Raw genomic sequence first — 55324 nt, forward strand, 5'->3', positions numbered from 1 at the left:
TCGGTCCCGGCGCCGATGGCGATCCCGATATCGGCCTGCGTGAGTGCGGGAGCGTCGTTGATGCCGTCGCCGACCATCGCTACGCGGTGACCCTCGTCCTGCAGGCGACCGATCTCTTCGCGTTTCTCGTCGGGCAGCACGTCGGCCATGACGCGGTCGATACTGACCTCCTCGGCGACCGCGTTTGCGGTGCGCTCGTTGTCGCCAGTGATCATCACGGGCGTGATGACGGCGTCTCGCATCCGTTGGATGGTAGCAGCGGCGTCGCTCTTGACCTCGTCACCGATACCGATCAGACCGAGTAGGTCACCGTCACGAACAACTCCGGCAACGGTGAGGCCGCGGCCCTGAAGTCGCTCAATGTCGTCGCTCCCCTTCGAAAGGTCAATCCCCTCGTCACTGAGCCATCCCGGTTTCCCGACCAGCACGTCGTCGCTGCCGACGATCGCTCGGACGCCCTTGCCGGTCACCGAGTCAAAGGCGTCGGGATCCGCGTACTCGACATCTTTCTCGTCGGCGAACTCGAGGATCGCATCGGCGAGCGGGTGTTCGGAGAAGGCCTCCGCGCTGGCCGCAGTCGTGAGTACATCCACCTCGTCGCCACCGAACGCGACGACTTCACTGACGGCGGGTTCGCCAACGGTGATGGTGCCGGTCTTGTCCAACACGATGTGGTCGACGTCGGGGAAGATCTGGAAGGCGTCACCGGAGCGCATCAGGATGCCGCGGTTCGCCGCCTTCCCGCCACCCCGAATTAGGGCGAGCGGTGTCGCCATCCCGAGCGCACACGGATAGCCGAGCACGAGGACTGCCAGCGCTGCGAAGGCGCCGCGCTGGACGTTGGGGTCTGCCCCCCACGCGAGCGGTGCGACAACCCAGAAGAGGAACGAGAGCGCGGCAATCGTCAAGACGCCTGGGACGAAGTACTTGAGGACGCGGTCGGCGAGCTGGATGATGCTGGGCTTCATCGCCCGTGCTTCCTCGATCTCGCGGGCGACTAGGTTTAGGAACGCATCCTCCCCGGTTGCAGTTACTTCGATGAGTAACGTCCCGGTCTCGTTGACGCTGCCACCGATCATCGCGTCGCCGGCGGCCTTCTCTTCGGGCATGGACTCGCCGGTGGCGACCGATTCGTCGACTGTAGACTCACCCTCGACGACCTCGCCGTCGACGGGGACGTTCTCGCCGGGCTTGACTCGGACGCGATCACCGATGTCGAGGTCGTCGACAGGGACCTCCTCGACATCACCGTCATCACTGACGCGGCGTGCCGTGTCGGGCTGGAGGTCGAGAAGGCCTTGGACGGCTTGGGAAGCTCGCGTGCGGACGATGAGGCTGGTGTACTCCGAAAGGATGTGATAGGTAGTGATGAACACGGAGACAGCGAAGAAGTGGACAGTCGGGAAGCCAGGGAACACGAACAGGCCGAGCAGTCCACCGAGGAGCCCCGCGAACGCGCCCGCTTCCAGGAGAACGTGCTGATTGAAGATTCCCCGGCGCAGGCTCTGGTAAGCTTTCTTTTTGATGTATCGTCCGGGGCCGAACATCGCCCCGAGTGCCAGCCCCAGAGTCGCCAGATCCATCACGAGAGATGACGACTCGAAGCGTCCCATCACGAGAATCATCCACCCCATCAGGGCAGCGACCACGATAGATGCGCCGCCTGCGAGGAGGAGGCGGCGCTTCCCGTCAGCGAGTTCGGCCTGCTGTTGTTCGTAACGCTTCGCTTTATCCGGGTCGCGGATGGTATATCCGAGGTCCCGGAGGGTGTCCTTCACTTCGACTTCGCTCAGACGGTCATCGTCGTATTGGATGAGAACCTCTTCATGGGCGAGGCTTACGTCGACGTCCTCGACGCCGTCGGTTCGGCTGTAGGCCTTCTTGATGCTCTCGGCACAGAACGAGCAGGACATTCCCCCGACGTTGAATTGTTCGTGTGTCGTTCCCATCGTGGATGGTGGTTACCGTGCGACGCGGATAACCATTACGACGATAGTTATAGCGGTATCGATGTTATACTACCACTGTCGGGTAAGTGGCGTTACTCTTACTGTCGTTGTCCGTCTACCTCCTCACAAGAATGGCGCTCCTCGAATCTGACGTGCCGATCCGGGAAGTCGTAACCACCGACCCGGAGAAAGCTAAGGCGCTGGAGAATGATGTTCGGGCGAAGATCCTCGATATGCTCGCGACCGAGGAGATGACGATCGAGGAGATTCACGACGAACTGCATCGCCGTGACGAGGAAAAGGCGGAGACGACGGTGCGCCACCACGTGAACGTCCTGAAGGACGCAGGGATGGTTGAGATCGCACGTCTCGAGGAAGCTGGTGGTGGGACACGGAAGTACTACAAGTCGAACACACGGGTCTTCTCGTACGACCTTCCAGAAAGTAGTGGAGAGAAACTTGCTTCGGCGCAGGACACGACTCGCGAAGAGCTAGCTGCGCTGATCGAGACTCTCGCCGAGCAACACGGCGACGAGATCGAGGCCGTAGCCGAGGAGATGAAGCCGTGTGAATACTGCGAAACCCAGCACTACGAGGAGTTCGTTGTTCGAGAATTGCTCAATCGCGCGCTCATCGACCTCGGCGAAACTGGGGAGCTCGACGATCTCCCATCGACAGCTGAGTGAGCGATTTCGCGGTGAAATATCGCCTGCTCTGTGACGTAATGGCCCGATTCAAGACGCGTTACGAGAGTTCGTGAACGCCTCCGGCGGCTGAGTTGATGCTCTCGGGGAGCGTGGGGTGGATGTGCATCGTCTCGGCGATCTGGTCGGCGGTCGCGCCGAGTTCGATGGCGAGAATGAGTTCGTGGACGATTTCAGCCCCTTGTTCGCCGACGACGTGCGCACCAAGGAGTTCGTCGGTGTCGGCGTCGGTGACCAGTTTGACGAATCCCTCGGTCTCACCGAGTGCCTTCGGCTTGCCCTGGTCGGCGAAGTCCTGGCGGCCGATGCCCACCTCGTACCCTTCGTCTCGTGCTTCCCGTTCGGTCAGTCCGACGTGGCCGACCTGCGGGTCGGTGAACACTGCCCACGGGACGGTTCGGTCCTCGGTGCTGATCGTTTCGTCTTTCGCGAGGTGTCGATACAGGAGGTCGGCGTCGTCGCGCGCGGAGTGAGTGAACATCGGCGGCCCGCTCACGTCGCCGATGGCGTAGATACCGTCGGAAGTCGTTTCGTAGCTGTCGTCGGTCTCGACGAATCCTCGCTCATCGAGCGACACGCCGACATCTTCGAGGCGGAGACCGTCCGTATTCGGCGTCCGCCCGGCGGCGAGCGCGACGTCTGAGACGGTAACGGCGCCGGCGCCATCGGCATCGACTCGGATGCCGGAATCAGTCTCCGACAGTGCCGTCACGGGCGCGTCGGTCTGGACGGTGATTTCTTCGTCTTCGAAGGCGCTCTTGATGACCTCGCTCACCTTAGGATCCTCGTCCGGGAGGAGGCGGTCACCGCGCTGGAAGACGGTGACGTCAGCGCCGAACCGGCTGTACATCTGGGCATACTCGCAGCCGACGTACCCCCCGCCGATGACAGCCAGCGAATCGGGAACTGCGTCGAGCTTGAGCAAATCTGTACTGTCATGAACCTCGACGGCGTCGAGACCGTCGATCGGCGGCTTCGCCGGGCGTGCCCCCGTATTGATGATGACCCGGTCAGCCGAGAGTGTCTGGTCGTCGACCTGGACTTCGTGTTGTGACGTGAAGACGCCGTGGCCTTCGATGAAATCGATGTTCTCGTTTTCCTCGACGTTTTCGTAGGCGCCCTCACGGATGCTCTCGACGATGTCGTCTTTGCGATCGAGAATCGCTTCCATGTCGGCCTCGATTGCGCTGTCGATGTCGATGCCGAACTCCTCGCTGCGGCGGGCGAGATTCGCGACCTCCGCGCTCCGGAGCATGGTCTTTGTTGGGATACACCCGCGATTGAGACACGTTCCACCGAGGAGATCCTCCTCGACAAGGGCCGTCTCCATGCCCGAATAGGCACACTTCATCGCGACGGGGAGGCCGGCCATCCCACCTCCGAGCACGAGCAGATCGTAGTCGTATCCGTTATTCATCGCTCTGGCTCCCGATCTGAATTGTATTGTGGTCTGCCGTTGCTTCTCGGGTGGTACATTGAACGAGAATCACTGTATTCTCGGATACGGTCATAATTCGGATAATGCTGGTGGGGATTACTCAACGCAGCAGCTCATTGTGGATGTGTCCCGCCGGAACGCCTGGCAAGCGTGTTTGAACGCCTCGCTGAACGTGGGGAACGGGTGGATGGTGTCAATAATATCGTCGACGGTGAGGCCGAACTTCACGGCGAGCGTCGCTTCCATAATCATGTCGGCGGCACGGGGGCCGACCATGTGGACGCCGACGATCTCGTCGGTCTCGTGGTGCTTGACGACGTGGACGAGTCCATCAGTGTTCTTGACCGCCTTCGCCCGCGGGACGTCCTCCATCTGGACGGTCCGACACGAACAGGTGCCGTGCTCGTCCATATATTCGAGTTCGGTCGTGCCAACGGCTGCGACCTCGGGACTGGTGAAGACGGCTGCGGGGACTGCATCGTAGTCGATGCTGAGGTCCTCGTCGCCGAAGGCGTTCTTGACGGCGTGGTTGCCCTCCCTGGCGGCGACCGTCTCCAGTTCGGGTTCGCCGATCACGTCGCCCGCTGCGTAGATGTCGGGGTTCGTCGTTTGGAAGTGCTCGTCGACACGAATGGTTCTGTCGGGATTCGTTTTGACACCTGCCGTATCGAGGCCAATGCCCTCGCTATTCGGCTGAACGCCGGTCGCGACGAACAGGGCGTCGCCGGTGACTGTCCGTTCGGTGCCGTCGACGGTTGTTTCGACGACCACTCCTGACTGGATCGTTTCGGTACCGCCGTCGGTTGCTGGCGTACGGATGCGTTGGAAGTCGTTGCCGGTGATTACGTTAATTCCTTCCTCCTCGAACGCGCGCTGCATCTCGCGACCAAGTTGCCCTTCCATTCCCGACAGCACGCGCTCGGAGCGCTGAAGGAGGGTCACGTCGACACCCACGCGGTGGAGAATCTGGCCCCATTCGAGCGCGATGTACCCGCCACCGAGCATCACGATACTTTCGGGGAGGTCGCGCTCTTCGAGGATGGTCTCGCTGGTGTAGTAGTCGACGTCGTCTAGGCCGTCAATGGGCGGTGCCCACGGTGAACTTCCAGTCGCGACGAGCGCCTTCTTCCCAGTGATGCGCGCGCCCTCGTCGGCGCCGTCGACGACCTCAATGGTCGTGTCGTCCACCAGCTGGCCGTACCCCTCGTAGATATCGGTCTCGAAGTGCTCGGCGACGTCGATGTAGTTCTCCTGCCGGAACCGTTCGACGAGTTGGTCGGTGCCATCGAGTGCGTCGGACCAGTCGACAGTCGGTTCCTCGGGGTATCGAACGGCGTCGAAGGGATTCTCCGTCGCTGCGGCACCGCTCTCAGCGACGGCGAGCAGATGCTTGCTCGGGACACAGCCGACGTTCACGCAGGTCCCGCCGATTGGCAAGCCTGTGTTCACCATCGCCGTCGAGAGGTCCCGCCGGCTCGCTTCAGTGATCGCGGCGAAGGCTGCGGCGCCGCCGCCGAGTATCACGAGATCATAGTCGGATGTGTGTGTCATTTATGCCTATACTTTACGACGGGAAGTTCTTATACTCCAGAGTCTGAAGCTATGGAGTAGGTTGGAGGCCACAAAGCTATGGCAGATACTACTTCATCGGCGCCCACGTGCGATGTTGAGGGGACGTGCTACTGCCCGCTCACAGGAGTTATCGACACGTTGAGCCGAAAATACGCGATGCAACTCGTCAGTATCATCGGCGCACACGATTCGCTGCGGTTCGCGGAGATCGAGGAGCACCTCCCCACAGCGAGCACGTCGACGATCTCGAAACGCCTTGACGAGTTCGAGGAGGCAGGACTCGTCTCACGGACGCAGTACAACGAAATTCCGCCACGCGTCGAATACGCGCTAACTGACGAGGGGGATGAGATTCGTTCGAGATTAGAACCCCTTCTTGAGTGGGCAACGGCGAACTCCTGACATACGGACTCCAGTGAATTTCATCTCACATCTGAGGCTACTCCATTCAGGTGGGGGTGTTAGCCCCAAGACTATCCTTTCTTTGTGTGCTGCTGTCACGCATGATAACCGAGGGAGCGTCTGCACCGTCATTTACTCTTCCAGGTCTCCGTGACGGAGAACGAACCGAGTACAGCTTGGATGAGACAACTGCCAATAATCGGGCTGTATTGCTGGTATTTTCCCCGTTTGATTTCAGTCCCGTTTGCACAAACGAACTGTGTGCGATTCGCGATGCAGAGTGGTTTCAGCTGACGCCGGCGCTCGATGTCTGGGCCATTTCTGGTGACAGCGTCTACGCCCATCGAGCCTTCGCCGAGGTATACGGTCTCAATTTCCCGTTACTTAGTGATAGTTCCGGGCGGATTGCCGAGTCGTATGATGTCTGTTATGACGAATGGGAGAACCACGAGCGCGTCCCGCAGCGAGCCGTGTTCCTCATCGATTCCGAGCAAACGATTCGATACGCCTGGGCGACAGAAGATGCACTCGAGAAGCCGGATTTCTTCCCTGTTAAAGACGCTCTTGATACGCCGGAAGCGGAACGTGATGAACTCGGTCCTGGGGATGTCGAATTAGTAGTCGAATATAATGAGGGACCGGGACCGCTCACATAATCTGCTATTTAAGGATCGTTTTGGTGAACACCGCTCCGACAATCAGCCATCGCCTCTTGGAACCGCTCACGCAGCGCGTCCCCTCGCTCTTCGAACTGCTCGACTTTCTCCTGCAGGTCGTCGCTGACCCGCTCGATGCTCGCTAGCGCTCGTTCGCCGGCCAGCGAGGCTTGGGACTCGTTGTCGCCGTCCCCCTCTAGCTGCTGCTCGTAGGCCTGCTCGACGCGCTCGATCGTGCCTTCCGGGTTGAACAGAATGTCGTTGGCGATCCGAACGTACTGATCGAGGGATGCCCCCTCTTTTCCCTGGAAGAAATGGGTGAGCGCGTACGTCGCGCCGGAATGCAGCGTCCACATATTGATCTCGACGGGGGAGGTCGCGTTGGCCTCCGCATCACTCGCAGCGCGCTCGGCCAGGTAGTCCGGGAACCCCAGCAGGGTGTAGAACTCCGTGTCGGTGAACGGGAGCTCCGAATAGTCGAGGTCGATGTCCTGGCCGTCCCGGATGAACTCGAAGAGATCGTCGGCGACGAGTTCGACCTGTGCGAGGAGTTCCTCCCACCAGGTCCGGAAGTTTCGCACGTTGCCGACGTGTTTGATGACCTCCTTGTCGGTGAACGAGCGCATTGTGTTCGAACAGTAGCCATCCTGAGCGAGTCCTTCGACGTAGACGGCGTGCTAGCCGAAGAAGTCGTAGCCCGACGTGACGCCCATCGTGATCGGATCCGTCCGGCCGGGGAGGTGTACCTCGAGGCCGTCGAACATAATGTCCATGTGGACCTCGCCGCCGCCCCGGTAGCGCCGAATCTAGCCGAACATCATCTCGCCAAGCGGCGTCCCGTTGATAATCTCCTCGCGGAGGGCCCCTCCAGCGGCCCGTAGACGTCGACCGAGTTGATGAACACGTAGCTGACAATCGGAATGTGAAATAGGCGGCATCTCCGCGTTCTCATCTCGGACCTGCTCCTGAGTTCGACTCGGCTTGAGGAGCGCGTTGAACCGCTGCATCTCGACCAACACGTCGGTGTAGAAATTATGTCACGTCATAGTCGTCTCGACGGCCTGCGGGAGGTCACGGAATCGTCGCTCTCGTGCCGCTGTCGGTACCACTTTGGCAGTTCGGTGTCAGTATGTCCATCGACGTCAGCGAAGATGGTTTTCGGCTCTGAGTCTTTCATTTCATCACCTCGACGCAGGAACGCTCATCGACGGCCGTCTGCATCGTCTTGCGCCCTGCGCCCCTCCGGGATCAAAAACACAACCATGTTAACCAACACTTACCCTTCATACCCGAAACCTGTTGGTTAATCAGGCCTTCGCAGATTGGCATGAAGAGCCCCCCTTCAAAAATGCGACTGGATGGCCTATTGTCGGCGACTACTCTCGTTCTTCGAGGACAATTTGCCTTGCTTCAGCTACAAGTCCGTGGGCATCAGCCATTGCTTTAGCATCTAGAGCGACGGCGGCCCCAACACCATCCTCAAGGACGAAGTTCATTTCAATAACGTTCTCGAAGCACTGCACCAAGCAGGTGAGATTTCCGTGGTCTCCCGAATAGGTATCTTCATAGATTGGTGCAGTTAATGATTCCATCCGAGAATCGTCGATCGCCGATTCAATCTCCTCGGTAGTATATTGCTCAGCGACATCATCTCTTAGATAGATGATCTCGTAGCTATTCTCCTCGTATTTCACGATACTACGAAGGTGTCCATCCGTTCGTTGCTCGAAAAAGTTCTCGAGACGAGTGGCCATCCTTGTCGCCATATCACTATCTCTCGTCTCTTTCACTATATGTGTATGGTAAAGAATCCGACAAGACATTTCAAATATCTAAGTTTTAAGGGTCAGTATTCCCCTGAGGACAGATCTGAGGGGGATTTGGAACTCAGGGACGCGCTTCTCAGTAATGTCGGGTGTGGCTTTGCGGTAAGTCGAACTATCTGCTACAAAACCTCCGCTCCTAGGTGACATCGAGCCAAGGTTCGCTGACAAACATCGCTGCCACCGTCGTCGCCACCGGCTCGGGGACCTCGCTCCGCGTAATGTACCAGTAGCCGAGAACCGTCCGTTGGCCCATCTCTCTTCGGGCTATATTGGCGGGATTGTCCTCGGGGAGATACACCCAATGGACGAAGTCGTTGACCAATTTCTTGACCGAGAGCTGAATAATAAACCATCGCTCGTGATCATCTCGGAACCGGTAGCGTTCGGGGCCCCTGTTTTGGAGCCGGAGACGAGCTGCAGTCCGAGCGACGGCGATACCGGTTTCAACAGCGGGTCGACGACCGATGGGTCGTCATCTGTCTGATTCTCTGAATCAGCCTCCGCTCCGAATTCATCGAGACCAACATTCGTGGTCACGGGGACCACCTCCCGAGTGAGGCCTGTTCCCTGTCGGACTCAGCTGAGACCTCGCAGAGAAACCGCCTTCGGCTGCTCTCGAATCTGCTTATCGGGGCGAATTCCCGCTTGGCCGGGGCCCGTTTTACCGACACAGTGCCAGCCCTTGTTTCTGAGTGCTTTGATCATTGAGCCGTCGAAGTCGGCCCGCACCAACGTCAGCAGGAGCCGAACGCCTCGCCCCCGGCCGTGCCGACGCACGAACCGCTCTATCGACCGGGCGAGGGCGGCAGAGGCGAGATTGGGGAAATCGACGCCGATGCAAATTCGTGCCGCCTTGACGATTTCATCGCCCTCGAATCGCGTCTCGTCGTACTCCAGCGAGCGAATCAGCGGATAGCGCCACGTAATCGCACCTAGGAGCTGGTCCTGGTAACAGAGTCCATGATGGACGAGATTCGTCCGGGGGACATCGTCCATATAGGAGTGATGTGCTTCGTAGATCGCGCCGGCGACGTGGCGCGGGATCGATTCGATATGGACGCGCTCTGCGAATCGCAAACCGAGCGGCGTCGTGACCGGCTGCCCCTCTCGATGGATGGGACACGAGCACCCCTCGGGGGTAGGCGTATACTGGAAGCCGGTACTCCGTATTTGGTCTAGAGAGTGTGTTTGGGTCACGAGTCGGTGTCGTCGGTACGCTCCTGTCGGTCGTTGTATCGCTCCAGTTCGCGCCCGATTTTCTCGAGCGCCTCGACACCACGTTCGAGGAGCTGGTGGGTGGCTCGCGCCAGCCGAAGCGTCTCCATCAGTGCTCCCCCTCCGGGGATTCGATGAGGTCGTTGCTCTCTTCGGCGAGTTCCCGGATTACCCGTTCCACGTCTACCTCCTCGGCAACCGTCCGATGTGCGAGCGGGGCAGGATATGCCCGGTCACCCTGGCTGCAGAGCACGACCAGCCACTCGTCGCTTCCGTCCCCGAGCACGATGTAGTGGTCGCGATCAGCGCGCTGGAACACGCTTCGATCAGGGCGGGAGACGGCTCGCCAGTTCTCGGGGAGCGTCGGTGACGACCGTCCACCGTCGGCGAGGGCGACGACGTCGTCGGTAAGGGTCGCCATCGCGGCGTCGATCTCCTCGCCGGGGAGGTGCCAGCACGCCGCTGCACCGTCGTACTCCAACTGTGAGACCACCTGATTCCGGAACGCGATTAGTGCTCACGGGCGAACTGCTCGTCGTCGTAGTAGTCGAGCAGGAGTGCGCACGCGAGCTGGGTGGGCCCGCTACCTCGATACCCGACGTCGAAGCCACTTGGACTGTGATTGACGAGATCGAGACTGCGGTCGGGCGTGAGCTCTGTGTCCTCGGGACGGCGAGTAACAACGAGCTCTCCTTGTCGACGTCGGCCGACGTATGCCGTCGTCATTTGAATCGCCCCTGTTCGTCCCGCTCGCGATCGGACACGTCCCACTCGTGGTCTGTTGGTTTAATCTCAGACCCGAAGCCGTGTCGTTCGGCGTGTTCGGCGCGACTGAGGTGTTCGAGATTCTCCGGTCTGTTGTCAAAGCGGACGCCATTTTATGATGAACGTGCTTGTCCGCGACGGCGTCGAACCCGCGATCTGCGACCATTACGAGCCGGTGGATACCGATGGAGTCTGTTGTCCCGCGATAGTTCGAAGCACAGATGACGTAGCCACGGTCGGTGAACACGGCTGGATGCCGTCGCCGGTTCGGGGCCGCCTCGCGTGAATCCCGACGAGGGATGTCGAAATTCTGCATCCACTTCGAGACCGTCTGTTGTGTACATCCTAGCTCGTCCGCGATCTTGACCGTACTCAACTCCTGTTCTCGGTAGAGTTCGTAGAGGAGCGATTCGTCTCGCCAGGGGTACTCTGATTCGGTCATGGATCGGTAACGGGGAGTGAATCCCCCCGCACCCCTCTTGGGGGCAACAAACCCTACCGACCGGAATCGTACTTGAATTTCAGACGGGTTCGTCACCAACCCGAGCAGGTCCGTAGGCAGAGCGGATTACGGTGGGAGATGGCGATCGTAGATATTCCGGCGATGCCCGACCGCCTCAACGATCAGGACATCCTCATCCCGGTCCCACGTGATGATCGCACGGTAGTCGCCAGCACGAAGCTTGTAATATGGATACCCGGTCAGCTTTTCGAGCCGATGGGAGGTCCAATCTTTCGCCTCGTCGAGTTTCTTCACCAACCGCTCTTGCGCTTCCGATTCGAGCCCCTCCAGCAAATTGAGTGCTTTCGGTGTCCACTCGACCTCAGTCATCGATGCCCAGCCGATCCTTCACATCGTCCTGCGATACCGTCTCGCCCTGTTCCCGCTGCTTGCGGCTCTCGGCCAGATGCTCCAGCGCTTCCTCGGACAGCTGCGTGGGGGGATTGACGGCGTCCCGAAGCGCGTCGCGGATGAACTCGGATTTGTTCGCGTAGCCACGCTCCTCCCAGACGTCGTCGACCTGTGCCAGCAGCGACTGTGGCACCCGGACGTTGATTTTCTCCATTTCACCGTCGCCGCCGGCGTCGCTGTCAGTGCTCATATGGTGTGATACGCCTGTATCACGTAAGTAGCTTCGGTTGAATCTGCGGACTGTGGTTGACGAGGTCCAGACTGCGCTCGAGGGGGAGTCGCCGATGCTCCGAGAGGTTCAGCACGACGGCTTGGCCGTCGCTGCGGAAGCCGACGTGCTCGACTGCGTCTCGGTGAGACTGACCTGGCGAAGCGACTGGAACCGATTCCGAACTGGCAATCGGTACATTCCCGTTCATCGTTGCTCGCGGGCGGTTCGGTGACCCCCGCACCCCTCTCAGGGGTTCGATAAACAGGACGGCGCAGCGTTCAGCAACGTATTTGGCAGTTGCAACGTACTGTTCACATAATTGAGGATGGCTGTACTGGACGATCTCTCGGGGTTCGAATTCGAGGACGTGATGGAGGACGTGTTCCGGAACCTCGGATACGAGAACGTCCGCCAGGCCGACCGTACGGCCGACGAGGGTCGCGACGTCATCATGGAGGAGGTCGTCGACAGCACCCGGCGTGCTATCATCGTCGAGTGCAAGCACACGGGGACGGTTGGCCGGCCGGTCGTCCAGAAGCTCCACTCGGCGATCGCGACGTTCGACTTCGACGGCCCCAAACGCGGAATGGTCGTCACGACCGGCCGGTTCACGAACCCTGCTCAGGAGTACGCAAACCGCCTCCAGCAGAACGACGACCCACACCCGATCGAGCTGCTCGATGGCGAGGACCTCCGGGAGATCGCCGACGAGATCGGCCTCGACCTCTACAACGGGCGCATCGAGATCCTCTGCGACGAGACCCTGCGCCCGTACGACCCGGCCGCCGAGGTCGAAGCGCCCGTCGCGGAGGCGTTCCGGGACATCGAGAACATCGAGGCCGCCGACCTCCCAGAACCGGATTCGGCGGTGACGTTCCGCCCGGTGGTCGCGGTCACCGCGGACACGAACGCCGTCTTTGAGACGTCGGTGGGCGTCATCCACCGGATCAACGACCGAACCCGATTCGTTGCCCACGCCGAACGCGGGCAGCCGCAGGTCGTCGATGAGGACGTCGGGTCGCTGGTCACCGAGAACCTCCACGCGACGATCGATCTCGACGCCGAGCAGTTCGGAGAGGTGTTCGACGACGTCGAGGAGCGCCGGTTCGGCCAGACCCAAACGGAGTACAAGGAGTGGGCCGTCGAGCGACTCCAGCAATACCATACGACGCCGGTGACCTACACCGGCGACAACAACGTCACCTACAACAAGACCTGCGAGCCGAACCGCTCGGATATCTCCGTCCAGTCGATCGAACCAGTGTACCTCCCCGAGGTTCGGCACACCACCGACATCCAGGCGTACACCTACCCCTACGAGTACTACGCGGCAGGCCCGTCACGAGTGACCGCCGAGGACGGCATCCATCGGTGCGTCCACTGTGACGCGAGCGGCGGCGACGAGACGTACACCTACTGTCCGAACTGCGGGGCAATCGCCTGCACCAGCCACATCAAAACGGAGCGGTTGGAAGGTGAGCCGGTCTGTACGGGCTGTGCGGTGACGGAACGGTTCGCGCTGAAGGCGAAGTACTTCTACGACGAGGAGAACCTCGAGGCGTTCCGCGAGGAGTACGCCGCCATGCCCGTCCACGAGAAGGCGATGGAGAACAAGGTCCTCACGGCTGGTGGGTTAGTTACTGCAGTTGTACTTCTGCTTGGCATCCTCGCACTCGGAGGCGTAATCTGAGGGCTGAGGTGTCGAATCGTTTACCGCTCGGCCCAGGTTCGACGGTATTCAAAAATCGCCCGAGGATGTTGATGATCTCTCGCCTCTGACATCGATCTGCTCAGAGCGCACACTCTTCATTCTAATACGAACCTGTGTTCCCCTGTCCATTTTATCGAGCAACGACTATTCTACAGGTATGCCTTCCAAGCCGGTCGGAGATGAGTGGACTGTCGAGTGGATGTCGCCCAAGCCGAACAGCGATGGATTCCTTGATAACTTGGTGCTGAGCCCGGAACAAGCAGATGAATACGGGGACGACCTCGTAATGGCTCTACGTGTGGACGGTGAAATTCTTCGGGAGCGCGGATTAGGCCCTAAAGAACCGTTTGGCTGGAAAATCGAAAACGGTGAGCTACTGATGAAACAAATTTCTCGCCAAGCGTTTGAATGGGTCGCGGAAAGCGACCGAGAGGATTCACTCTATGCCCAGCAGGTACTGGATTCTCGAGCTCAACGGCGGATTCGTGGCTCTCAGTAACAATCGGTCACTCTTCTGTTTCGACGTAATCTGTATTGAGCTTCGCTAATATTCAGAAATCGAAACTCGGAGATGACCTTCGGCGAACGATCAACTCGTGGATGCGGCGATTGCGAGGTGTGTCAAACGTAACAACCCCCGTCCTTGTCCTGCCTTTCTACGCTAGATGTGACACCCCGTCTGGCTCCTCGACGCCGTCGAACTCTCCTCGCTCCACCGGTTCCCAGTCCTCACCCGGCTCTGGACTCCACCAGTCGACCTTGTAGGCACCCGGTGCGCCCAAAATCTTCACGCGCGCCGACCCATCAGGCAGGTCGCGGCGCAGTTTCTCGTCGACGTGGAGGTTCCAGGTCGTGGTAGAATCGAAACAGGCGAGCACGGCCTCCTCGTAGCCGCGTGACTCGCGGGATTCCTGGAGTTCGACCTGGGTGTTGCAGTTCTTGCAGAACACCCCCTCGAACGGGATGTGGGTGAAGACCTCCTGCCCGCAGACGGGACACCAGAGGAACTCGAACAGTGCCTCACTGTGTCGGTCAAGTACTTCGAGACTCATTGGTTGACTCACCCGGTCGTACCGGGCCACCTTCTCGTGCCCGGATGAAAAACAGCGCCCAGCGCTCACTCACTCATCGCTCGGCGCCGTAGACGATGCGTGAGGGGGTTTCGTACCCACAATCGGGGCAGTCATACCACCGCTGGATTTTCGCCCCGTCTGCTGCCTTCTCGCCGACGCGAACGTCGTTGTTCGGACACTCCGGGCAACTGAGGTCCGGCGCGGGCCGCTCCCGGAGTTCGTCACGGAATGACGTCGCGTCCTTCGTCTCGTATCCCCGCGACCAGACGGGGTAGCCGTCGACGAGAATCACCCCGCGCCACGTGTACCGGTAGGAATCCGGGGCTCGATGCAGGACGGCTCGCGCACCGGTCTCGGTGTTCCGATACGCAAGCGTCGGCGAGCGGCTCTCGCGTCGCCAGTTGGTGATGCGAGGCATTGGTTAGAAGTGGACGTCAGCGGGTACGATCCAGAGCTCCTCACTCTCCTCGAGGAGTCGGTCCAACTGTCCACGGTGGCGAATGCCGGTTCCGTGTTCGGTGTACAGGAAGATCGTCGGGCCGTCGTACGCACCGACCTGGTGGAAGGCGTGCCGGGCGAGGTCCTCGTCGCGCATGATCTCTTCGTCGGAGAGCTCGTCGATGGCCTCCTTCACCCGGTCGAGATTACGCTCGAATTCCTCCTTCGTCGCCTCCCAGCCACGCTCGAGCAGATCCTGGCCGTCATCGGAGTCGACGGGGGCTGCCGTCGGCAACTCCCCCCATCGTGCCTTCCCCGCAACGGACGTGTCCTCCTCGTCGAAGGTCACATAGTAATCGAAGACGGCGCCGGCGTGTGGGTCCGCGCCGACCAGGCGGTCGAACACCGACTTTCCGGTGGACAGCGCGTCGTCGTGCGTCGATGCCTCTACGAGTGCGTATATCACCATATGCATCTCGAACACCTCGAAACGCCGACGCACCGGGGGTCGTTGCTCGCTCCAGCTGCGCCGGCACCCATCGCCGGCGCTCGAAAAACCTCCTCGTGACCGCGGATTCTCAGGCCTCGTCCGCTCTTTCGACAGTGATAGTCAGGTCGCCCGATTCGTAGTTGGCCTCGAAGTCGACGGCGAACGCGTCCGCCTCGTAAGCGGCGTGGTAAGCACGGTGGCGTCCGAGCGAGCCTGTCGCTTTGAAGTGGAAGAACGCGGCCGCCGTGTAGGGCTTGCTCTGTGTTTCGACCTGCGACTCGACGGATGCGGGGAGCGAGATCTGGGGTGTCTCTGTGTCGATGCTCGCAGCGAACTCCTTCGCTTCCTCGACGGTTGCTTGCGAATGTGCCGGTGTCTCGCCGGTCAGCACGTTCACCGGGGTTTCCGTCTCGCCGGTGAACAGGACGTCTTCGAAGGTGTGTGTCCCGAGGATCGCTTCGGAGTCCAACTCGGAGTCGTGGAACGGGTCGTCGTCTGAGGTCATCGGATCACGAGCCTACGGCGGGGCTCACCCATTCCGGCCCCTGAAAAACCGCAGCGGCGAGAGGACCAGAGAAGACGTGCCTGAAGTCATCTTCGAGGTGGACTCTTTCAGATGGCGTTTTTCGCAGATCTCTTTACACTGTATCGGCACTAGCTTGGGTCGGTGATTGCCTCAATCGCACTCATCGCTCTATTTACCGGGACCTACCTACGACGGCTCGGGGTCAACGAGCAGACATACGATTCGTTTGAGATCACATTTCCCGTTATCATGCAAATTCACCATTCTCTGGACCCTTCTAACGCTTCTTACGAAGGTGCTCTTCACGGAGTTCACCTTTCGCATGCCATGTCCGAGGCCGACAGGCAATTCCGATGGCGATTCCGAAGAAGACGGCTACGAGTCCGACAACGAGTATTCCTGGAATCATTCCGACGGCAGCCGTCCGAAGCCATGGCTCCGGCGAGAACGCGGTGATGCGGACGAGCCACGAGAGGAGCAGAACCGCGAATAACGGGAGGTAGATCCGGCGGAGTCGGTGAGCAATCGCTTCCTCGGCGGTAATCTTTATGGCGGGATTTCGGTAGTCATCGCCAAGTTTCGTTCGCCATTCCGGGTCGGCGACATCCTTGCTGGGATCGAGACCGACTGACCATACATTCTCTTGAAGGGTTCGAACTCGTGACCGCCAGATATCGTAGCCACGATACCGTCGCGCCTCCACGACGAGGAAGATACTGAGTGTCGCAATCCCGACGAGGATGATGTAGTGTGGGTTATTCGGGCTGGAGAACGCCCACGTGAGGATGGCAGCCATTACGATGACCGCCCAGTTGGTCGTCCGATCGAGGCGCTCACGCCAAAGTTTCATCCGGTGGACTTCTCCACGGTAGAGGTGAGCCATCGCCGAACTCGGTCCCATATCCTCGTCGAGCAGCCCCTTCCCGACGTCACGGAGGTCCGGGTCTGCCGGACCAGGGTCCTTCTCAGAGTTTCCAGTCATTACTGAGAGTTCTGAATAGCGGTTTCTGGCCCGATTCTTCGCAGTTAGGCATTAGGTAGTTCATTCAGGACGCGCTCAAACTGTTCCCGAACATCGGCCGCAATCTTGTCTAACTCGGGATTATCGACCACGGAAAGCATGACCTCTGGGTCAACTGCGCTCACCCCAACCTCGCCGTCGTCCGTTTCATATACAACGACGTTACAGGGAAGAAGCGTTCCCAATTGGAGTTCCTCCTCGAGTGCTTGATGCGCCAGTGGCGGATTGCACGCACCGAGAATCCGGTACTGACGGTACTCTTTGTCCAGTTTCGTCTTGAAAGCCTGCTGGATATCGATGTCACAGAGGACGCCGAACCCCTCGTCTGCAAGCGCATCAGTCGTCTGTTCGATGACTTCGTCGAACTCACCTTCGACACGCTTGTCCAGAGTATAGGACATATCGTCCAATTCGACTAGACCACTATTAGGCGTTGTGCCCACCCAACTGGCCCGCTACCAGTACAGATGAAGAAGCCGACCGTGAATCTCGAAGTCTTTATGCCGAGAGGGCGGTCTTGGTCGCGCCTACGGTCGTGGACTGCCAACCGGCAATTCCGCCGACCATCTGCTTGGCATCGAAGCCGTGTTCGCGGAGTCGCTCAGCGGCGATCGCGGCAGTCGACCCACTGAAACAGACGACGACAATTTCCTCGTCTTCGGGAATCTCCGACGTCGAGACGTCGAGCCCAATGAAGTTCTTCCCCTGGAGCTGATCGTAGATCGGAAGGTTACGGCTGCCCTCGATGTGTTCCTCTTCGAAGCTGTACGCCGGCCGAATGTCGAGGACGAACAGCTCGTCGGTGCGAGATTCGACTTCCTCCGGAGTGATTATAGTATTGCTCAAGACAAACAATACTACACAATACTATTACTTAAAATTGACGCCGTGATGTGTCCCTACACGAGCTGTTCCGGCCGGCAAAGTTTCTAGAGCAAAAGTAGGATTAGATGAGGAGCTGGATGTCGGCTTCAGCCATGTCCTGGACTGCAGTCGCGGCGCCGACGCCAGTGGTGACCCCGTCGTGGAAATCGTCCTCGTCGTAGTCCATCAGATCGATGGTCATCTGACAGGCCTGGAACTCGACGCCCATGTCGAGCGACGTTTCGAGCAGTTCCTCGATCGTAGCCGTGTCGTTGTCGTCGATCTGCTTCTCCATCATCTTGGTCGTCATCTTGTCCATCCCAGGGAGCGCGGCGATGGCGTTCGGGACAGGCATGTTGGGGTTCCCGACCGAGCTGAGCTGCAGGTTCTTCGAGTGCTCCTTGTGGAGGATGTCCAGCCCCCAGAACGTGTGGAAGACGGTGACTTCGTAGCCGAAGGCAGCCGCCGTACTCGCGAGGATGAGGGGTGGGTACGCCATGTCGAGTGTGCCCTTCGTCGCGATTATCGACATCTTCTTCGGCCCGTCGTCAACTGTCGGTTCGAGGTTCGCGACTGTCTCCTCGAGTTCCTCGACACGTGCTTCCAGTTCTGCGCGGCTGAGCGCGTCGTCTTTGCTGGGCGAAGGTGTGTCGGCGCTCATGGTTAGAACGAGAACACCTGGTCAGCGTCCTCGACGGCCTCGAGGAAGGTGGCCGCACCCGCGAACTGGGTAGTAACGTCGTCGTCGATCGCGTCCTGCTCCCACTGGAGCATGTCGAGCGTCGTCGTGCAGGCGACCGTCGTGACGAGTTCGCCGCCGTCGGCGACGAACGCGTCCAGCAGGTCGTAGGGGTTCGGCATCCCCTCATCGAGGAGTGCCTCGATGCTCGAGAGGTCCTTCTCGCCTTCGAGGAGGTGGGAGAGACCGTCGAAGGTGAAGTAGACGAGGACCTCGGTCTCGGAGGCGAGCGCAGTGTGTCCGAGGTTCATCGCCATCGCGAGGCTCTTCGGGTCGTCGTTGTCGACGATGATTCCTATCTTGTCCATCTCAGATCACTCCGTCTTCCGCACGTAGTGCGTGTAGATGTCCTCGCCTTCCTCCTGATCAACGAGTTCGACGCCGTCGGTCGTGTCCGCCCAGCCGCCCAGGTCGCTCATACTCCCCGGGTCGGTCGCAAGCACTTCGAGAATCTCGCCCTCGTCGAGCTGGTCGATGTTCTGCTTCGTCTTCACGACCGGCATCGGACAGTTCTGACCCTTTACGTCTAGTGTCTCAGTGACTTCAAGTTCAGTCATGGTATTGACTTCACTCCCCAATATTGGACTAGGGGTAAAAAGCATGTCGGTAGTAGTTTCATAACTACACACTACTGTGGGCGGGAGAATATGCTTTGTGCGTGCTCTAAGCGTATAGGGGGAGTATTCCGCCCATCAGTATTGTGTAATGAGCGGATTTCTATGCAAAGCCTTATTTATCGGTGCCCGGTAGAGGGAACTGTACATGAGCGACGACGAATCCACGCTGGCAGAGGAACAGATCGCAGCAGTGGCCCCTGAGACGCTGAAGGAACGAATCGACAGCGGTGAGGGCGTGTTCATCCTGGACGCTCGCTCGGAAGGTGACTTCGAAGAGTGGCACATCGACGGCGAGAACGTTGAGATCGTGAACTTCCCGTACTTCCACCTGATTGACGAGATTCCGGGCGATCTCCACGAACAACTCCCAGACGACCGCCGTATCACCGTGCTCTGTGCGAAGGGGGGGTCTAGCGAACTGGTGGCTGAGAACCTCGAAGCGGAGGGTTACGATGTCGAGCACCTCGAACAGGGGATGAAGGGATGGGCTCGCATCTACGACTACTCGGAACTCGACGTGGACGCTGACGCGACGGTCGCCCAGTACCGTCGCCCCTCGAGTGGTTGTCTCGCCTACCTCGTCGTCTCCGAGGGCGAGGCTGCAGTTATCGACCCGCTCCGAGCATTCACCACTGAGTACATGCAGGACGCGCGTACGCTTGGTGCAGACCTGACGTACGCGCTGGACACGCACATCCACGCCGACCACATCTCGGGACTCCGTGATCTCGCGACGGAGACGAACGCGACGCCGGTCCTCCCCGAGGCCGCGGCCGACCGCGGTGTCGAGTACGACGTCGACTACGAGACAGTTACGGACGGCGAGACGCTGGCTGTTGGCGACGTTGAGATCGAGGTCATTCACACGCCCGGTCACACCACGGGGATGACCGCATACAAGGTGGGTGACGTGCTCTTCACGGGCGACGGACTCTTCACCGAGAGCGTCGCTCGTCCCGACCTCGAAGATCCAGAAGCGGCGAAGGATGCCGCTAGAACGCTCTACGAGAGCCTCCAAGAGAAGGTTCTCTCGCTCCCCAACGAGACGGTGGTTGCGCCGGCGCACTTCAGCGACGCCGCGACGCCGAACGACGACGGCACGTACACGGCCGAACTCGGCGACCTGAAGGGTCGCATGGACGCGCTCTCGATGGATGAGGAGGAGTTCGTCGAGTTCATCGTCGCAGATATGCCGCCCCAGCCGGGGAACTACGAAGAAATCATCGCCACGAACCTTGGCCAGGAATCGCCTGACGACGAGCGCGCGTTCGAGCTCGAACTCGGCCCGAACAACTGCGCAGCGAGTGAAGAGGCCCTGACGAACTAACGATGGGGACGCTCACACTACTGCAGGCGTCCGCACTCGAGACAGCGTTCCCGAGAGGGATCCTCCCCTATCTCATAGGGGGACTCCTCGTCGGGCTCGGCGCCTCGATCATTTACCTGTCGACGGGGATCATCGCGGGCGCGAGCACGTTCCTCGAGTCGACACTGTCGTACGTCTCCGACGTCGAGCGGTTCAACCGCTTCAAGTACGTCCAGTCGCGTGACTGGCGAGTCGTCTTCACGCTGGGCATTGTCAGCGGTGCTGCCATCTGGGGCTTCGTTCTCGCGCCCGACCCCGGTGCTTGGACGACGGACGTGCAGTGGTGGCGACTACTCGGTGGCGGGATCCTCGTCGGCGTCGGCACGCGTCTCGGGAAGGGCTGCACGTCAGGCCATGGCGTCTGTGGCGTCGGCTCGCTATCGGAGACTTCGTTCGTGAACGTCGCGACGTTTCTCGCGTTCGCGATCGGGACCGCACAGCTCATCGCCGCACTGGGGGTGAGTCCGTAATGAGCACGGAACGCCAGAGTCCGCTGTTCATGCCCGCGATCTTCGTCGGCGGGCTCGTGTTCGGTCTCGGGCTGGCCATCAGCGGGATGGCTCGCCCCGAGGTCGTCCTGGACTTCCTCCAGTTCGACGACTTCGGCCTCCTGTTCGTGATGGGCGGGGCCGCGGTCGTGACTGGTGTGACGTTCTTCGTCGCGACCAATTTCCTCGACCGTGCACCCCTCACCGCGACGGAGTACACCCGACGCGTCAAAGAGTTCGACCGCAACGTCGTCATCGGCGGCGTCATCTTCGGCGTTGGCTGGGGCATCTCGGGTATCTGTCCCGGCGCCGCCTACGCGAGCGTCGGCATCGGTAACTACCCGATCCTCTGGGCGATCGCCGGGATGTTCCTCGGCGCGTACGCGCAGGGGTTCGCACGGAGCCGTCTCACGAGCGAAACCACCAACTGACTATGTTTCAACGAACCCACCCGAACTCAGTACGGCAGCAGAATTGTGTAGAAATGGAAATGATGAACAACGAGGTATCGTGAGATGTTCGGCATCGAAACGCTAAGCGGCCCGGCACAGGCGGCGGCGACGGTCGGCGTCGTCTTCCTGGAAGCGATTGCCCTGTACGTCGGGTACGGTGCACTGACCCAACTCGCTGCGTCGACCGTGCTTGACGCACTTGGAGGTGAGTGATATGGAGATTCTCGGCCTGAGTCTCCTGATGGTCGGCGTATTCATTGGGTTCGGGCTGCTCATCGGGAACCTCTTCGGGTTCTTCGGGATGGGTGGGTCGTTCCTCGTCACACCCGCGCTACTCGTGTTGGGCTATCCCTCCACGGTCGCGGTCGGGAGCGGCCTGGCATTCGTCTTCGGGACGAGTGTCATCGGTGCGCTCAGACATCGTGACCACGGGCAGGTTGACTACAAGCTGGCAGCGATTATGACGATCGGGATGACCGCCGGTATCGAACTGGGGAAGAGCGTCGTGTTCTTCCTCGAAGCGACAGGGATGGCCGACCTCATCATCAACGTCGCGTACGTCGGCCTACTCGCGGTCGTGGGGCTGTTCACGCTCCGCGACGCCTGGACCGATGACGGTAGCGACGAAGGAAGCTTTGAGCTTGCCGAGCGCGTGCAGGCACTCGAGATTCCGCCGATGGTCACGCTCCGCGGGGACGTCCGCGTCTCGGCTACCATCATCTTCGCCGTCGGGCTCGTTGTCGGTATCTTGTCCGGCTTCCTCGGCGTCGGCGGTGGGTTCCTCCTGATGCCCGCGATGATGTACGGCCTCGGCGTTCCTGCAGCGATCGCTGTTGGGACGGACATCCTCCAGATCACGATATCGGGGGCATTCGGCGCGTTCACCTACGCGCAGTCCGGCTCCGTCGAGCTTCCTGTCGTCGGCTTCCTCCTCCTCGGAAGTGCGCTCGGCGCGCGAATTGGGGCTGGTGCGACGAACCTCGTCGACGAAGACGAAATCAAGGGCTACTTCGCCGCGATGCTGCTCGCAGGTAGCGCGGCTGTCGCCGCGAACAAGCTCGGGAATGTCTACGGCATCGAGATACTCAATACGATAAGTACCGTGCTGATCTTCGGTGCTGCACTCCTCGTGAGTGGCGCCGTCATCCTCGCAGCAGTCTGCCGGCTTCGTGGTGATCGCACCGGAACCTGGTGTCAGCTCACGACGTCATAGATAGGCACAGTATTGTATCAACTATACAAACACTTTTGAGTGCGGAGCCCTTACAAAAGATAACCAATGGCTAATTCGATGAACGAGATGCTCCGGCAGGACATGGAATGTGAGGGGCTGCTGGAGTGTTTCCACGACCTGAAAGAGCTCGACAAGGAGATCTTCCAGCTGCTAAGCGACTACGAAGAGCCGCTCACAGTTGATGAAATCGCTGATGAAGTCGACCGTGAGCGCACAACCGCCTACCGGTCGGTCCAGCGGCTGCTTCAGGCGGGGTTCATCCAGAAAGAACAGGTGAACTACGAGCAAGGCGGGTACTACCACGTTTACCGGCCCCGCGACGGTGGAGAAGTCGCTCAAGAGATGCAGCGGACGCTCAACGAGTGGTACGCGCAGATGGGCCAGCTCATTGGCGAGTTCGGTGAGAAGTACAGCGATCAACCCGAATCTGCGACTGTAGAGGGGTAATCGAACCTGACAGACCGTTTGTGAACCCTGTTTGTCTGCTCACCGGTCACCACTCTTGTATCGGATAGACACGTCATCCGAGACCTGACTAAGCAGGGCCAAACGACCGGCCACCGGTTGTCGCATGTCGACCTTCCGATCGATGGACGACCACACAGATCACTGCCCTCACGATCGCCGCCGGAGCTCGCATTGGCGTCGTCTACGTGGCCTGACTCCTGGTCCACTATGTATGGCCGTCACCAACCGTTTCTGAACTGCCGCGATTCCCCATTTACGCGACGGAAGTGGTCGAGTACTACCAGATTGTCTCTGTGAAGGAGCGCCCCATCTGAGAGATAGGCCAGACCGCGTATCTCTAACAAACAGGTTTTGCCCCTCTTCTGGCTCCTTCCCCATCGCGCTAGGCGTCAACTTTATACCGCAAAGGTGCATAGTATTGGGTGTAATGAGCAATACCCGTATTGATCCAGCTGACGTTGCGCGGCGTATAGGGGAAGACGAAGCCGAGGATCTGTTCATCCTCGACGTGCGAAACGAGGACGACTTCGAAGAGTGGCAGATTCCAGGAAGCACCAACCTGCCCATCTACGACGAACTCTTGGAGGAGGACTTCTCGACGCTCGCCGACCGGCTCGACGAGCTCCCCGAGGACCAGGAGATCGCAGTAATCTGCGTCGCCGGCGTCACCTCCGCACGCGCCGCCGAGTTCCTGCGCGAGGAAGGGTTCGACGCGAAGTCCATCGACGGCGGGATGAACGGTTGGGGACGCGTTCACCGACAGTACGAGATCGAGGGCGACGATGGCGTGGTGCAGATCGTCCGCCCCGGGACGGGCTGTGTCTCGTACCTCGTCCACGACGGCGACGAGGCCGTCGTCGTCGACCCCACCCAGTACATCGATCAGTATCTCGGCGCGGCCGACGAGCGCGACCTCGACATCGTCGGCGTCGCGGACACCCACGCCCACGCCGACCACATCTCGGGTGCGCGGCGGCTCGCCGGCGAACTAGACGTCCCGTACTATCTCCACGAGGAGGACGCAGGCGAACTCGATGACGTGACTGAACTCACGAACGGCGACGTCATCGCGGTCGGTGACCGCAAACTCGACGTCCTCTATACGCCCGGCCACACGCCCGGGAGTGTCTCGTTCGGGTTCGGCAGTGCTCTCCTCTCCGGCGACACGCTGTTCCTGCGTAGTGTCGGTCGCCCCGACCTCGAGGATAGCTCCGAGGAGGCGGTCCGGACGGCAGCGAGTCAGCTGTTCGACAGCCTCGAGCGCCTGACGAGCCTCGACGATGACACAATCGTCCTCCCCGGCCACTTCAGCGACGAAGAGGTCCGTCCCCTCGCGACCGAGCTCGGCGAACTCGAAGAGGAGTCGACCAACGAACTGCTGAGTTACGTCGACGCCGGCGACGAAGAGACGTTCGTCGAGACTATCGTCGAGAGTCTTGCCGACGAACCCGCCAACTACAACGAGATCAAAGAGATCAACTGGGGCAAAGAACAGCCAGGCGAGGACGCCGAGGCTCTCGAACTCGGCCCCAACAACTGCGCAGCTAACTAACGCTCACGATTCCCTGCGGCGGGTTTCGAGCGGTCAGTGGACTCGAACTACGAACTTAACACGGTCATGAATTTCAGAAAAATAGTACCCCAGTTAATCGGCACCGTGGTAGCACCGACGGCAACGAGCGGTATCGCTGCCGCCCAAGGCGGGATGGGTGACCAGATGGGTGGCGGCATGTACGGTGGCTGGTGGCTCCTCTGGGCAATCGTTCTGATCGCGATTCTCGCCCTCGCTTACGCTGTCGTCACTCGAACCACTGACCAGTCTAGCGCACCCGAAACCGACACGGCGCTCGAAACACTCCGAGAGCGATACGCGCGCGGAGAGATCTCTGAAGAAGAGTTCGAAGAGAGCCGTGAGCGTCTGAAACGCGACAAGACTCGGCGGTAAACGCGACCGATCGGTCGTTTTTGTCAGGGTAGGAGTGACCGGATTGTGACAAAGACCCGGTACACCAGCGTGTTTCCCTCGTACTGGCGCCAACCCGTATAGCCTCCCGTGAGCGTGGCTGCGTCGTACCCTCGGTCGCTGAGCGTCGACGTCGCTTCCTTCGCGACGATGCCGGCTTTGCAGACCGTGACGACAGTGGCGTCGGCTGGGATATCGTCCAGGTATTCCTCGAGCGCTTCGCTCTTACCCCGTCGAAGTTCGTGGTACACTGGTGCGTTGTAGCTCCCATCGATATGACCGCGCCCGAAATCCCTTTCGGGTCGAATATCGAGGACGAACACACCTTTTTCGGAGCGTAGTTCGTCCAGTCGTGCGGGGGCGACGCTACGCATCGAGCACCCCGACGACGAGGAACGTTTCCGGTCTACTCGCCCGGAACTCGACCTCGAGACCGACGCCACGAAGCGCGGTCACGACCGCATCGGCGTCGTAGCGCTCGTCTACCGGGGGCCCTGCCTCGCCGTCACCAGCGGCTGACCAGTCTGCGACGACGAGTCGCCCAGTCGGCCGAAGCACGCGCACGATTTCTTCGAGCGCCCGTTCGCTCGCAAACTCGTGGTACGTCATCGTCGAGAACGCGGCATCGAGGGTGCCATCGTCGAACGGGAGGTTGCTGACGTCGGACTCAACTAACTCGACATTCTCCGGGAGACCCTTCTCACGATACCGTTCGTGCATCTCCGGCTGTACGTCGACCCCGTGGACGGATTCGACGTGGGGTGCGACATCGTCTGTGTAGAATCCCGTCCCACTCCCGAAATCGGCGACGGTCTCCGTGGAACTCACGTCGAGCGCCCAGAGAAGTTCCTCACGGGAGACGTAGCGGTAGCGACGCGCCGCGTCCTCGAGCTTCGATGCCTTCGCAGCGTCGAACGTGTGGTAGCCCATACTGTATAGTTATGGCCATACCCCGAAATAATCGTCGATGGGTTATAGAGCGGACTCGGTGATTTAGGGTATCTTGAACGGGTTACTAGAGAGATGTAAACTGATTCACTCCAGCAATATTGTTCTTTAAGTGCAAAACCATTAAGTCTCCCTGCTGCCTATCTTTGGATACGATGACGGAACCATCCGCAGACGATGTCGAGGAGATCCGAAAGAACCGCCGAGAAGAGCTCGTAGAGGCGGCAGACACGCTGTCGACGCCCGAGGAGCCGGTCTACGTGAACAGTCAGGCAGAACTCGACGCGACGGTCAACGAGAACGACGTCGTCCTCGTCGACTTCTACGCGGACTGGTGTGGCCCGTGCCAGATGCTCGAACCGATTCTCGAGAACCTCGCTGCGGAGACTGACGCAGCCGTCGCCAAAGTCGATGTCGACCAGAACCAGCAGCTCGCATCCCATTACGGCGTCCAGGGGGTCCCGAACGTGGTCGCGTTCAGTGCCGGTGAGCCGGCCGAACAAGTTGTCGGCGTCCGCGACGAGGCGTTCTACGCGAACCTCGTCGAGGAAGTGGCGAACTAGATGGATGGACTGTGCGTTACGGGACGGACGACGGGAAATCTGCCTCTACTGATGACCGAACTGAACTGGAGCCGAGCCCTATCAGCTGCGCAGCGGAATAACCGATGAGTACGAGATCTGAGCCCAAACAGGGTATTCGCGCGCACCTCGGGCAGTTCTCGCTGCACGTCCTATTGGTGTTCGCGACCGGCTTGACCATCGGGTCCGAACGCGCTGTCGTTCCGGTTTTAGGCCGCGACGTTCTCGGTGTCGAGTCCTTGCTCGTCATCGGCTCATTCGTCGTCTCCTTCGGGTTCGTGAAGGCCCTCCTCAACCTCTACGCCGGGAAATGGGGCGAGGAGTATGGCCGCAAGCCGGTCCTCATACTGGGTTGGGCGACGGCACTGCCGCTTCCCGTGATCCTCATCTTCGCCCCGAGCTGGGCGTGGATCACCGTCGGGAACATTCTGCTCGGTATCAACCAGGCGCTGACCTGGAGTATGGCGATCAACGCGAAGATCGATATCGCGGGGCCCAAACAACGAGGGTTGGCTGTGGGTATCGACGAAGCGTTCGGCTACAGCGGAGTCGCCGTCGGTGCGTGGGTAACAGGCGTCATCGCCGCCCGAACGGGCCTCCGTCCCGAGCCATTCTACTTCCTTGCCGCTGTCGTCGTGTTGGCGTTCCTCATCTCGATCTTCCTGATCAAGGAGACCGTACACCTCGCTGCGGCGGAAATCGATGACGACGATCACCACGACGCGAACCTCCCGTTCGTCGAAGTGCTAAAGCGGGCAACCTACGGCGACAAGACGCTGTTCGCTGCGGCGCAAGCTGGCCACATCGAGAAGTTCGTCGATACGCTATTCTGGCTCGCTGTCCCCCTGTATCTCACAAGTCAGGGACTCGGGATTGCAGCGGTCGGGTTCATCGTCGGCGTCCACAGCGCGATGTATTTCCTCCAGATCGCTACAGGCGGGCTCGCAGACCGGATCGGTCGCCGGCCACCGGTGGTCGCGGGGATGTTTCTCACCGGTGCCGGCGTTCTCGGGATGGTGCTCGTCGATGAGTATCTCCTGTGGGCCGTGCTCTCCGGTGTGTCCGGGCTCGGGATGGCGTTGCTCTACCCGAATCTGATGACCGTCCCCGGCGACGCCGCACACCCGACGTGGCGTGCGACCGGGATGGGAGTCTACCGGATGTGGCGTGACTCCGGCTATGGCGTCGGTGCGATCCTGATCGGACTTTCCATGGAGTTCGTCAACGTCGAGGCTGCCTTCTACATGACGGCACTCTTGATGTTCGTCTCTGGAGCCATCGTGTACGTTTGGATGGAAGAGACACACCCTGACTTTGGCACCCACGAGCCACCTGCGCCAGCTCCGGAGCAGCCCGACAGATCACTCTCAGACGACTAACCCACCGGGAGGACTTGATTATGGTCGCAGCGTTCGATCTTCCGACTTCGTCGGCAGGAACACGGGGACACTGGTCTGCCGTTCTCAAGGTTAAAACAACAATATGCGAAGAGAATTTCGTGCGTAACAAATCACCCACGACTGGTACTCGCCTTCTCGAAGGGTGATTCTCCAGTCGGAATGAGCAGCTCCTGTCGGTCGCCGACCCGCTCAGCGAGCTTCCGTTTTAGGTACTGTCTCGCCGTCGACGGCGTGAAGACCCCCTTGTCAAGCATGTCGCCGACGATGTCTTTGAGGGCCGCGAACTGTCCCTGCAGGTGGCCGTCGCCGACCGGCTCGCCGTCGTACCAGCGCACCGTCGCAAGCGCGCCGTTCCTGACAGTCTCTCCCTGTTCGACCGTCTCCGAGTCGTAGTGGAGCCCGAACCACAGCGTCCGATAGGCGGTCACCTCGAACGTCGTCGACACCACGAAGAACGCCTCGTGGTGGAGGTAGTCGAGATGGTCCGCGACGATCTCGTCGAGCGTGAGCCCGGTGGCACGAGGCTTCGGCTCGACGACCGTCGACGGTCGATCCTCGCCAGCGAGGTAGCCGTCGACCGCATCTGCCTCGAGGCCATCGGCCAGTTCCGCCAGCAGCTGTTTCGCCCACTTGGAGTCGGTGTCGTCGCCACCGAATGGCGACTCAGCCGAGATTCGGTGCTTGAGCTTCAGGTTCGCTGCGCCCCAATGGCTGTAGTGCAGCGTGTACTGTCCGTCTGTGCGTTCATACGCAACGAGTGCGCGGTGTCCCATCGAGCAATCACCTCACGGGGCGACCGCGACTGGATCGCCCCGCACCCCTACTGGGGCATAAAAACAAACAGCCGTGACCGGATTCGAACAGCCAACTGGGTTAGTTCTGTCCCGGCGATTATTCATACTCCTGTACTAATAGTGGAGCAATGTCATTAGAGTCGGAAGAAATTCACCAGCTGCTAGAATGGGCAATTGACTGGCAACACGATATCAGCCGTAATTCGACACCTGATGCGTTTGAAGCAAGCGAACGCTCGTCGTCACCATGGGCTCGCCATCGTTCAAATTATGCGTTCGAGAAACTAGCACAGGAGACTTTCCCACTCTATGACTTGGGAATTGCTCCATCTGATATAAAGTCAGATGTGCTAGGTATCATCCAAGACCTGGCATTCGAATCGGACGCTGAGGTAGACTGGGACGAATATCACTATCCCGTTGAGGAATCGATTGAAGAAGATGGACTGGTATCGACGTACGAGGCAAAAGTCAATCAGGTCATTGCCGAAATCGGGCAGGGTGAGCAACTGGAAACTATCTTCTATTTCCCGTTGAATATACAATGGGCTGGCTCTCCTCCAGAAATCGAGATTTTCGATATTACCTTCCAGCCAATCTCTGAGTCTGAATGGTCTGAGCAGCTTTCAGAATTCAGAAGGTATCCCGACACATTCGGAACTGGAACGGTGGAGTCGCTGTGTGAGGACACTGATTATAGCTATTGGACGACGACTATTCAGTCGAAAGGACGTAGCCATGCAGCGAATAAGCTCAATACTGCTCTGAATCTGTTGTGTGCGAAGATCAATTATACACTCTATTGTTGGGAAATTCAGCGATTGAGCGAGCGGGACCAGCCCTCGCCAGGGAATCCACGGTGGTCATGGATACAAGAACCGATGGCTGTCCTTACAGCTGGCACTGACCATCCATTAGAGGTCGCCATCACCAATCGGAGTTCACCTCGCACTGTGGACTTGGATTGGACTAATGGAGGTCTGCCGGAGCGGTTTGAGGAAATCCCGTCCTTCAATTATGGCGCTGATGGACTCGCAGGGATATTCCAAGATGCTCTTTTAGAGTATCAGCGAGCAATGGTCGAGACAGAACGTCAGAATGCATTTTTCGGATTTTGGCGGTGTATTGAAGAACTCACATTAGCTGGGCACGGTGAAAAAGGCGAGATCGTCGACCGGGCGATGTGGGCATATAGTGTCAGTGCCAGTGAGGCCCACGAAATATTTTTCAAAACCATCACTGAGCAGCTCTATGACACACGGAACAAATGGGTCCACGAAGCAAACTGGGGGGACATCTGGGAAATCCATGAACGCGTGGCCAAGTACTTAGCTGATTCATTGATTCAATTATATATAGACGATTTCTATGGGCTGGATCAAAACGTGGTGGCAGAGGCCTTTCGATATGCCCGTATGGAAGAGCCCCAGCGAGAAAAGAAGCAACGCCAGGCCGAACAACGTCTAGAGGCACTAAATGAACTCAATAATATCGAACAAGACTGTCCATAGTTGATTTGGCGGTTTACAGGTTGGGCCAGTAGTGTGCGAAGCTCTCAGTCGGATTCCTGAGCTAGCAAAGGTCTCGGAGAGCTTCGAACCTCGCGATTCCGATGTCGTGGTCCGTGAGGCCCTAAACTTTCGAAGACCTCAAAATCGTCGTAGCCGTTCTAATTTTCGGCAGGATTTGGAAGCATCTCATGGGAATCGGTCGTGCTGGCGAGCAAGCACTGCCTCGTAATGCTCCCGCTGGGACACCGCAGTCCCGTCTTCCTGCTCTGATTTTGTTGCAGTCCTCCCTCTGTCCGGCTTCGTGTCGTAGTGAGGGACGAAGAACGGTACTCGGACAATCGGGTCTGACGGCCACTCGCCGGATCCTGTTCACTGTTGGCCGCGGACTGAACGCCAGGCACCGACACGGTTTCTGAATCCTCCGTGCCGGCCTCAGAACGGACACGCTCGCAGGTGGGGCGTGATGGAAAGCTGGCGTGATTTCCCCGCGCCGTGTAGACACAGGGATTCGCCGTTTCCATCCGACTCCCAGAGAGGTGTTTTCGTCCGACGTTGACCGCGCCGACCACATCTCGGTCGCACTCATACTCACAGCTGGGACAGTAGAAGTGACCGCCGTTGCGTAACTCGGTGTGATCGGTCGGTGCCTTCACGGTCTTGCCACGTTCGCCACACCGCGGACAGTAGCGTGATGTCCCCCACGGATTCACCGTCTCGACGTCGATCCCGAGGAGGTCACTCTTGTACCGGAGCAGCTCAAGTAACTTCCCATGGGCCCACGTCGAGATGCTCCATGCCGTGACACCACCCGTGCCTTCGGCCTCCAGCTGCCCTAGCGACTCAAGGACGATCGTCTCGCATTCGTGAACGGTCGCGAGCCACACCAACTGATTCGCTACATCGTGCTGAATCTGGTCGCGGAGACGTCGCTCCTTCCGTCGCGTCCGGCGATATTCGCTGAGGAGGTGAGCGAACTGCTCGGTATGGCCCTTGCCCTGTTGGCGGAGTCCGGCAAGTCGGCTGTCTATGCTCTCGGCGTCGGCTTTCACTCGAAACAGCTTGTCCTTCGCGTGGTGGTCGACAAAGGCAGGTGGCGCGATCTGGAATTCCTCCTGTCCGTCTTCAGATCCGTCTAACACAACTGCAGTTGCCTGCTTTTTCACGCCGAGATCCACGGCGAGAACACGGCCGGGAGTGGTGTCTATGGAGGTCTCGGGAACATCTACTGGCACGTCCAGCGTATAGCCGTGTTCAGAGGAATGCAGTGTCGGCGCTTTCAGCTCTCCTGCCTCAAGCATATCGTTGAACCGTTGGTGGGCTGGGAACCGTATTTCGTGCTCTGTCCAGTCGGCATACGAGTTGGGCGATAGCGAATCCGGCGCCTTCAGCGTCACCATGACTTCTCCGTCCGTGGCTTGGACCTCGTGGATGTCTCCACGGCTGTCCGGGCCGAAGGGAACCGTGTCGTCGGGCTGGGGACAGTCGACGAGATCCGTGTATGCTTCAGGAAATCGGCCATACCGGTCGTAATGATAGTTTAGCTGCTCGACGATGGTTTCGATATTGCTCCAATGGATGTACGGTGAGTCTCCACTATCGAATAGGCGGCTTCGAAGCTGCTGCCATCCAACCCGCCTGATTTTTCGTTCCTCGACAGTGTCGACGATGAACTGGAAGGCACGGTACTTCTCACGATGAGCTTTTAGAATCCGAGTAACACGATGGTAGATACATCGCTTGAATCGGTTGTAGAGGTATGCGTCTGTGTCCTCGAACGGCTCGTACTCGTCGTCTCGGACGTAGGTGTGGTCGTTGCTATCGCGGGACTGAATCGCTTCGAGGTGCCTGTCTCGCCAGTATTCCTCCTTGAGCAATCGACGGAGATGGCGTTGCCCGAGCTCTAGGATTCGGGAACAGGCGGCGTGATACTCTCGGGGAATATGGAATTGTTCAGTGAGGTGGGTCATTTGTTGGCCTCGTGGTTCTCTCCCCCGCACCCCTTCTGGGGGGCAATAAACAGCCTCAGAAGCGAGACATCCGGATTCATCGTTATACCGCCGCTCAGGACTCGATCTGTGTTCCGGCGTCCCCACTGTCTTCCGGCTGGGAGAGCAGACTCACGTCTTGCAGGAGAGCTCTCGCTGCCTCGATCCGCTCCTGATCTGCGTCGTTGAGTCCGGCCGTCTCGATGCGTTTGAGATTGGTGAGTGAGCGATGCAGTCGATATCCGGGTGTGTTGCGTGGGTCCATTTGAAGCGCCTCGCCGATTCACGGCGCAGAGAAACCTCTCCGGCTGCGGGTAACTGTCGGACTGGGCCTGCTCGTTAACCAACATTGGTGTGTTTTTGTGTCGCTATGTTGGTTAAGACGAGTCCTGACCCGCTTTGCTGGGTCCGTAGCGAGCCGAGCCACACACCCGGCACTCCCAGATCGGTTGCCCCGTCCACGCCGCATCCGGGACCGACTCGTGGCTCTTGAACCGATGGTCGGTCGCCTGTCCACAGGTTTGACAGTCGAGTTCCTGCGTCGTCGGTACCGACGACATCTGGCGATCAGCCGCAGCCTCGCCAGTAGATTCGGTCAGCGCCATCGCTGGAACCAGCCACACCGCGTCGTCGGCGTCGTCGAGGACCGCGTCGAGACGCGACGCGCCGCGGATGCCGTCCCCACGCTGGTCGTAGAGCCGCGTCGGGGCCTGCTCCGGACGCTTCGACGCTTCCTGCCCGTGCCACCCAGTCCGGTCACGGGCGGCACTGAGAAGCCGCTCTCCCTCCTCTGACGACACCTGTACCGCGTCGGGCAGTGAGGGCCATTGCTCGGCCAGCTGGCGCGCCGGCGCCTCGTCGAGATCGTAGATGAGCGTGTAGTCGTCGACGGCCGGCTCCGCCTCGTTGGCAGAGAGGAGGTTCGCCGCGGCGCCGCCCTTCGCGACGGCGCCGTAGAACGTGGTCGACTCGACGACCAGGTGGACGATGCCGAGGCACGTCGTCGACGCTGCCTCGTTCGTGCTAGTGGCGTCACCTCCGAGATGGTTAGAGAGACAGAACCGGCATTTCGTCTGGCCGTCTGGGACTGACGCCCCACAGGACCGGCACTCGCCGTCGGTAGTCGTCGGCGCATCCGGGTAGCCACCAGCGCTCGTCGCGACGCGTTGCCGCCGGGGGGCACCTTCACACCCGTCGTCCAGCCTTGTGTCCGGAATGCGGGACGCCTCGCCGGTCGGCCGCAGTTCCTCAAAGTCGGAGTAACGACCGTTCATAGATACCACCCTGTGGAAACCGATTCCTGCAGCTGAGGGAAGGAGTGTGTTCGCTTGCCTACGCTACCGCCGTTGCTGGTGGAGGGGTGCATCCCCCACCTGACTATATTAATACATTTAAGCATAGATCGAGTTGTGAGTTGTATGGAGGTCCGTCGGACTGTCCCGGTCAAACTCGACGTGACCGACGAGCAGGCGGACCTGCTCCACGAGACGATTGACGAGTTCCTGTGGGCGGCCAATTACGTCGTGGACTCCGCGTGGGACGGCGAGTGGGCGGAAACCCGTTCGTCCGTCTTGCATGAGATGACCTATGACGAGGTTCGCGAGCAGACGCGACTCCACAGCAACCACGTCCAATCGGCTCGTAACCGTGCTGTTGACGCGCTCAAGAGCGTCGTCGCCGAGTGGAAGAACGGCGAGTACGCTTCGATTCCGACGTTCTCCTCGCCGTTCTGCGAATACAACCAGCGCAACGCCACGTTCCATGACGACCACGCCGTGTTGTCTACCGTCGATGGGCGTGTCACCGCCGAGTACGTCTTGCCCGACAAGACCCGTGACACGCCCCACTCGAAGCACCTGCGTTCTGAACGATGGGAGACGACAGGCGCGACACTCCACTATCGCCGTGGTGACTTCTACCTCCACGTCCGAACAAAGGCGGACGTGGACGATCCCAAACCGGCCGAGAACGGAACGATTCTCGGTGTGGACCTCGGGATCGAGAACATCGCCGTCACCTCGACTGGCGCGTTCTGGTCTGCCGACGAACTCAACCACTGGCGAACGGAGTACGTCCAGCGCCGCAAGTCGCTGCAGGAGTGTGGTTCGCGGTGGGCCCACGAGAACGTCCAAGCGGTCGGACGCAAGGAGACGGGGCGCTTCGAGCAGTATCTTCACCGTATCGCGAACGACATCATCGCTGAAGCGAGCGAGAGTGGTTGCACGGTAATCGCCTTCGAGGACCTGACGGATATCCGCGATCGTATGCCCGACGCCCGCAAGTTCCACGAGTGGGCATTCAATAGTCTGTACGACTACGTCTCGTACAAGGCCGAGGGACGCGGGATTCAGGTTAAACAGGTAAACCCGAAGAACACGTCCCGACGGTGCTCGTCGTGTGGGTTCACCCACGAGGACAACCGCCCGTCGCAGGACACCTTCCGCTGTCAGTCCTGTGGATATGAGAACCACGCGGACTACAACGCAGCGAAGAACATCGGCTATCGACTCCTTCGCAACCAAACTGGCGGCGAAGGAGGCGCACCCGTAGGCGTGCGCTTGAACACCGGGATGCTGAACGCGAACGGGGTCAAACCCGTACCAGATTCGGTTAGAGCGGGAGTCCATGGTGAAAGTCCGCCTCTTTAGGTGGGCTAGCTTACAGAGTAGTCTACAGAGAACTTCGCTCGTCTTCGTGTTTAAATCGTAGCGTGGATCGAACGATATGCAATACAGACGGAGAGACAGTGGGCTGCGTCAGGCGACCTGTTCCTCCAACGTATCCCGGTGTGCCCGGACAGTCGCCTTCGAGGCGTTCGCCACGTCCGCCGCCTCGGATTGCGTTAACCATCGGCCCTCTTCGCGACCGGCCTTGTAGAGACAGGCCGCGGCGAACCCGGCCGGATGGACGCCCGTCGTGACGCCGCGCTCCTCGGCCTGTTCCGCGAGGGCTCGGGCCCGCTGTCGGATTTCGTCCGGACACTCGAGGTCCGAGGCGAGGCGCGGCACGAACATGCTGGGGGAGACGGGCTCAGCGGGGAGACCCAGCTCTTCGTTCAGCGTCTTGTACGCGTTCGTGACCCGTGACTCCGCCACGCGGGCCATCTCGCTGACGTCGTCCACTAACCGCGAGCGGCCGTTGCACCGGCAGGCCCCATAGACGCTGGCCGCGGCGATGGCCTCGATGGACCTGCCACGAAGCAGATCCTCGTTCTGGGCGCTCCGAAAGAGCTGACACGCCTGGTCGCGAACCGAATCGGAGAGCTCAAGGGAACTCGTCAACCGACGCACTTCGCCCAGCCCGTGGGCAAGATTCCGTTCCGCTTTCGACCGCCAGCGACCCCGGGTCTGCTCACGGCGCATCCGCGCGAGTCGCCGTCGCTTCTGCCCGGAGAGTTCGTTCCCCTTCGCGTCGGTACCGCGACCGATCTCCGTCGACAGGCCGCGATCGTGGCGAGCCGCAGTAAGTGGGGCGCCCGTTCGTTCACACTCCTCGTCGTCGTACGGCCGCCACTCCGGCCCGTGATCGATACGCTGTTCGTCGATGACCAGGCCACAGTCCTCGCAGATCGTTTCGGCCGCGTTCGTCGTGATTCGACCGTCGCACTCGGGACACTGGTTCGCACTCGATTCCGTTCGGACGTCTTCGTCGAATCCGCTCTCGTAGATGTCTCGGGTTGCCATCGTTCTCACCGTGTTTCGGGAACCCGCCAGTTCGGCGCGCCCCTCACCCATTGAGGGGCAAATAGAATATGGGGAGAGACTGATGCACCTACTGAGGAATTTAGAGTGATTGAATCATAGTGTTATAGCGATTTATGGGTTTTAAGGAGCCAGCGCCCTCGGAAGTAGGACACAACCTACGAACACGAACTCAACTACCAGCATTCAAGCGGAATCCCTCCAACGTAATTAAGTTACTACTCCGAAAATTATATCCTCGATAGAAGGTCGTGTTAACTTAGGCATGATTCCACCAGACGGTGTAGGCTTGTAACTACGTTTCCGCGGTCGATGAATCGACGTGGCTGAACGAAAGACACGTTCGACTTGATTTCTGTAGCTGTGGATCTCGACGCGGTATTCAAGCCTTTCTCGACGGAGCGCGCCCGCGATATCGGCTGCGACATCGACGAGAAACACAGAGCCGGAGACATCGTGTTTCTCACACAACTCGATGAGAAACGCTCAACCGATCGGGATTGTATACGTCGGAAAGAGCCGCGAATGAAGGATTCTGTTCGTCTGCGGATCGACTGCAGCGTACAGCCAGTGTTCCTTGAGTGCTCTTCGTCGTTGACCCAGATCCACTCCGGCTGGCTGTAAATTGGCCTTTCAAACCTAATTGTGAACTGCAGTGCGACCCCGTTTGACACCCAACTCCTCAAGAAGAATACCTGTATTTGGAAGTGATAATCCAGCAAGATGGTGGCGGATACCCGTTTCAATGATCTCGCGGGGTGTCCGCTCTCGCTCCACAAAACCAAAGTTAATCCACTCGGGACACTCGCTGAGGCGGTCGGTTTCGGTCATAGAAATCTGAGACTCTGACCGCCTCTTCCTTAACACGACGGTGAAGAGCGGCGAAAGCTGTGAGCCACAATCTAGTTGATCTGGCGGTGCTACAACCAAACATCCATTAGGATGGAATTACGGGTTGACTGCATGGAGTTACATGGTCGGAGCGTGCGGCAGGACGTCCGCGAACTCGGTGAGACTCTCGGGGATGTCATCGCCGGCCACGCATCGGATATCTCGTTCGAAGCCGTCGAAACAGCCCGTACCGCCGCCATCGACTATCGTAGCGGTGACGCACCGGACCGACGACCACTCGAGCGATCACTCAGACAGAACCCAGAAGACGTCAACACGGACATTGCCCGCGCGTTCACGAACTACTTCGAACTCATCAATCTCGCCGAAGAACGCGAACGCATCCGAGCCCTGCGCCGCGGCGAACACGAGGGGAGCCTTGGGGACAGTCTCCGCGCAGCCGTCGAAACCCTCGCCAACGAGGGCGCACCACCCGAAACCGTCGCCCGCGTCCTGGAGGACGTTCGCGTCAAACCGACCTTCACCGCGCATCCCACCGAGGCACGTCGCAAGACCGTGAAGGCCTCCCTCCAGCGCGTCAGCGACCTCATCAAGGAACTCGACGAACGTCGCCTCACCGACCAAGAACGCAAAGTCAAACTCGAGCGCCTCGACGCCCTCGTCGAGAGCCTGTGGACGACCCGCCAAGTCCGCGAACGACGGCCGGAACCGTTTGATGAATCCCGAAATGTCCACTGGTATCTCGCTAACGTCATCTTCGACGTCGTTCCCCAGGTCTACGAGGAACTCGAAGACGCACTCGAGGCCGAGTACGACGATCCACCCGAGGTTCCCCAGATCCTTGACTTCCGATCCTGGGCTGGCAGCGACCGCGATGGCAACCCCTACGTCACTCCCGAAGTCACCGAGAAGACCCTCGGCCGCCAGCGCCGACTCGTCCTTGAGCGCTATCAGGAGGCCCTCGCCGACATCGCCGGCGTCCTCAGCCAGGACGCCACCCGCGTTGATGTCAACGGCCTCCCCGAATCCCTCCAAACCGACGCCCATGCTGTCCCCGGCGTCGTCGAACGCGCGAACGAACGCTACCCCGACGAACCCTTCCGCCAGAAGGTCGCCGTCATGCTCGAACGCGTCTCCCGCGTCGACGACGTCCGACCCGGAGGCTACGAGGATTCGGCGGCCTTCCACGGCGAACTCGAACGCCTCACCGAGGCACTCCGGAACACCAGCCTCGACGACGTCGCCACGGAGTACGTCGACCCACTCATTCGGCAGGTCGAGACCTTTGGCTTCCACCTCGCCGCCCTCGACCTCCGCGACCACCAGCAGATGCACACTGGCGCCCTCGAACAGGCCCTCTCTCAGAAGAACATCGACTACACCGGGATGAACGAGGGTGAGCGCGTGGAGTTCCTCACGGAGGCCATCCTCCAGGACCAACCCGTCCTCGACCTCACCGATACCGAGGGGCTCGACGACGACGCGAGCCGCGTATTTCGCCGCTTTGACGCCCTCGAGAACTGGCAGCGCGAGTACGGCCCCGAGGCCATTGACATGTACGCCATCAGCATGACCGAGGAACCCAGCCACGTCCTCGAAGTCCTTTTCCTCGCCGACCAGGCTGGCGTCACCTGCCTCCCCGACCACGCCGGTATCGACATCGTCCCCCTCCTTGAGACCGAATCCGCACTCTCCGGCGCCCGCCGCATCATGGGCACACTTTTCGAGAACGACGCCTATACCCAGAGCCTCCAAGCCCGCGACGGCGTCCAAGAGGTCATGCTCGGATACTCGGACTCCAACAAGGAGAACGGCTTCCTCGCCGCGAACTGGGAGCTCGACCGCGCCCAGCGTCGCCTCGCCCAGATCACCGACGACTATGGGGTTGGTCTCCGCTTCTTCCACGGCCGCGGCGGCTCCATCTCCCGTGGTGGCGGCCCCATGAACGAAGCCCTCCTTGCCCTCCCCAAAGAGACCGTCTCCGGCGAGGTCAAGTTCACCCAACAGGGCGAAGCCATCGCCGAAACATATGGGAATCCGCGCATCGCTGAGCGCGAACTCGAACAGATGCTCAACGCCCAGGTCCGCTCCCGGCACGCCGCTGTCACCCAGCCAGATGACCGTCTCCCTGGCCACTGGGAGGACGCCATGGACATCATGGCCGAAGCCGCCCGCGATGCCTACCGCGACCTCCTCGAAACCGAGGGATTCGTCTCCTACTTCGAGCAAGCCACCCCAATCACCGTCATCGAACAGCTCAACCTCGGCTCCCGCCCCGCCTCCCGAAGCGGAGAGCGCAGCGTTGAGGACCTCCGCGCTATCCCCTGGGTGTTTTCCTGGACCCAGTCCCGCTGCATCATTCCCGGCTGGTATGGCCTCGGCACTGGCATCCAGACCTACCTCGACAAAGGCGGCGACCTCCAAGTACTCCGCGAGATGTACGAGGGGTGGCCTGTCTTCCAGACTACCCTCGACAACGCCGCGCTCAGCCTTGCCCGCACCGAGATGGAGATCGCCAGCGAGTACGCTAACCTCGCTGAAGACGACCTCCGCGAGGAATTCTTCCCACGCATCCAGGCCGAGTACGAGAATGCGAGCGGCCACGTCCTCGCCACCACCCAGCGCGACGACCTCGTCGACCGCCCGTGGCTCCGAGAGAGCCTCAACCGCCGCAATCCCTATGTTGACCCACTCAACTACCTCCAGATTGACCTTCTCAACCAAAGCCACCGTACCAATCAGGCAGAACGCACACTCCGCCTGACGGTCAAAGGAATCGCCGCCGGCATGAAGAACACCGGCTGAAAATTTTCACCGGCAACTTCCAGACGACGCCACAATCAAAGAAGTCATTCTGAAAAAGTAGAAAATCGGTGACTAGACAGTTCGTATCATCGTTGACTATGATGTGGACCACCCGAGAAATCTACCGCCGAAGACACCGACGTGAAAGACACCGTCGGGATTAACCTCGGTATCACGAAGTTCATTCACGACGCAGACAGCCAAGCGTTCCGGTAGACGAGCAAGTAGAACGCGCTTGAATCGAGAAATGGAATCAAGCGCTCGAGGGAATACGAATCGAACAACTGGACCAAGGCAAGACCACACTTAGCGCGAGCGTACAACCGTCTTTCGAACAAGCGTCGGCGTATCGAGAAGTACTCACTAACGCCAAAACGCAACAGTTTGACGCGGTGTTCCTCGAAGATACGAGGTGATCCAAACATTCGAACGGTTCGGTGAGAAGAATGGCTGTCACGTTGTCCTGGTTCCTAGGAGTGAACACCAAATCCCCGCGCTCGGTACGCGACCCCATGCCGGACGAGATACCGCTCGAGACCCACTACGACCTCCAGCTGCCGAATGACGTCGCCGTGGCCCCGGATGGCGACCGGGTCGCGTTCGTCGCCGACGAGTTCGACGAAGCCGACGACGAGCGCCACAGCACGCTGTACGTCGCCCCGGCCGACGGCTCTCGCGAGCCGCACCGACTCACGCGCGTTTCGGAGGCGCAGTCACCGAAATGGGGGCCGCAGGGGGACCGCCTCGCGTTCCTCGCGTCGCGCGAGACCGATTACGCCCGTCGCCAGGGACGCGAGGACGACGCTACGGACGAGGAGGAGGCCAGCTCCGACGACGGAACTGGCGGGGACGATGGGGACGAGGGACCCGAAACGCAGGTGTGGTGCTTCGACCTGTCGCTGGGCGGCGACGCTGAACAGGTCACCGACTTCGACGAGGGCGTGCGGGAGTTCGACTGGGGGCCCGACGGCGACCGCATCGTCGTCTCCGCCCGGGATCCGACCGAGGCGGAACAGGAGTACCTGGAGCAACGGGAGGAGGGCGGCCCGATCGAGACCGAACGCCTCCAGCACAAGTTCGACGGCGTCGGCTTCACCGACACGGTGACGACGTACCTGTTCGTCGTCGACGTCGCGACCGGCGAGCGCAGGCGGCTCGACGACGCCTACGGCGCCGGCTCCTCGGAACCCCTGATGGGGCTCCAGCCCGCGTGGGGCCCGGGTGAGCGTATCGCGTACGTCTCCGTCGACGTGAACTCTCCCGACGTCGACGCCGACGACCCCGACGATACGCTCGTCGTCGACGTGTTCACCATCGCGCCCGACGGCTCCGAGCGACGGACGGTCACCGTCGGCGAGCAACGCTGCTCGGACCCGGTCTGGTCGCCCGACGGCGACCGGCTGGCCTTTGCCGCGGGCAACCCGACGAACTGGTACCAGCCGACCGAAGTGTACGTCGCGCCTGACGACGAGACGGCGATCCCGTATTCGGTCTCCGCGTCGCTGGATCGCACGGTCGCTCGCTTCGGCGCGCCGCGCTGGCAGGACGACGACACGATCGTCTGCCCGTTTGCCGATCAGGGCAGGACCCGTCTCGTCGAGCTCGACCCCGACGAGGACGCCCCGACGCGCGTGTTCGACTCGCAGGGCCGCGACCGTGACCTCGGGCGATTCGACCTGGCCGGCGGCACCGTCGCCTGCACGCTCGCGAGTCCCAAGGGCGGATCGGACGTCTACACCGTCGCCACCGACGACCTCGAAACCGGCGAGGAGGAGGACCTCACCCGCGTGTCGCTGCTCAACGAATCGTTCCTCATCGAGTACGAGCACCCGATGACCGAGCGCGTCACCTTCGAGAACGAGGACGGCCGCGAGGTCGAGGCCATCGTCTACCTGCCGCCCGGCTTCGACCGCGAGGACCCCGACGCGGCGCCGACTATCGCCGCCATCCACGGCGGCCCGATGTCGTACGACGCGCCGACGTTCTACTTCCCGCACGCCTACTGGTGCTCGCGCGGCTACGTCGTAATCCGCGTCAACTACCGCGGTTCGACCTCCTACGGCAGCGAATTTGCCGAGACGCTCTACGGGAGCCGTGGCGAGCTGGAGAGCGACGACGTGATCGGCGGCGTCCAGCACCTCGTCGACCGCGGCTGGGCCGACGAGGACCGACTGTTCGTCACCGGCTTCTCCTACGGCGGGATCACGACGGCTCACATCGTCGCCCGCACCGACGAGTTCGCCGCCGCGGCGCCCGAACACGGCATTTATGATTTCTACTCGACATTTGGCACCGATGATAATCACAATTGGCACGATTGGGAGTTCGGCATGCCGTGGGAAAACGTCGAGACGTACCGCGAAATTTCCTCGCTCACGCGCGCCGGCGACATCGACACCCCGCTCCTCGTCACTGCCGGCGGCGAGGACTGGCGCTGCCCGCCGTCCCAGGCCGAGCAGCTCTACGTCAGCGTGAAAAAACAGGACGTCCCCGCGCGGCTGGTTATTTACGAGGACGAACACCACAACATCGGGGATCCGTCGCGTGCGACCCATCGCGTCGAGGAACTGACTGACTGGTTCCGGCGGCACGACCCAGCCATCGAGACCGAGGACGGGGACTGACACACGGCAGGAGGAGTCGACGTCGGGCTTCGCAGCCTCGGCGGTTACAGGTCGTGATACGATTCGATCGTCCCCCGCCAGTCGGACGGGATCGGCCGCGATTCCTCGTTTTCGGCATCGTACAGCACCTGAACGGTGTCCGCCGTCGCCGCGATCTCCTCCTCCGTTCGGATCTCGTACTCCATCGGGATACTCGAGGTGCCGAGTTCCGGCACGTCGACCGCGACGGTAACCGACCCCTGGTCGAGTTCGACGGGCGCCCGGTAGTCGATCGAGAGCGATGCGAGGACCGACGCGGTAGTATCGAGTGACCGCCCGAGTACCTCGGCGAAGTATTCGACTCTCGCCTGTTCGAGATACGTCGCGTACACCGCATTGTTCACATGCCCCATCGCGTCGATGTCCCGGAACCGAACGTCGATCGTTGTAGTGAACCGGCTCATACCCGCAGTGTCGTGACTACCTATATCAGACCGTCGAACCCGCACAGCTTTGCGGCGGGTGCGAAACGAACTCTCTTCGCACAATTACGGCGGATACCCCCGATAGCGTATGCCCGCTCCCGGAACCCGCCATCCACGGAGTCCCTCCAGGAACGACCCGTTGTGGTCTCTCCGCTCTCGGCTCGTCACTGCGTGTCGAGTAGCCGTACGGGGTGTGCAGGCCGACGCGTGAGCAGTGCGTCGAGTTGTTCGAGACACGAGGTGCCGCTGGCCACGACGGTGCGGTCCGCATTCTCCTCCGTCGTGAACTGGTCGACGAGTTCCTCGCCGACGTCTACGCTGAGCTCGTAGTACTCGGACTTGTAGCCGAAGCTCCCGGCCATCCCGCAACACTCCACGTCCGAGGTCGTGACGTCGAACCCGCAGTCCTCGAGGACCGCAACCGTGTAGGGCTCCAGATCGAGCGTGCGCTGCTGGCAGTGGCTATGATAGGCGATCTGATCGTCGTCGCCGCCGGGAAGTGCGTCGACGTCCGCGCCGTTCTCGAGCAAGCCGTAGACGTACTCCATGATCTCGTAGCTGTTGTTCTTCAGCGCAGCGTGGTCGTCCTCGGGGAGGAGCCGTTCGTACTCCCGATGGAATATCGCGAGGTCCGAGGGCTCTATGACCACGACGTCGTGGCCTGCCGCGACGGCGGGGGCAAGCGCGTCGTAGACGGCTTCGGCGTTGCCCTGGGCGGTCGTCACCATTCCCTGTGAGAGCGGTGCGCGTCCGCTCTCCCCGGCGGCCGGGACGTCGACGTGGACGTCCAGGGCTTCGAGGACGCGGATGGCAGCTTTACCGCGCTCGGTGCGCACGTAGTTCGTGTACGCGTCGGGATAGATCGCGACCTGCCGGCGCGCCTCGTCGGGGTCCACCCGCGACCCACGGTCCTCGAACCACTCGACGAGGGATTCGCGCTCGAACTCCGGGAGCTCGCGGCGGCTATCGATACCGAGGGTTCGCTCCATCAGGGATCGGGCGGTGCCGGTTTGTGCGACCCAGTTCGAAAGTGGCGCGAACGCCGACCCGAGCTTCGCCAGCGTGTCGAAGTTTCCGAACAAGCGCTTCTGCGGGTCGACGCCGCCGGGTTCCTCGTCCGGGGTGAGCCCCTCGACGAGGAAGTCGAGGTCGCCGTCCTTCCCACGGTTGATGCGGTCGCGGACGACGGTGTTTATCCAGGGGATGTCGATCTTCACCGGACACTGATTCACACACCGACTACAACCAGTACAGAGGTCGTTGAATTCCGCGGCGCTGTCCTGTCCGTGGACGCCGGCCTCCCAGCCGGTGGCGATGCCGCCGGAGTACGTCTCGCCGCCGAACGCGTGGCCGCCGACGTGCTGGAAGTTCGCACAGGAGTTCGCGCACGCCGAACACCGAATGCAGTACAGCGTCTCCCGGAGCTGGTCGTCCTCGCGCATCTCCATCCGACCGTTGTCGATGAGCACGAGGTGGAACTCGCGGTCATCGCCGGGACCAAGTTCGTCACCCTCGCCAAAGGTCGGTGAGTCGCCGGGCGGGGTGAAAAGCGAGACGTAGGAGGTAATGTCCTGTCCGGTTCCCGACCGGCCGATGAGTTCGACGAACGGCTGGAGGTCCTCGATGGTCGGGATGATCTTTTCGACGCCCGCGACCGCAACGTGAGTGTCCGTCGCCTGCACGCACTTGCGGGCGTTGCCCTCGCTCGTGACTAACGCGAGCGTGCCGGTGTCCGCCGTGACGAAGTTCGCGCCCGTCATACCGACTTCGGCGTCCAGGATTTTCTCCCCGAGATACTCGCGGGCGAACTGCGTCAGCTCCTCGGCAGTTTCGAGGGGCTCCTCCGGCTCGAACACCTCGTTGAACAGCTCAGCGATCTCCTCGCGGGACTTGTGGATAGCCGGGGCGACGATGTGTGAGGGCGCCTCGTCGGCGACCTGCAGGACGAACTCGGCGAGGTCGGTCTCCCAGACGTCCGCGCCGCTGGCTTCGAGGGACTCGTTTACCTCGATCTCCTCGCTGGTCATCGACTTCGACTTCACGACGTTGCGACCGTCGGCGACCTCCGTAATGTATCGGTTCGCGTCGGCGGCGTCGTCAGCGATGTAGACGGTGCCGCCGTTGGCTTCGACCGCCTCGGTAACCTGATCGATGAGTTCGGGGAGGCGCTCGATGGCGTCCTCCTTGATCGCACGGGCCTCGTCTTTGAGGCCCTCGTAGTCCTCCAGATCCGCGGTGGACTCGTAGCGACCGTCGTTGAAGACCTGCGTGTTCTCGTGGACGCTGTCGCCCTCGGTGTCGAGGAGGTGGCGGATGCGTTCGGCTTTCCGCTGGCGGTCATCGACGCTCATCTATCTGTCCTCCAGGAGAACGACAGTGACCTCCATCGGGCCGTGAGCCCCCTTCACGAGCGCGCCCATGTCCGCGGTGGCGCTCGGTCCGGTCGCGATGACGGCTTGCCCGGCACCGCTACGGACGTCCTCGGCGAGCCGATCGAACGTCGCGTCCATGTCCGGGAGGACATCGCTAGCGGCGACGACGGCGACGTGTTCGTCGGCGTAGAGGCTGACCGGCTCCTCGCCGTCGGGCCCACCCTGGACGATTACGGATCCGTAGTCGGCGATGCCGTATCCGGCAGCGGTGACGCCGGTTTCCGCGGCCTCGAGTTCCTGCACCGTCGGATCGGTCGCCACGGTGTCCGGCAGGGAGACGTTCTCGAACGGAAGCGGAGTGCCGACCGCGGGAGCGTCGAGAAGCGGAGGAAGCGTTGACTCGAACTGATCGGACGTCGTCCGAACGAGTTCGACCCCGACCTCGTCGAGGGACGACTCGAAGGTCGTGATTGGCTCGGCAGACATATAACGGAAGATTATGAAACAGCCTAATAGATGTTTCCCTCTCCGTATCTGATCGACAGTATATATCATATTCTATTATTAATAGACCATGCTATCCTCACCGTGATCTGGGATATTATATCACGAGAAAGAAAGTTACAAATACGTGGTTATGCGACGACGAAACATAGCCGACATCCGTAACCATGTCAAATGTACTAACATTGGCGCTCGTCGGTGTGGTTCCGATCGGCGTCGCGTTCGTATTGCTCGCTGGACTCCGGTGGTCAGCGGCCCGCGCGATGGGGGTCGGATGGCTGCTCGCGGGCGGAATCGGACTCACGTACTGGAGTATGGAACCAAACTGGCTGCTGGCGTCCGCGATCTATGGTGCGCTGCAGGCCGTGGACATCATCCTTATCGTCTTCGGCGCCATCCTCCTGATGAACTACCTCGAAGGCAGCGGCGCCATCGCCACTATCAGGTGGTACTTCGGCCAGATCGAGGAGGACCGGCGCGTCCAGCTGCTGCTCGTCGGTCTCGGATTTATGACCATCATCGAGGGGGCGGCGGGGTTCGGTACCCCGGGTGCGCTCGCCGCACCGCTGTTTATCGGCCTCGGATTCCCCCCATTGGCCGCTGCGGTGTTCGGGCTCTACTTCAACGCCCCGAACCCGCCGTTCGGTGCCGCCGGCACGCCTGTCATCGGCGGCACCGGTGCCGTCATCAACCCAGCGCTGTCCGGGTCGGTGAGTGTATCCGAGTTCCTCTCGATGGTCTCTGCGTGGACTGGCGTCATCACGGGACTGACGTACGTGTTCTGGGGACTGCTCGGCGTGTTCTTCCTGACGTACTGGTTCGGGAGCGGTGACGGTGAACGCAGCATTGGAGCCGCCATGCGTAGTACTCTCCCCATCGCGCCGTTCGCGCTCGTACTCGGCGTCGTCACTGGTGGCACACAGCTGGTAATCGCGTGGTTCGTCGGGCCTGCACTCCCCGATATCGCCGCGGGGTTCGTGGTGCTCGGCATCGGTCTCCTGCTCGCAAACAACGATATCCTCATCCCTGATGACCAGTGGGATTTCCCCGAGGAATCGACATGGAGCGACACGTGGCTCGGCGGCCTCGATCTTGACGAGGTGTCCCGTGATCAACCCAAACAGGAGATGTCCGTGCTGTTGGCGTGGACACCGTATCTGCTCGTTGCGCTCGCACTGCTCGTCACGCGGTGGCCGGACCTCACCGTCGCCGGCGTCGCTGTCCTTGACTGGATCCAGAGTTTCTCCGTCGGTCTCGATTCGATCCTCGGTACTGAACTTGGATACACCCTTCAGTACCTCTATCTTCCCGGAACGATGCCGTTCATCCCCATCGCGATTCTCACTGGCTTCCTTCACAAGATGGACACCACACAGATGGGGGCAGCGTGGCGACGGTCGATCCAGCAGATCGCTCCGGCCGCCCTCACGCTCATTATCGCCGTCTCGATGACGCAGATAATGATTCAGTCGCAGACGAACACCGCCGATCTCCTCGGCATGATGGAGGCCCTCAGCCGTGCGCTCGCGATGGGCGCCGGCGGCCTACTCCCGCTCATCTCGCCGTGGATCGGCGCTATCGGCTCGTTTATGACGGGGAGCAACACGTCCTCGAACATCCTCTTCAGCGTACTCCAGTACAACGCCGCCGAGACGGTCGGCGTCTCCCGGGTGATCGCCGTCAGCCTGCAGAACGTCGGCGGCGGCCTTGGAAACATGGTCTCGGTGTTGAATGTGGCCGCTATCTGTGGTGTCGTTGGAATCACTGGGCGTGAAGGCGACCTCCTGCGGAAAGCGATCATCCCAATGGCGCTGTTCGCCGTATTCGCCGGCCTGTTCGGGATGCTACTGACGTACGTTCTGGTCCCCGGCCTGTTCTGACCCCGGTCGACAACGTACCGGGGCTCCGCTGCTTCCGGTATAGAAGCGAGATATACGAATAGATCGGTCCGTACTCGCCGGCGCGGTCGTCGTCGTTCATACGACGAGCTGGTGGCTGGCCTCATCGTAGGCGAGTGCGGCTTGCGCGACGGCGAGATTCTGCCGCGTCGTGCGCCATGCCGTGAGATCGTCCCAGCCCTCCGTCTCGTCGGCGTCGAGTTGCTGGGCAAGTTCCTCCGGTGACACCACGTCGTAGCGGTCCTCGTAGCGCCGGATCTCGGTCTTCATCTCCTTGATGCTGTCAAGCAACTCCGGCCGATCGACTTCCTCACGAAGCTCGCGGATCCGGGACATCAAGACCCGGTCGCTGTTTCGCTTGTACAGCGTTGTTTGGCCGTCCTGTTCCGTCTCGGCGAATCCAGAGTTCACGAGTGTCTTGCTGTGTCGACGTGCCGTCGGCTCGCTCACGAGAGCGCGGTCGGCGATCTCGGCCGCTGACTGCCCGTCGTGGGTCTGTTCGACGATTTCGTACACCCGCTCGAACGGCGTGGCGTCGTCTTTCCAGTCCGCTTTGACCTGCTCGTTGACGTCGTCCCACGTCTCAGTCATAGGGGAAGTTACGCATCGGAGAAACAAATAGCTTCCTCAGAAAATTATTCTTTCTTTTACTCACACCTCGATCGGACCACTTGTTCCTCTAACGCCTCCTGATGCGCCCGGACACTCGAGGTCCGAGGCGAGCCGCGGCACGAACATGCTGGGGGAGACGGGCTCAGCGGGGAGGCCCAGCTCTTCGTTCAGCGTTTTGTACGCGTTCGTAACTCGTGACTCCGCGACGCGGGCCATCTCGCTGACGTCGTCCACTAACCGCGAGCGGCCGTTGCACCGGCAGGCCCCGTAGACGCTGGCCGCGGCGATGGCCTCGATGGATCTGCCACGAAGTAGATCCTCGTTCTGGGCGCTCCGGAAGAGCTGGCACGCCTGGTCACGGACCGAATCGGAGAGGTCGAGCGCACTCGCCAACCGACGCACCTCGCCCAGTCCGTGTGCGAGATTCCGTTCCGCTTTCGACCGCCAGCGACCCCGAGTCTGCTCACGGCGCATCCGCGCGAGTCGCCGTCGCTTCTGCCCAGAGATCTCGTTCCCCTTCGCGTCGGTGCCGCGACCGATCTCCGTCGACAGGCCGCGATCGTGGCGGGCCGCAGTAAGTGGGGCGCCCGTTCGCTCGCGCTCCTCGTCGTCGTACGCCCGCCACTCCGGCCCGTGATCGATGCGCTGTTCGTCGACGACCAGGCCACAGTCCTCGCAGACCGTTTCGACCGCGTTCGTGGTGACCCGACCGTCGCACTCGGGACACTGGTTCGCACTCGATTCCGTTCGGACGTCCTCGTCGAAGCCAGTTTCGTAGATGTCTCCAGTTGCCATCGTTCTCACTGTGTTTCGGGAACCCGCCAGTACAGCGAGCCCCTCACCCATTGAGGGGATAATAAACTCTCAGAAGAGCTCCTTCACCGGGAATGGGAGAGAATTACGGTGCTATACCTCGTCAAGGAGTGAGGGGATCTTCCAAAGGATGCCTTATACAGATTTGAATAAACTGATGGGAGATGGGTTTAGTAGTCGTACCAGTTATTCCATAGATCCACGAGTTGAGCGATGAAACTCACTGCATCAGATGTCGACCACTGGGTTGAGTCGCTACCGAATAAGTTCTGTATCTCATTTTGGCAATCGAACTCTGATAGTCGGGTCTCTACAAGCCAGTTCACGATTTCGACGTATCTCTCTTGGTAGTCGTTCTTGTACTTGCCCGATGGGACGTTGTAGAGGAGACATTCAATACAATATGAGGGTGCGAGTTCATCCGAGATCTCCCCCTTACTCACAAGATAAGAGCGGGCATTCTTGAATATACGAATAGTCTTTCGATACCGTCCATACACAGATTGATTCATAGCCGCTCCGTTCTCATAGTGAATCTTCGGGTAGCTGATAATCTCTTCATCAGTTGACCTGTCTTGGAAGATGATTCCCTCGTCGTAATCTTGGTCGTATTTACTGTTGAACTGATTGTACCGACGATATTGGAGACAAACTACGATGTCGGCAGTAAGGGGCAAGGAATCACTATCTAAGACCAGCGCCCGATCCTCAACGGTAACAGCACTCCAACCGTAATAGGATTGAAGAGTGCTAACGACATCATCGTGAAAATCATCCAGCCCATAGCTCGCACTGGAGTAATTCTCCTTATACTTCGACGTTTGAATGGCTGAAAGACGAGAAAGATTTCGTCGCCACGTAGAATTCAGCTGTATAACCAGATCAACGTCGCTATCCGCGTAGATGTTAGTCGAGTTCTTGTACGCCCCCTGAAGATAAACCTCAAAATCCTTCCCTTTCTCCTGTGGAATGGAGTCGTCCGCGGTTAAGACATTCTTCACGCGGTTGTAGGTTTTCATCGCCGAATCGTCGGCCCCAGGATTACTCCAGGTTTCTAACTGTGATGTTGGGATACTCATTTTTGCTTGTCGTCTTCCTCTTCGTCGCTGAGTTTGGCTTCTCCAGCAATCCGGTCGGTAACGGAGTCATCCAGATCTCGATTCGGTGGTTTGTCAATTAATTTTGCTTCCCCGGTCAGCCTCTCTTTGGCCTCTTCATGGGTTCCTACTTCATCATAGATGGAATCGTCTAACTCGTCATACCATTTGTCGGTAACATCCGGCATATCCTCATTGAGGTTCCTGCGCCTCGCCGCAAGCTCATGATATCGCTCCTCCATCTCATCCAGACCCGTCTCTTCCTTCGCCAACTCTAGCTTGATGAAATCCCGAAAATCGTCAAATAGACGCTGGTAGGCGTGTGCCGCCCGGTAATAGTTCTCCGCGGTATCTCCCGGATTTGCCATTCGCTGATACCCAGAGATAACTGCCGTAGTGATCGCTAAGGCGATCGCGATAATCGTCGGTAAAGAATCCCAGATTAAAGTAATAGTCAGTAGACCGGCGATACCGAAAACCGCCCAGTCCGAACGTCGGTCCCATTTAGAGTACCAGTCAGCTCCGACGTAGTAAGCTTTGAACGTCCAGAGAACACTATCTGCCTCGTTTGCTACTCTCTCACGTAACCGTTCATGTGCTTCGTCGTCGAAATCGTCTGTCATAGTATCCTATAACTCCAAATATCTCACTTGAAGCTCTCTCCGTGGACCTCTTTCAGCTTCTCCTTGGCCTCCTCGGTACGGCCTTCCTCTTTCAGCCGTTTCGCCTCCTCAAGCTTCTTACTCGCCTGTTTCGCCTTCTTCGCGGCCTGCCTACGCTCACGCCAACCCATACCGCTACTAACCTTCTCATCATACACAGGCTCCTTCGCACCACCCTTCTTCATCCGACCGGGAAGCGTACTGACAAAGTCACGGGTCACCTCCTCGTGGGAATCAGGAACCTTCTCGCCCCGCCGGGCCTTCTCCTCGAAATAGTTGTAGACCATTGTCTCCATGTGGTACGACCGGACACCCGAGTCGTTATTCTCGGACCACTTCTTCATCGTCCGCGTCAAGGCCGACACCTTCCCGTTGTGGGCCTCATCCCTTGCCTCGAACATTTGCTTATACTGCCGCGGATTCGTGCCCTGCCACGACTGCCTACCATGCGTGTCTGGAATCGCATACCCGTCACTCGCATCGGTGAACAGTCCAGAAATACCGCCACTTGGATGATCTGCGTGTGGAACCTCGCTGTACCGGAAGGCAGGTGCGACCTCGATAGTCGAATCGTGGTACTTCACCTTCACCACATTCTGGTCAACCGTGACCTCCGTCTGCGAGAACCGGGGATCGTTCTGAATACGCCGCTTAATCGCCCGCAAACAGTTTTGCGGTCCATTCTTCTGCTCCGTCCACTGCCGGTGCTCTTCTGCTGAGAGGACGATCATCACGTCCGCGTCGGAGTCCTTCTTCAGCGGGCCAGTCATCGTACCACGCGTGTAGGACCCGATAAGCTGGCTGTCCTCAATCTCCATATCCTCGCTGAGGATATCGACGATGACGTCCCGCCGATTGGAAATCGTCTTAGCCTGCCGATCCGTGATCTGGGTCTTCTGGGCGTGATCCTCGTAACTCTCCTCAATCTCGTCCTTCTTCGGCTTCTGCTCCTCCACTACTTCGTCGTCCGAGATTGCATCCATCAGGACCTGTCCGGCCCCACCACTATCCTCAGCCTCACGGCCGCTGTGTGAGTACGTTCCGCCGGTGGAGTTGTAGCCGCCACCCATTATGCGGTCACCTCCTCACCGCTAGTCCAGGCCATAATCGGAATCTGTCCCTGCCCGAGCGCTGCATCTATCTCTTCTTGCATAGGTTTGTAGAGCCGCTGTGACTCGCTCCACGGGACGTCCCGTAGCTGGACCTCACCGATCCATCGTTGGCCCGCAGCGGCAACGATCTGTGGCGGAAGCTGTTTTAACCGACGCGGTGACTGGAGACCGATTAGCATGATTTTCAAGTTTGGTGCCTCCGAGACGACGGTTCTCAGGTCTTCCTGTAGTTTTTTGAACCCGATGTTGGCTGTGAAGTACTGTGTTCCGTAGAAGACACAGTAGTTGATGCCGAGGTGTTTGAAGACTTGGTAGCAGAGGCGTCGTTCGTGAGGGGTTTCGCCCTTAACCAGGGGGAGGATCTTGGTCTTGGAGCCGTAGAGTTTCTGGGCCATCCAAATCATGCCTTTCAGGCATTTGAGAATGTGCTTCCGCCGGAGGATAGGATCGTTCTCCTTGTAAACAGGGTAGTCGCACGGAATATGGAAGTCAGGATTGAAGTCCCGAATGAATCCGAGCTCGTCGGCCCATTCTAAGTCGGAGAGGATTTTGTCGTTGATAGTCGTGGTCGTGATTACAGTGACCTTCTCCCCGAACCATGACTCGGCGGTCTCACCCAGATTAACCAAGGTGATGACCGTCGTAAGTCGGAGGAGAACCGTCAAATCGTGCGGATTACCTCTGTGGAACTGGTCGTGGGCCTCCTGCTTCTCCATAAGGAGAACGGGGCCTTTCGGTGCTTCTTCTGCCGGTGAGATGTTGAATCCCTGGTGGTTTTCGGTGGGGATCATGTTGTGTGTTGCACCCGCGCTTGGCCGATACATCTGTATTCGTCCCGAACTTTGATAAATACTTTGCCGATCAACCCCCCTTTACGGACAAAACATTCTCTACAAGATGGGGGAGGTACCGTACTCTTTTAGAAGACCGACGAGAAAACGGATGACAAGAGGCACAACCCAAAATGGGAAAGAAAATACACTTTATCCCCGTAGGATTCGACTTTCAGAGGCTCGTCCAACCAATCACCCAAGGAAAACTCGAAGCAGACGAAATCTACCTACTACACTCCTCCCGCGAATCCAGCGAAAAAGAGGCCCAACACCTAGCCGAACGAATGGTGGAACGCCTCGAAGAAACATTCGGCACAATACTGGGCAAGAAAGTCGAGAGAAAAGCCATCGACGACATATTCGGCTTTGAGGAGGCCTATCCGATGGCCTATGAGATGATACAGAACCACGTCGACCAGGGAGACGAAGTGTGGGTCAACATCTCCTCGATGCCACGTACCGTCGCATTCGCATTCGCCAGCGCCGCCAACTCACTCGTCATAGAAAAACCACACCTTCGAAACCAAGTCCACACATACTACGTCTCACCTGAAGAATACCTCGTCACTCGAATGATCCGGGAGCTTCGAGAAGAAAAAGAATTCCTTGACAGTATTCGAGAAGGGAGCACCGAGGCAGAAGAACGGTACGAACAGATCTCCGATATCGTCGACGATGTCGACCAGAACGGAGTCACGAAAGGAGCTAAACAGATGAATGGGGGCCTCCACGTGGAATTCCCGACCGTACCAAGTTCGGATCTCCACGAATTCGAGAAGGCCATTCTACACTTCCTCTACGATATCGAGAAAACTGAGTCCACCTCCGAATTAGCGCGAAAGCTTGCAGACGAACTCGGAAAGGGGGTAGACCAGGACTCCTTCAAAAGTAAGGTCCAGTACAACGTGAAGAAGCTTGATGAAAAAGGATTCATCAAACGAACACAAGAAGAGAATCGCACGATTACGGAACTCGGAACCATGGGCAAACTATGGGTCGAAACACATCCAGAATAAACCATCCAGCGAATCTGTGTCCTCTATACTCCTGCCCTTGAGGTTCCCTCTTCTACCTTTCTGGAATAGCTAATTCTCCTTCTCACCAGTTTAGAAACAGTTTCCATATCTTTTGAGTCACGATAGCGTTCACTAGCCTCACGGATAGCGTCATCCTCCTCGTTGGTGACCTGTTTCGGCGGCCCCGTCGCAAGTTTCCTAGGTCGTGGCTGCGCGCGCAGCAAGGCGAGCACGGAGCGGAGGGTGGGGCGGTGGGGTCGGTCCGGCACACAGCAATAAAAGAAGGCAGCTCCAACTGGCTATGCTTCCCACCAACGGCCGCGCTCCGGGAAGTGGATGACGCTCCACCCCGTCACAGCCACCGAGATCCGGCCCTCGTACCAGTTCGTGGCCGCTTCGTGAATGCGCACCTTCTCGCCTTCCTCGATCCACGGCGCGTCCGATGCCTTCCAGATCGTCACCTTCGTTTGCCCACTCTCGTCCGCGATCAGCCCGACTTGCTGGATGGCCGGAGAGGAGTTCTCCCAGAGGGTCTCCACACGACCCTCAATCGTGACCGTGCCGCGATCGACGTCCTCGAGGGCATCGATGGGCACGGTACCCACCGGAGCCGTCTGCAATTCCTCGAACACCTGCACGACAGCACTCGTCATGTCCGTGCCGTCGACGACCGATTCGGCCAGGCGTCGACTGATCGCCGCACGTGACCAGCCATCCAACTGCCTCGCGAGTCGGTCTGCCTCCGTGTTCACCGTCGCCAGTTCATCCTGGGAGAGCTCCGTTCGGGGATCATCCCGTTCGGGGTCGGCCATCGGGTCCACGCTCGCGGCACGCTTCTGGAACTCCCGCCGGCGCTGCTTGCTCCCTTTCGCGGCGACCTCCCGCGTGCGCTGCTCCCGACCGTCCTGCGTGCCCACCTCGGCCCGGGCACTGATGCGCTCCAGTTCGGCTTCCCGCGCCCGAATGCGCTCTTCCTGTTCGAGGGTGACACCGTGAATCCGTTCCTCGCTCGTGTCCGCGATCCCATCCGGGTGGTTCGCATCCACCTTCGCCTGCGTCTCCTGCTCGACCGCCGCCTCGAACTCCGGCGTCTCGCCGACGACCGGGAAGCCGTCCTCATCGACCGCCTGACCGCCCGCTTTTTCGAATGCCTGTTCATCCACCGTAACGACCTTGCGACTCGAGTTGGTACTAGACATTGGGTACTCACCGCACCTGTGAAGGCGCTCACGCGCCGACACCGCGATGCTCCTACATCGCGGTTTTCCGACGACAACGACCGACAGAACCATCTGCGCGCTCTCGCTCGCGCCTTCGCGAGCGCCCTACCGGGCGCGAGCGAGAGCGCGCCTGCATGAGGTGGCCCCAACCAGCACCGCGCGCCGACCCGCCCGGAGCGAGCGTCCAGCGCATTCCCCGTTCGTCGCGACGCAACCACGTCCGTCGCGGTCGGCTTCGCCGAGGTCCGCAGGACCCGAACGGGTGAAGCGCTGGCGTCGAGGGCACATGCACTTTAGCCCGGCAGTCCGCCCGCTACTGCAGGCAGACCGCCCGGAATGGTCGGTCGCGAGCGACGCGGAGGGCGGAACGCGGCGAGCGGTGCGAGCCGTAGAGTACCACACCAGCCAGCCGAGAGAAC

The 55324-nt window shown here is 60.0% G+C and carries 58 protein-coding genes and 3 pseudogenes; 22 read left to right on the top strand and 39 right to left on the bottom strand.

Annotation, left to right across the window (positions count from 1 at the left end):
- A partial coding sequence (locus tag ACQE3M_RS15360) for a heavy metal translocating P-type ATPase (protein WP_430506414.1) occupies positions 1-1949 on the bottom strand: 1949 nt, incomplete at its 3' end.
- Positions 1950-2080: 131 nt separating this feature from the next.
- Here ACQE3M_RS15360 and ACQE3M_RS15365 point away from each other — a divergent pair.
- Positions 2081-2635 (top strand): ArsR/SmtB family transcription factor, encoded by a 555-nt coding sequence (locus ACQE3M_RS15365; RefSeq protein WP_430506415.1) that lies wholly within the window; start codon positions 2081-2083, stop codon positions 2633-2635.
- A gap of 58 nt (positions 2636-2693) precedes the next feature.
- On the opposite strand, the gene lpdA is transcribed toward ACQE3M_RS15365, so the two are convergent.
- Both lpdA and merA read right to left on the bottom strand, forming a co-directional pair.
- Positions 2694-4070 (bottom strand): dihydrolipoyl dehydrogenase, encoded by a 1377-nt coding sequence (gene lpdA / locus ACQE3M_RS15370; RefSeq protein ID WP_430506416.1) that lies wholly within the window; start codon positions 4068-4070, stop codon positions 2694-2696.
- A 117-nt stretch (positions 4071-4187) separates the two neighbouring features.
- The gene (merA, locus tag ACQE3M_RS15375) at positions 4188-5642 is read right to left on the bottom strand and encodes a mercury(II) reductase (RefSeq protein ID WP_430506417.1); all 1455 of its coding nucleotides are present in this window, start codon (positions 5640-5642) and stop codon (positions 4188-4190) included.
- Between the two features lie 78 nt (positions 5643-5720).
- Between merA and ACQE3M_RS15380 the strand changes: the two genes are divergently transcribed.
- The gene (locus ACQE3M_RS15380; RefSeq protein ID WP_430506418.1) at positions 5721-6065 is read left to right on the top strand and encodes a winged helix-turn-helix transcriptional regulator; all 345 of its coding nucleotides are present in this window, start codon (positions 5721-5723) and stop codon (positions 6063-6065) included.
- 101 nt (positions 6066-6166) lie between these two features.
- The gene (locus ACQE3M_RS15385) at positions 6167-6721 is read left to right on the top strand and encodes a redoxin domain-containing protein (RefSeq protein WP_430506419.1); all 555 of its coding nucleotides are present in this window, start codon (positions 6167-6169) and stop codon (positions 6719-6721) included.
- Between the two features lie 8 nt (positions 6722-6729).
- Here the strand turns inward: ACQE3M_RS15385 and ACQE3M_RS15390 are convergent.
- A pseudogene (locus ACQE3M_RS15390) lies at positions 6730-7942 on the bottom strand (hypothetical protein).
- A 155-nt stretch (positions 7943-8097) separates the two neighbouring features.
- Positions 8098-8487 carry a DUF7522 family protein gene (locus ACQE3M_RS15395; protein ID WP_430506420.1) on the bottom strand — a complete coding sequence of 130 codons (390 nt, stop codon included), beginning with the start codon at positions 8485-8487 and terminating at the stop codon, positions 8098-8100.
- 361 nt (positions 8488-8848) lie between these two features.
- Here ACQE3M_RS15395 and ACQE3M_RS15400 point away from each other — a divergent pair, with 361 nt between their 5' ends.
- Positions 8849-9031 carry a hypothetical protein gene (locus ACQE3M_RS15400; protein WP_430506421.1) on the top strand — a complete coding sequence of 61 codons (183 nt, stop codon included), beginning with the start codon at positions 8849-8851 and terminating at the stop codon, positions 9029-9031.
- 92 nt (positions 9032-9123) lie between these two features.
- Here the strand turns inward: ACQE3M_RS15400 and ACQE3M_RS15405 are convergent, their stop codons facing one another.
- The 6 genes from ACQE3M_RS15405 to ACQE3M_RS15430 all read right to left on the bottom strand — a co-directional run bounded on the left by ACQE3M_RS15405 (position 9124) and on the right by ACQE3M_RS15430 (position 11630).
- On the bottom strand, positions 9124-9624 hold the full coding sequence (locus ACQE3M_RS15405) for a hypothetical protein (protein WP_430506422.1): 501 nt from the start codon (positions 9622-9624) through the stop codon (positions 9124-9126).
- 116 nt (positions 9625-9740) lie between these two features.
- Complete coding sequence (locus ACQE3M_RS15410; protein ID WP_008458061.1) at positions 9741-9872, bottom strand: hypothetical protein; 132 nt, start codon at positions 9870-9872, stop codon at positions 9741-9743.
- A complete protein-coding gene (locus ACQE3M_RS15415) occupies positions 9872-10243 on the bottom strand; it encodes a hypothetical protein (protein WP_430506423.1) in 372 nt (123 codons plus the stop codon). The genes ACQE3M_RS15410 and ACQE3M_RS15415 overlap by 1 nt, the downstream gene beginning before the upstream one ends.
- A gap of 29 nt (positions 10244-10272) precedes the next feature.
- On the bottom strand, positions 10273-10488 hold the full coding sequence (locus ACQE3M_RS15420; protein WP_430506424.1) for a DUF6166 domain-containing protein: 216 nt from the start codon (positions 10486-10488) through the stop codon (positions 10273-10275).
- 607 nt (positions 10489-11095) lie between these two features.
- Positions 11096-11359 carry a type II toxin-antitoxin system RelE family toxin gene (locus ACQE3M_RS15425; protein ID WP_379766352.1) on the bottom strand — a complete coding sequence of 88 codons (264 nt, stop codon included), beginning with the start codon at positions 11357-11359 and terminating at the stop codon, positions 11096-11098.
- Positions 11352-11630: a ribbon-helix-helix domain-containing protein gene (locus tag ACQE3M_RS15430; RefSeq protein ID WP_121570670.1), complete on the bottom strand. Its 279-nt coding sequence runs from the start codon at positions 11628-11630 to the stop codon at positions 11352-11354. The genes ACQE3M_RS15425 and ACQE3M_RS15430 overlap by 8 nt, the downstream gene beginning before the upstream one ends.
- A 346-nt stretch (positions 11631-11976) precedes the next feature.
- On the opposite strand from ACQE3M_RS15430, the gene ACQE3M_RS15435 reads away from it, so the two are divergent.
- Together ACQE3M_RS15435 and ACQE3M_RS15440 are read left to right on the top strand one after the other, a co-directional pair.
- Positions 11977-13341, top strand: coding sequence for a restriction endonuclease (locus ACQE3M_RS15435; protein WP_430506425.1), 1365 nt, complete (start codon positions 11977-11979; stop codon positions 13339-13341).
- A gap of 178 nt (positions 13342-13519) precedes the next feature.
- Positions 13520-13861, top strand: a complete 342-nt coding sequence (locus ACQE3M_RS15440; protein WP_430506426.1) for a hypothetical protein — start codon at positions 13520-13522, stop codon at positions 13859-13861.
- 157 nt (positions 13862-14018) lie between these two features.
- Here ACQE3M_RS15440 and ACQE3M_RS15445 read toward each other — a convergent pair whose 3' ends face one another.
- From ACQE3M_RS15445 to ACQE3M_RS15490, 10 genes are all read right to left on the bottom strand, one after another.
- Positions 14019-14414: a DUF7567 family protein gene (locus tag ACQE3M_RS15445; RefSeq protein ID WP_430506427.1), complete on the bottom strand. Its 396-nt coding sequence runs from the start codon at positions 14412-14414 to the stop codon at positions 14019-14021.
- A 73-nt stretch (positions 14415-14487) separates the two neighbouring features.
- The gene (locus tag ACQE3M_RS15450; RefSeq protein WP_430506428.1) at positions 14488-14853 is read right to left on the bottom strand and encodes a DUF7568 family protein; all 366 of its coding nucleotides are present in this window, start codon (positions 14851-14853) and stop codon (positions 14488-14490) included.
- 3 nt (positions 14854-14856) lie between these two features.
- Positions 14857-15348: a hypothetical protein gene (locus ACQE3M_RS15455; protein WP_430506429.1), complete on the bottom strand. Its 492-nt coding sequence runs from the start codon at positions 15346-15348 to the stop codon at positions 14857-14859.
- 103 nt (positions 15349-15451) lie between these two features.
- Complete coding sequence (locus ACQE3M_RS15460; protein ID WP_430506430.1) at positions 15452-15868, bottom strand: hypothetical protein; 417 nt, start codon at positions 15866-15868, stop codon at positions 15452-15454.
- Between the two features lie 298 nt (positions 15869-16166).
- Positions 16167-16871 (bottom strand): DUF2270 domain-containing protein, encoded by a 705-nt coding sequence (locus tag ACQE3M_RS15465; RefSeq protein ID WP_430506431.1) that lies wholly within the window; start codon positions 16869-16871, stop codon positions 16167-16169.
- Between the two features lie 44 nt (positions 16872-16915).
- The gene (locus ACQE3M_RS15470; protein WP_430506432.1) at positions 16916-17311 is read right to left on the bottom strand and encodes a DUF302 domain-containing protein; all 396 of its coding nucleotides are present in this window, start codon (positions 17309-17311) and stop codon (positions 16916-16918) included.
- A 97-nt stretch (positions 17312-17408) separates the two neighbouring features.
- Positions 17409-17756 carry a rhodanese-like domain-containing protein gene (locus ACQE3M_RS15475; protein ID WP_430506433.1) on the bottom strand — a complete coding sequence of 116 codons (348 nt, stop codon included), beginning with the start codon at positions 17754-17756 and terminating at the stop codon, positions 17409-17411.
- Between the two features lie 100 nt (positions 17757-17856).
- On the bottom strand, positions 17857-18435 hold the full coding sequence (locus ACQE3M_RS15480) for a DsrE/DsrF/DrsH-like family protein (protein WP_430506434.1): 579 nt from the start codon (positions 18433-18435) through the stop codon (positions 17857-17859).
- 2 nt (positions 18436-18437) lie between these two features.
- Positions 18438-18821 carry a DsrE family protein gene (locus tag ACQE3M_RS15485; protein ID WP_430506435.1) on the bottom strand — a complete coding sequence of 128 codons (384 nt, stop codon included), beginning with the start codon at positions 18819-18821 and terminating at the stop codon, positions 18438-18440.
- 6 nt (positions 18822-18827) lie between these two features.
- Complete coding sequence (locus tag ACQE3M_RS15490; RefSeq protein WP_430506436.1) at positions 18828-19070, bottom strand: sulfurtransferase TusA family protein; 243 nt, start codon at positions 19068-19070, stop codon at positions 18828-18830.
- A gap of 205 nt (positions 19071-19275) precedes the next feature.
- Here ACQE3M_RS15490 and ACQE3M_RS15495 point away from each other — a divergent pair, with 205 nt between their 5' ends.
- The 8 genes from ACQE3M_RS15495 (at position 19276) to ACQE3M_RS15530 (ending at position 25083) form a co-directional block, all read left to right on the top strand.
- A complete protein-coding gene (locus ACQE3M_RS15495; protein ID WP_430506437.1) occupies positions 19276-20457 on the top strand; it encodes an MBL fold metallo-hydrolase in 1182 nt (393 codons plus the stop codon).
- Positions 20458-20459: 2 nt separating this feature from the next.
- Entirely contained in the window at positions 20460-20966 is a 507-nt protein-coding gene (locus ACQE3M_RS15500; protein ID WP_430506438.1) for a YeeE/YedE family protein, read from the top strand.
- Positions 20966-21415, top strand: coding sequence for a DUF6691 family protein (locus ACQE3M_RS15505; RefSeq protein WP_430506439.1), 450 nt, complete (start codon positions 20966-20968; stop codon positions 21413-21415). The genes ACQE3M_RS15500 and ACQE3M_RS15505 overlap by 1 nt, the downstream gene beginning before the upstream one ends.
- Positions 21416-21499: 84 nt before the next feature.
- Positions 21500-21649, top strand: a complete 150-nt coding sequence (locus ACQE3M_RS15510; RefSeq protein WP_430506440.1) for a DUF7512 family protein — start codon at positions 21500-21502, stop codon at positions 21647-21649.
- A gap of 1 nt (position 21650) precedes the next feature.
- Complete coding sequence (locus ACQE3M_RS15515; RefSeq protein WP_430506441.1) at positions 21651-22649, top strand: sulfite exporter TauE/SafE family protein; 999 nt, start codon at positions 21651-21653, stop codon at positions 22647-22649.
- Between the two features lie 66 nt (positions 22650-22715).
- The gene (locus ACQE3M_RS15520; RefSeq protein ID WP_430506442.1) at positions 22716-23117 is read left to right on the top strand and encodes a helix-turn-helix domain-containing protein; all 402 of its coding nucleotides are present in this window, start codon (positions 22716-22718) and stop codon (positions 23115-23117) included.
- Positions 23118-23565: 448 nt separating this feature from the next.
- Positions 23566-24690 (top strand): MBL fold metallo-hydrolase, encoded by a 1125-nt coding sequence (locus ACQE3M_RS15525; RefSeq protein ID WP_430506443.1) that lies wholly within the window; start codon positions 23566-23568, stop codon positions 24688-24690.
- Positions 24691-24726: 36 nt separating this feature from the next.
- Positions 24727-25083 carry an SHOCT domain-containing protein gene (locus ACQE3M_RS15530; protein ID WP_430506444.1) on the top strand — a complete coding sequence of 119 codons (357 nt, stop codon included), beginning with the start codon at positions 24727-24729 and terminating at the stop codon, positions 25081-25083.
- A 23-nt stretch (positions 25084-25106) separates the two neighbouring features.
- Here ACQE3M_RS15530 and ACQE3M_RS15535 read toward each other — a convergent pair whose 3' ends face one another.
- Both ACQE3M_RS15535 and ACQE3M_RS15540 read right to left on the bottom strand, forming a co-directional pair.
- Complete coding sequence (locus ACQE3M_RS15535) at positions 25107-25475, bottom strand: rhodanese-like domain-containing protein (RefSeq protein ID WP_430506445.1); 369 nt, start codon at positions 25473-25475, stop codon at positions 25107-25109.
- Positions 25468-26031, bottom strand: coding sequence for a class I SAM-dependent methyltransferase (locus ACQE3M_RS15540; protein ID WP_430506446.1), 564 nt, complete (start codon positions 26029-26031; stop codon positions 25468-25470). The genes ACQE3M_RS15535 and ACQE3M_RS15540 overlap by 8 nt, the downstream gene beginning before the upstream one ends.
- Positions 26032-26204: 173 nt before the next feature.
- Here ACQE3M_RS15540 and trxA point away from each other — a divergent pair, with 173 nt between their 5' ends.
- The gene (gene trxA, locus ACQE3M_RS15545; protein ID WP_430506447.1) at positions 26205-26612 is read left to right on the top strand and encodes a thioredoxin; all 408 of its coding nucleotides are present in this window, start codon (positions 26205-26207) and stop codon (positions 26610-26612) included.
- A gap of 104 nt (positions 26613-26716) precedes the next feature.
- Positions 26717-28009 (top strand): MFS transporter, encoded by a 1293-nt coding sequence (locus ACQE3M_RS15550; protein ID WP_430506448.1) that lies wholly within the window; start codon positions 26717-26719, stop codon positions 28007-28009.
- 131 nt (positions 28010-28140) lie between these two features.
- Here the strand turns inward: ACQE3M_RS15550 and ACQE3M_RS15555 are convergent, their stop codons facing one another.
- The gene (locus ACQE3M_RS15555; RefSeq protein ID WP_430506449.1) at positions 28141-28803 is read right to left on the bottom strand and encodes a DUF6735 family protein; all 663 of its coding nucleotides are present in this window, start codon (positions 28801-28803) and stop codon (positions 28141-28143) included.
- 149 nt (positions 28804-28952) lie between these two features.
- On the opposite strand from ACQE3M_RS15555, the gene ACQE3M_RS15560 reads away from it, so the two are divergent.
- The gene (locus ACQE3M_RS15560; protein WP_430506450.1) at positions 28953-30335 is read left to right on the top strand and encodes a hypothetical protein; all 1383 of its coding nucleotides are present in this window, start codon (positions 28953-28955) and stop codon (positions 30333-30335) included.
- Between the two features lie 158 nt (positions 30336-30493).
- Here ACQE3M_RS15560 and ACQE3M_RS15565 read toward each other — a convergent pair whose 3' ends face one another.
- The 3 genes from ACQE3M_RS15565 to ACQE3M_RS15575 all read right to left on the bottom strand — a co-directional run bounded on the left by ACQE3M_RS15565 (position 30494) and on the right by ACQE3M_RS15575 (position 33594).
- Positions 30494-32302: an RNA-guided endonuclease TnpB family protein gene (locus tag ACQE3M_RS15565; RefSeq protein ID WP_430506451.1), complete on the bottom strand. Its 1809-nt coding sequence runs from the start codon at positions 32300-32302 to the stop codon at positions 30494-30496.
- 94 nt (positions 32303-32396) lie between these two features.
- Positions 32397-32585, bottom strand: coding sequence for a hypothetical protein (locus ACQE3M_RS15570; RefSeq protein WP_430506452.1), 189 nt, complete (start codon positions 32583-32585; stop codon positions 32397-32399).
- Between the two features lie 112 nt (positions 32586-32697).
- Positions 32698-33594: a biosurfactant protein 1 gene (locus tag ACQE3M_RS15575; protein ID WP_430506453.1), complete on the bottom strand. Its 897-nt coding sequence runs from the start codon at positions 33592-33594 to the stop codon at positions 32698-32700.
- Positions 33595-33738: 144 nt separating this feature from the next.
- Between ACQE3M_RS15575 and ACQE3M_RS15580 the strand changes: the two genes are divergently transcribed.
- Positions 33739-34968, top strand: a complete 1230-nt coding sequence (locus ACQE3M_RS15580; protein WP_430506454.1) for an RNA-guided endonuclease InsQ/TnpB family protein — start codon at positions 33739-33741, stop codon at positions 34966-34968.
- Between the two features lie 108 nt (positions 34969-35076).
- Here ACQE3M_RS15580 and ACQE3M_RS15585 read toward each other — a convergent pair whose 3' ends face one another.
- Complete coding sequence (locus tag ACQE3M_RS15585; protein WP_430506455.1) at positions 35077-36003, bottom strand: transcription initiation factor IIB; 927 nt, start codon at positions 36001-36003, stop codon at positions 35077-35079.
- Positions 36004-36316: 313 nt separating this feature from the next.
- A pseudogene (locus tag ACQE3M_RS15590) lies at positions 36317-36852 on the bottom strand (IS6 family transposase).
- A 132-nt stretch (positions 36853-36984) separates the two neighbouring features.
- On the opposite strand from ACQE3M_RS15590, the gene ppc reads away from it, so the two are divergent.
- Both ppc and ACQE3M_RS15600 read left to right on the top strand, forming a co-directional pair.
- Positions 36985-39678, top strand: a complete 2694-nt coding sequence (gene ppc, locus ACQE3M_RS15595) for a phosphoenolpyruvate carboxylase (RefSeq protein ID WP_006185531.1) — start codon at positions 36985-36987, stop codon at positions 39676-39678.
- Between the two features lie 512 nt (positions 39679-40190).
- Positions 40191-42302 carry a S9 family peptidase gene (locus ACQE3M_RS15600; protein ID WP_430506456.1) on the top strand — a complete coding sequence of 704 codons (2112 nt, stop codon included), beginning with the start codon at positions 40191-40193 and terminating at the stop codon, positions 42300-42302.
- A 44-nt stretch (positions 42303-42346) separates the two neighbouring features.
- Here the strand turns inward: ACQE3M_RS15600 and ACQE3M_RS15605 are convergent, their stop codons facing one another.
- The 3 genes from ACQE3M_RS15605 to ACQE3M_RS15615 form a co-directional block, all read right to left on the bottom strand.
- Positions 42347-42745 (bottom strand): acyl-CoA thioesterase, encoded by a 399-nt coding sequence (locus ACQE3M_RS15605; RefSeq protein ID WP_006183374.1) that lies wholly within the window; start codon positions 42743-42745, stop codon positions 42347-42349.
- Positions 42746-42930: 185 nt separating this feature from the next.
- Positions 42931-45117, bottom strand: coding sequence for an LUD domain-containing protein (locus tag ACQE3M_RS15610; protein ID WP_430506457.1), 2187 nt, complete (start codon positions 45115-45117; stop codon positions 42931-42933).
- Complete coding sequence (locus tag ACQE3M_RS15615) at positions 45118-45624, bottom strand: LutC/YkgG family protein (RefSeq protein ID WP_006183376.1); 507 nt, start codon at positions 45622-45624, stop codon at positions 45118-45120.
- A 185-nt stretch (positions 45625-45809) separates the two neighbouring features.
- Here ACQE3M_RS15615 and ACQE3M_RS15620 point away from each other — a divergent pair, with 185 nt between their 5' ends.
- A complete protein-coding gene (locus tag ACQE3M_RS15620; protein WP_211313275.1) occupies positions 45810-47522 on the top strand; it encodes an L-lactate permease in 1713 nt (570 codons plus the stop codon).
- A 96-nt stretch (positions 47523-47618) separates the two neighbouring features.
- Here the strand turns inward: ACQE3M_RS15620 and ACQE3M_RS15625 are convergent, their stop codons facing one another.
- The 6 genes and pseudogenes from ACQE3M_RS15625 to ACQE3M_RS15650 all read right to left on the bottom strand — a co-directional run bounded on the left by ACQE3M_RS15625 (position 47619) and on the right by ACQE3M_RS15650 (position 52627).
- Entirely contained in the window at positions 47619-48131 is a 513-nt protein-coding gene (locus ACQE3M_RS15625; RefSeq protein WP_211313276.1) for a winged helix-turn-helix domain-containing protein, read from the bottom strand.
- Between the two features lie 108 nt (positions 48132-48239).
- Positions 48240-48947, bottom strand: a pseudogene (locus ACQE3M_RS15630) (transcription initiation factor IIB); the annotation flags it as partial.
- A 188-nt stretch (positions 48948-49135) separates the two neighbouring features.
- On the bottom strand, positions 49136-50044 hold the full coding sequence (locus ACQE3M_RS15635; protein ID WP_430506458.1) for a nucleotidyltransferase domain-containing protein: 909 nt from the start codon (positions 50042-50044) through the stop codon (positions 49136-49138).
- A complete protein-coding gene (locus ACQE3M_RS15640) occupies positions 50041-50685 on the bottom strand; it encodes an SLATT domain-containing protein (RefSeq protein WP_430506459.1) in 645 nt (214 codons plus the stop codon). The genes ACQE3M_RS15635 and ACQE3M_RS15640 overlap by 4 nt, the downstream gene beginning before the upstream one ends.
- A gap of 23 nt (positions 50686-50708) precedes the next feature.
- On the bottom strand, positions 50709-51794 hold the full coding sequence (locus ACQE3M_RS15645; RefSeq protein ID WP_430506460.1) for a CBASS oligonucleotide cyclase: 1086 nt from the start codon (positions 51792-51794) through the stop codon (positions 50709-50711).
- Positions 51794-52627 carry a hypothetical protein gene (locus tag ACQE3M_RS15650; RefSeq protein WP_430506461.1) on the bottom strand — a complete coding sequence of 278 codons (834 nt, stop codon included), beginning with the start codon at positions 52625-52627 and terminating at the stop codon, positions 51794-51796. The genes ACQE3M_RS15645 and ACQE3M_RS15650 overlap by 1 nt, the downstream gene beginning before the upstream one ends.
- Positions 52628-52800: 173 nt before the next feature.
- Here ACQE3M_RS15650 and ACQE3M_RS15655 point away from each other — a divergent pair, with 173 nt between their 5' ends.
- On the top strand, positions 52801-53685 hold the full coding sequence (locus ACQE3M_RS15655) for an HFX_2341 family transcriptional regulator domain-containing protein (RefSeq protein ID WP_430506462.1): 885 nt from the start codon (positions 52801-52803) through the stop codon (positions 53683-53685).
- 299 nt (positions 53686-53984) lie between these two features.
- Here ACQE3M_RS15655 and ACQE3M_RS15660 read toward each other — a convergent pair whose 3' ends face one another.
- The gene (locus ACQE3M_RS15660) at positions 53985-54884 is read right to left on the bottom strand and encodes a DNA-binding protein (RefSeq protein ID WP_430506463.1); all 900 of its coding nucleotides are present in this window, start codon (positions 54882-54884) and stop codon (positions 53985-53987) included.
- Positions 54885-55324 lie beyond the last annotated feature (440 nt).

Source organism: Halosubterraneus shenae (assembly GCF_050510935.1).
Classification (GTDB): domain Archaea; phylum Halobacteriota; class Halobacteria; order Halobacteriales; family Haloferacaceae; genus JBDGPU01.

Excerpts from the sequence above, each read along its gene's own strand:
- ACQE3M_RS15365 (WP_430506415.1), top strand. The coding sequence starts at position 2,081 with ATGGCGCTCCTCGAATCTGACGTGCCGATCCGGGAAGTCGTAACCACC.
- lpdA (WP_430506416.1), bottom strand. The coding sequence starts at position 4,070 with ATGAATAACGGATACGACTACGATCTGCTCGTGCTCGGAGGTGGGATG.
- merA (WP_430506417.1), bottom strand. The coding sequence starts at position 5,642 with ATGACACACACATCCGACTATGATCTCGTGATACTCGGCGGCGGCGCC.
- ACQE3M_RS15380 (WP_430506418.1), top strand. The coding sequence starts at position 5,721 with ATGGCAGATACTACTTCATCGGCGCCCACGTGCGATGTTGAGGGGACG.
- ACQE3M_RS15385 (WP_430506419.1), top strand. The coding sequence starts at position 6,167 with ATGATAACCGAGGGAGCGTCTGCACCGTCATTTACTCTTCCAGGTCTC.
- ACQE3M_RS15395 (WP_430506420.1), bottom strand. The coding sequence starts at position 8,487 with ATGGCGACAAGGATGGCCACTCGTCTCGAGAACTTTTTCGAGCAACGA.
- ACQE3M_RS15400 (WP_430506421.1), top strand. The coding sequence starts at position 8,849 with ATGGACGAAGTCGTTGACCAATTTCTTGACCGAGAGCTGAATAATAAA.
- ACQE3M_RS15410 (WP_008458061.1), bottom strand. The coding sequence starts at position 9,872 with ATGGAGACGCTTCGGCTGGCGCGAGCCACCCACCAGCTCCTCGAACGT.
- ACQE3M_RS15420 (WP_430506424.1), bottom strand. The coding sequence starts at position 10,488 with ATGACGACGGCATACGTCGGCCGACGTCGACAAGGAGAGCTCGTTGTT.
- ACQE3M_RS15425 (WP_379766352.1), bottom strand. The coding sequence starts at position 11,359 with ATGACTGAGGTCGAGTGGACACCGAAAGCACTCAATTTGCTGGAGGGG.
- ACQE3M_RS15430 (WP_121570670.1), bottom strand. The coding sequence starts at position 11,630 with ATGAGCACTGACAGCGACGCCGGCGGCGACGGTGAAATGGAGAAAATC.
- ACQE3M_RS15435 (WP_430506425.1), top strand. The coding sequence starts at position 11,977 with ATGGCTGTACTGGACGATCTCTCGGGGTTCGAATTCGAGGACGTGATG.
- ACQE3M_RS15440 (WP_430506426.1), top strand. The coding sequence starts at position 13,520 with ATGCCTTCCAAGCCGGTCGGAGATGAGTGGACTGTCGAGTGGATGTCG.
- ACQE3M_RS15445 (WP_430506427.1), bottom strand. The coding sequence starts at position 14,414 with ATGAGTCTCGAAGTACTTGACCGACACAGTGAGGCACTGTTCGAGTTC.
- ACQE3M_RS15450 (WP_430506428.1), bottom strand. The coding sequence starts at position 14,853 with ATGCCTCGCATCACCAACTGGCGACGCGAGAGCCGCTCGCCGACGCTT.
- ACQE3M_RS15455 (WP_430506429.1), bottom strand. The coding sequence starts at position 15,348 with ATGCATATGGTGATATACGCACTCGTAGAGGCATCGACGCACGACGAC.
- ACQE3M_RS15460 (WP_430506430.1), bottom strand. The coding sequence starts at position 15,868 with ATGACCTCAGACGACGACCCGTTCCACGACTCCGAGTTGGACTCCGAA.
- ACQE3M_RS15465 (WP_430506431.1), bottom strand. The coding sequence starts at position 16,871 with ATGACTGGAAACTCTGAGAAGGACCCTGGTCCGGCAGACCCGGACCTC.
- ACQE3M_RS15470 (WP_430506432.1), bottom strand. The coding sequence starts at position 17,311 with ATGTCCTATACTCTGGACAAGCGTGTCGAAGGTGAGTTCGACGAAGTC.
- ACQE3M_RS15480 (WP_430506434.1), bottom strand. The coding sequence starts at position 18,435 with ATGAGCGCCGACACACCTTCGCCCAGCAAAGACGACGCGCTCAGCCGC.
- ACQE3M_RS15485 (WP_430506435.1), bottom strand. The coding sequence starts at position 18,821 with ATGGACAAGATAGGAATCATCGTCGACAACGACGACCCGAAGAGCCTC.
- ACQE3M_RS15490 (WP_430506436.1), bottom strand. The coding sequence starts at position 19,070 with ATGACTGAACTTGAAGTCACTGAGACACTAGACGTAAAGGGTCAGAAC.
- ACQE3M_RS15495 (WP_430506437.1), top strand. The coding sequence starts at position 19,276 with ATGAGCGACGACGAATCCACGCTGGCAGAGGAACAGATCGCAGCAGTG.
- ACQE3M_RS15500 (WP_430506438.1), top strand. The coding sequence starts at position 20,460 with ATGGGGACGCTCACACTACTGCAGGCGTCCGCACTCGAGACAGCGTTC.
- ACQE3M_RS15505 (WP_430506439.1), top strand. The coding sequence starts at position 20,966 with ATGAGCACGGAACGCCAGAGTCCGCTGTTCATGCCCGCGATCTTCGTC.
- ACQE3M_RS15510 (WP_430506440.1), top strand. The coding sequence starts at position 21,500 with ATGTTCGGCATCGAAACGCTAAGCGGCCCGGCACAGGCGGCGGCGACG.
- ACQE3M_RS15515 (WP_430506441.1), top strand. The coding sequence starts at position 21,651 with ATGGAGATTCTCGGCCTGAGTCTCCTGATGGTCGGCGTATTCATTGGG.
- ACQE3M_RS15520 (WP_430506442.1), top strand. The coding sequence starts at position 22,716 with ATGGCTAATTCGATGAACGAGATGCTCCGGCAGGACATGGAATGTGAG.
- ACQE3M_RS15525 (WP_430506443.1), top strand. The coding sequence starts at position 23,566 with ATGAGCAATACCCGTATTGATCCAGCTGACGTTGCGCGGCGTATAGGG.
- ACQE3M_RS15535 (WP_430506445.1), bottom strand. The coding sequence starts at position 25,475 with ATGCGTAGCGTCGCCCCCGCACGACTGGACGAACTACGCTCCGAAAAA.
- ACQE3M_RS15540 (WP_430506446.1), bottom strand. The coding sequence starts at position 26,031 with ATGGGCTACCACACGTTCGACGCTGCGAAGGCATCGAAGCTCGAGGAC.
- trxA (WP_430506447.1), top strand. The coding sequence starts at position 26,205 with ATGACGGAACCATCCGCAGACGATGTCGAGGAGATCCGAAAGAACCGC.
- ACQE3M_RS15550 (WP_430506448.1), top strand. The coding sequence starts at position 26,717 with ATGAGTACGAGATCTGAGCCCAAACAGGGTATTCGCGCGCACCTCGGG.
- ACQE3M_RS15555 (WP_430506449.1), bottom strand. The coding sequence starts at position 28,803 with ATGGGACACCGCGCACTCGTTGCGTATGAACGCACAGACGGACAGTAC.
- ACQE3M_RS15560 (WP_430506450.1), top strand. The coding sequence starts at position 28,953 with ATGTCATTAGAGTCGGAAGAAATTCACCAGCTGCTAGAATGGGCAATT.
- ACQE3M_RS15565 (WP_430506451.1), bottom strand. The coding sequence starts at position 32,302 with ATGACCCACCTCACTGAACAATTCCATATTCCCCGAGAGTATCACGCC.
- ACQE3M_RS15570 (WP_430506452.1), bottom strand. The coding sequence starts at position 32,585 with ATGGACCCACGCAACACACCCGGATATCGACTGCATCGCTCACTCACC.
- ACQE3M_RS15575 (WP_430506453.1), bottom strand. The coding sequence starts at position 33,594 with ATGAACGGTCGTTACTCCGACTTTGAGGAACTGCGGCCGACCGGCGAG.
- ACQE3M_RS15580 (WP_430506454.1), top strand. The coding sequence starts at position 33,739 with ATGGAGGTCCGTCGGACTGTCCCGGTCAAACTCGACGTGACCGACGAG.
- ACQE3M_RS15585 (WP_430506455.1), bottom strand. The coding sequence starts at position 36,003 with ATGGCAACCCGAGACATCTACGAGAGCGGATTCGACGAAGACGTCCGA.
- ppc (WP_006185531.1), top strand. The coding sequence starts at position 36,985 with ATGGAGTTACATGGTCGGAGCGTGCGGCAGGACGTCCGCGAACTCGGT.
- ACQE3M_RS15600 (WP_430506456.1), top strand. The coding sequence starts at position 40,191 with ATGCCGGACGAGATACCGCTCGAGACCCACTACGACCTCCAGCTGCCG.
- ACQE3M_RS15605 (WP_006183374.1), bottom strand. The coding sequence starts at position 42,745 with ATGAGCCGGTTCACTACAACGATCGACGTTCGGTTCCGGGACATCGAC.
- ACQE3M_RS15610 (WP_430506457.1), bottom strand. The coding sequence starts at position 45,117 with ATGAGCGTCGATGACCGCCAGCGGAAAGCCGAACGCATCCGCCACCTC.
- ACQE3M_RS15615 (WP_006183376.1), bottom strand. The coding sequence starts at position 45,624 with ATGTCTGCCGAGCCAATCACGACCTTCGAGTCGTCCCTCGACGAGGTC.
- ACQE3M_RS15620 (WP_211313275.1), top strand. The coding sequence starts at position 45,810 with ATGTCAAATGTACTAACATTGGCGCTCGTCGGTGTGGTTCCGATCGGC.
- ACQE3M_RS15625 (WP_211313276.1), bottom strand. The coding sequence starts at position 48,131 with ATGACTGAGACGTGGGACGACGTCAACGAGCAGGTCAAAGCGGACTGG.
- ACQE3M_RS15635 (WP_430506458.1), bottom strand. The coding sequence starts at position 50,044 with ATGAGTATCCCAACATCACAGTTAGAAACCTGGAGTAATCCTGGGGCC.
- ACQE3M_RS15640 (WP_430506459.1), bottom strand. The coding sequence starts at position 50,685 with ATGACAGACGATTTCGACGACGAAGCACATGAACGGTTACGTGAGAGA.
- ACQE3M_RS15645 (WP_430506460.1), bottom strand. The coding sequence starts at position 51,794 with ATGGGTGGCGGCTACAACTCCACCGGCGGAACGTACTCACACAGCGGC.
- ACQE3M_RS15650 (WP_430506461.1), bottom strand. The coding sequence starts at position 52,627 with ATGATCCCCACCGAAAACCACCAGGGATTCAACATCTCACCGGCAGAA.
- ACQE3M_RS15655 (WP_430506462.1), top strand. The coding sequence starts at position 52,801 with ATGGGAAAGAAAATACACTTTATCCCCGTAGGATTCGACTTTCAGAGG.
- ACQE3M_RS15660 (WP_430506463.1), bottom strand. The coding sequence starts at position 54,884 with ATGTCTAGTACCAACTCGAGTCGCAAGGTCGTTACGGTGGATGAACAG.